Origin of the sequence: Kitasatospora sp. NPDC127116, assembly GCF_042677365.1 — a bacterium.
GTDB lineage: Bacteria > Actinomycetota > Actinomycetes > Streptomycetales > Streptomycetaceae > Kitasatospora > Kitasatospora lactacystinica.
This window is the reverse complement of the sequence record NZ_JBHXTL010000006.1, coordinates 1-57,447: the sequence shown is the minus strand read 5'-3', so window position 1 is coordinate 57,447 and position 57,447 is coordinate 1. Positions and strand designations below refer to the sequence as shown.

Annotated in this window: 49 protein-coding genes and 1 tRNA gene (1 of these 50 only partly in view); 6 read left to right on the top strand and 44 right to left on the bottom strand. The window is 72.7% G+C overall.

Features of this window, described 5'->3' with window-relative positions:
- The 5 genes from ACFVHV_RS04125 to ACFVHV_RS04105 all read right to left on the bottom strand — a co-directional run.
- Positions 1-1,724: the 5' portion of an ATP-binding protein gene (locus tag ACFVHV_RS04125; protein ID WP_380348666.1), read on the bottom strand. It extends 556 nt beyond the left edge of the window; 1,724 of the gene's 2,280 nt are visible here — the first part of the coding sequence; the start codon lies at positions 1,722-1,724; its stop codon lies beyond the left edge, outside the window.
- A 264-nt stretch (positions 1,725-1,988) separates the two neighbouring features.
- Positions 1,989-2,309 carry an STAS domain-containing protein gene (locus ACFVHV_RS04120; protein ID WP_380348664.1) on the bottom strand — a complete coding sequence of 107 codons (321 nt, stop codon included), beginning with the start codon at positions 2,307-2,309 and terminating at the stop codon, positions 1,989-1,991.
- Positions 2,310-2,663: 354 nt separating this feature from the next.
- Complete coding sequence (locus tag ACFVHV_RS04115; RefSeq protein WP_359899940.1) at positions 2,664-3,533, bottom strand: 3-hydroxyacyl-CoA dehydrogenase family protein; 870 nt, start codon at positions 3,531-3,533, stop codon at positions 2,664-2,666.
- A gap of 170 nt (positions 3,534-3,703) precedes the next feature.
- Positions 3,704-4,354 (bottom strand): response regulator transcription factor, encoded by a 651-nt coding sequence (locus ACFVHV_RS04110; protein WP_359899942.1) that lies wholly within the window; start codon positions 4,352-4,354, stop codon positions 3,704-3,706.
- Positions 4,351-5,559 (bottom strand): histidine kinase, encoded by a 1,209-nt coding sequence (locus ACFVHV_RS04105; protein ID WP_359899944.1) that lies wholly within the window; start codon positions 5,557-5,559, stop codon positions 4,351-4,353. The genes ACFVHV_RS04110 and ACFVHV_RS04105 overlap by 4 nt, the downstream gene beginning before the upstream one ends.
- Before the next feature lie 158 nt (positions 5,560-5,717).
- Here ACFVHV_RS04105 and ACFVHV_RS04100 point away from each other — a divergent pair, with 158 nt between their 5' ends.
- Complete coding sequence (locus tag ACFVHV_RS04100) at positions 5,718-6,338, top strand: hypothetical protein (protein ID WP_380348662.1); 621 nt, start codon at positions 5,718-5,720, stop codon at positions 6,336-6,338.
- A 66-nt stretch (positions 6,339-6,404) separates the two neighbouring features.
- Here ACFVHV_RS04100 and ACFVHV_RS04095 read toward each other — a convergent pair whose 3' ends face one another.
- The 26 genes from ACFVHV_RS04095 to ACFVHV_RS03970 form a co-directional block, all read right to left on the bottom strand.
- The gene (locus tag ACFVHV_RS04095; protein ID WP_359899948.1) at positions 6,405-6,977 is read right to left on the bottom strand and encodes a cob(I)yrinic acid a,c-diamide adenosyltransferase; all 573 of its coding nucleotides are present in this window, start codon (positions 6,975-6,977) and stop codon (positions 6,405-6,407) included.
- 136 nt (positions 6,978-7,113) lie between these two features.
- The gene (locus ACFVHV_RS04090; RefSeq protein ID WP_359899950.1) at positions 7,114-7,614 is read right to left on the bottom strand and encodes a DUF2550 domain-containing protein; all 501 of its coding nucleotides are present in this window, start codon (positions 7,612-7,614) and stop codon (positions 7,114-7,116) included.
- 148 nt (positions 7,615-7,762) lie between these two features.
- Positions 7,763-8,146 carry a F0F1 ATP synthase subunit epsilon gene (locus tag ACFVHV_RS04085; RefSeq protein WP_280676020.1) on the bottom strand — a complete coding sequence of 128 codons (384 nt, stop codon included), beginning with the start codon at positions 8,144-8,146 and terminating at the stop codon, positions 7,763-7,765.
- Between the two features lie 186 nt (positions 8,147-8,332).
- Complete coding sequence (gene atpD / locus ACFVHV_RS04080; protein ID WP_359899952.1) at positions 8,333-9,778, bottom strand: F0F1 ATP synthase subunit beta; 1,446 nt, start codon at positions 9,776-9,778, stop codon at positions 8,333-8,335.
- A gap of 2 nt (positions 9,779-9,780) precedes the next feature.
- Positions 9,781-10,695, bottom strand: a complete 915-nt coding sequence (locus ACFVHV_RS04075; protein WP_359899954.1) for a F0F1 ATP synthase subunit gamma — start codon at positions 10,693-10,695, stop codon at positions 9,781-9,783.
- Positions 10,696-10,727: 32 nt separating this feature from the next.
- Positions 10,728-12,302: a F0F1 ATP synthase subunit alpha gene (gene atpA / locus ACFVHV_RS04070; protein ID WP_359899956.1), complete on the bottom strand. Its 1,575-nt coding sequence runs from the start codon at positions 12,300-12,302 to the stop codon at positions 10,728-10,730.
- A 156-nt stretch (positions 12,303-12,458) separates the two neighbouring features.
- Positions 12,459-13,274 (bottom strand): F0F1 ATP synthase subunit delta, encoded by an 816-nt coding sequence (locus ACFVHV_RS04065; protein ID WP_359899958.1) that lies wholly within the window; start codon positions 13,272-13,274, stop codon positions 12,459-12,461.
- Positions 13,271-13,831, bottom strand: coding sequence for a F0F1 ATP synthase subunit B (locus ACFVHV_RS04060; protein ID WP_359899960.1), 561 nt, complete (start codon positions 13,829-13,831; stop codon positions 13,271-13,273). Before ACFVHV_RS04060 ends, ACFVHV_RS04065 begins: the two co-directional genes overlap by 4 nt.
- Positions 13,832-13,865: 34 nt before the next feature.
- Positions 13,866-14,108: an ATP synthase F0 subunit C gene (gene atpE, locus ACFVHV_RS04055; RefSeq protein WP_030302757.1), complete on the bottom strand. Its 243-nt coding sequence runs from the start codon at positions 14,106-14,108 to the stop codon at positions 13,866-13,868.
- Between the two features lie 89 nt (positions 14,109-14,197).
- Positions 14,198-15,010, bottom strand: a complete 813-nt coding sequence (gene atpB / locus ACFVHV_RS04050; RefSeq protein WP_359899962.1) for a F0F1 ATP synthase subunit A — start codon at positions 15,008-15,010, stop codon at positions 14,198-14,200.
- Between the two features lie 285 nt (positions 15,011-15,295).
- Entirely contained in the window at positions 15,296-15,739 is a 444-nt protein-coding gene (locus tag ACFVHV_RS04045) for a hypothetical protein (RefSeq protein ID WP_359899964.1), read from the bottom strand.
- 297 nt (positions 15,740-16,036) lie between these two features.
- Positions 16,037-17,326, bottom strand: a complete 1,290-nt coding sequence (locus tag ACFVHV_RS04040; protein ID WP_359899966.1) for an MraY family glycosyltransferase — start codon at positions 17,324-17,326, stop codon at positions 16,037-16,039.
- 172 nt (positions 17,327-17,498) lie between these two features.
- Positions 17,499-18,779 (bottom strand): serine hydroxymethyltransferase, encoded by a 1,281-nt coding sequence (gene glyA / locus ACFVHV_RS04035; protein WP_380348658.1) that lies wholly within the window; start codon positions 18,777-18,779, stop codon positions 17,499-17,501.
- A 140-nt stretch (positions 18,780-18,919) separates the two neighbouring features.
- Complete coding sequence (locus ACFVHV_RS04030) at positions 18,920-19,561, bottom strand: protein-tyrosine-phosphatase (protein WP_355252781.1); 642 nt, start codon at positions 19,559-19,561, stop codon at positions 18,920-18,922.
- A gap of 32 nt (positions 19,562-19,593) precedes the next feature.
- Positions 19,594-20,241 (bottom strand): L-threonylcarbamoyladenylate synthase, encoded by a 648-nt coding sequence (locus ACFVHV_RS04025; RefSeq protein ID WP_359899969.1) that lies wholly within the window; start codon positions 20,239-20,241, stop codon positions 19,594-19,596.
- Between the two features lie 180 nt (positions 20,242-20,421).
- Entirely contained in the window at positions 20,422-21,288 is an 867-nt protein-coding gene (prmC, locus tag ACFVHV_RS04020; protein ID WP_359899971.1) for a peptide chain release factor N(5)-glutamine methyltransferase, read from the bottom strand.
- A gap of 58 nt (positions 21,289-21,346) precedes the next feature.
- Complete coding sequence (gene prfA / locus ACFVHV_RS04015) at positions 21,347-22,423, bottom strand: peptide chain release factor 1 (protein ID WP_359899973.1); 1,077 nt, start codon at positions 22,421-22,423, stop codon at positions 21,347-21,349.
- Between the two features lie 132 nt (positions 22,424-22,555).
- Positions 22,556-22,777 carry a 50S ribosomal protein L31 gene (rpmE, locus tag ACFVHV_RS04010; protein WP_030057539.1) on the bottom strand — a complete coding sequence of 74 codons (222 nt, stop codon included), beginning with the start codon at positions 22,775-22,777 and terminating at the stop codon, positions 22,556-22,558.
- A 138-nt stretch (positions 22,778-22,915) separates the two neighbouring features.
- On the bottom strand, positions 22,916-24,064 hold the full coding sequence (locus tag ACFVHV_RS04005) for an LCP family protein (protein WP_380348655.1): 1,149 nt from the start codon (positions 24,062-24,064) through the stop codon (positions 22,916-22,918).
- A gap of 140 nt (positions 24,065-24,204) precedes the next feature.
- Positions 24,205-26,319 (bottom strand): transcription termination factor Rho, encoded by a 2,115-nt coding sequence (gene rho / locus ACFVHV_RS04000; RefSeq protein ID WP_380348653.1) that lies wholly within the window; start codon positions 26,317-26,319, stop codon positions 24,205-24,207.
- Between the two features lie 603 nt (positions 26,320-26,922).
- Entirely contained in the window at positions 26,923-27,861 is a 939-nt protein-coding gene (thrB, locus tag ACFVHV_RS03995) for a homoserine kinase (RefSeq protein WP_359899979.1), read from the bottom strand.
- A 364-nt stretch (positions 27,862-28,225) separates the two neighbouring features.
- Positions 28,226-29,326 carry a threonine synthase gene (gene thrC / locus ACFVHV_RS03990; RefSeq protein ID WP_049655889.1) on the bottom strand — a complete coding sequence of 367 codons (1,101 nt, stop codon included), beginning with the start codon at positions 29,324-29,326 and terminating at the stop codon, positions 28,226-28,228.
- A 10-nt stretch (positions 29,327-29,336) separates the two neighbouring features.
- A complete protein-coding gene (locus ACFVHV_RS03985; protein ID WP_359899981.1) occupies positions 29,337-30,629 on the bottom strand; it encodes a homoserine dehydrogenase in 1,293 nt (430 codons plus the stop codon).
- Between the two features lie 138 nt (positions 30,630-30,767).
- On the bottom strand, positions 30,768-32,159 hold the full coding sequence (gene lysA, locus ACFVHV_RS03980) for a diaminopimelate decarboxylase (protein WP_359899983.1): 1,392 nt from the start codon (positions 32,157-32,159) through the stop codon (positions 30,768-30,770).
- 89 nt (positions 32,160-32,248) lie between these two features.
- The gene (gene argS / locus ACFVHV_RS03975; protein ID WP_359899985.1) at positions 32,249-33,910 is read right to left on the bottom strand and encodes an arginine--tRNA ligase; all 1,662 of its coding nucleotides are present in this window, start codon (positions 33,908-33,910) and stop codon (positions 32,249-32,251) included.
- Positions 33,911-33,993: 83 nt separating this feature from the next.
- A complete protein-coding gene (locus ACFVHV_RS03970) occupies positions 33,994-34,485 on the bottom strand; it encodes a response regulator (protein WP_359900026.1) in 492 nt (163 codons plus the stop codon).
- Positions 34,486-34,664: 179 nt separating this feature from the next.
- Between ACFVHV_RS03970 and ACFVHV_RS03965 the strand changes: the two genes are divergently transcribed.
- A tRNA-Arg gene (locus tag ACFVHV_RS03965) sits at positions 34,665-34,736 on the top strand.
- A 134-nt stretch (positions 34,737-34,870) separates the two neighbouring features.
- On the opposite strand, the gene ACFVHV_RS03960 is transcribed toward ACFVHV_RS03965, so the two are convergent.
- The 4 genes from ACFVHV_RS03960 to ACFVHV_RS03945 all read right to left on the bottom strand — a co-directional run bounded on the left by ACFVHV_RS03960 (position 34,871) and on the right by ACFVHV_RS03945 (position 40,598).
- Positions 34,871-35,848 (bottom strand): trypsin-like peptidase domain-containing protein, encoded by a 978-nt coding sequence (locus ACFVHV_RS03960; RefSeq protein ID WP_359899987.1) that lies wholly within the window; start codon positions 35,846-35,848, stop codon positions 34,871-34,873.
- 130 nt (positions 35,849-35,978) lie between these two features.
- Entirely contained in the window at positions 35,979-36,929 is a 951-nt protein-coding gene (locus ACFVHV_RS03955; protein WP_380348650.1) for a carbohydrate kinase family protein, read from the bottom strand.
- Positions 36,930-37,010: 81 nt separating this feature from the next.
- The gene (locus tag ACFVHV_RS03950) at positions 37,011-38,651 is read right to left on the bottom strand and encodes an MFS transporter (protein WP_359899991.1); all 1,641 of its coding nucleotides are present in this window, start codon (positions 38,649-38,651) and stop codon (positions 37,011-37,013) included.
- Positions 38,652-38,873: 222 nt separating this feature from the next.
- Positions 38,874-40,598 carry a DUF885 domain-containing protein gene (locus tag ACFVHV_RS03945; protein WP_380348648.1) on the bottom strand — a complete coding sequence of 575 codons (1,725 nt, stop codon included), beginning with the start codon at positions 40,596-40,598 and terminating at the stop codon, positions 38,874-38,876.
- 119 nt (positions 40,599-40,717) lie between these two features.
- On the opposite strand from ACFVHV_RS03945, the gene ACFVHV_RS03940 reads away from it, so the two are divergent.
- Positions 40,718-41,473: a TetR/AcrR family transcriptional regulator gene (locus ACFVHV_RS03940; protein ID WP_359899995.1), complete on the top strand. Its 756-nt coding sequence runs from the start codon at positions 40,718-40,720 to the stop codon at positions 41,471-41,473.
- Positions 41,474-41,538: 65 nt separating this feature from the next.
- Here ACFVHV_RS03940 and ACFVHV_RS03935 read toward each other — a convergent pair whose 3' ends face one another.
- From ACFVHV_RS03935 to ACFVHV_RS03900, 8 genes are all read right to left on the bottom strand, one after another.
- On the bottom strand, positions 41,539-42,390 hold the full coding sequence (locus ACFVHV_RS03935; RefSeq protein WP_359899997.1) for a fumarylacetoacetate hydrolase family protein: 852 nt from the start codon (positions 42,388-42,390) through the stop codon (positions 41,539-41,541).
- Between the two features lie 283 nt (positions 42,391-42,673).
- On the bottom strand, positions 42,674-43,882 hold the full coding sequence (locus tag ACFVHV_RS03930) for a serine/threonine-protein kinase (RefSeq protein ID WP_359899999.1): 1,209 nt from the start codon (positions 43,880-43,882) through the stop codon (positions 42,674-42,676).
- Between the two features lie 104 nt (positions 43,883-43,986).
- Complete coding sequence (locus ACFVHV_RS03925; RefSeq protein WP_359900001.1) at positions 43,987-44,976, bottom strand: ABC transporter substrate-binding protein; 990 nt, start codon at positions 44,974-44,976, stop codon at positions 43,987-43,989.
- Between the two features lie 47 nt (positions 44,977-45,023).
- Positions 45,024-45,776, bottom strand: coding sequence for an amino acid ABC transporter ATP-binding protein (locus ACFVHV_RS03920; protein ID WP_359900028.1), 753 nt, complete (start codon positions 45,774-45,776; stop codon positions 45,024-45,026).
- Positions 45,777-45,829: 53 nt separating this feature from the next.
- Positions 45,830-46,843, bottom strand: a complete 1,014-nt coding sequence (locus ACFVHV_RS03915) for an amino acid ABC transporter permease (protein WP_359900003.1) — start codon at positions 46,841-46,843, stop codon at positions 45,830-45,832.
- 25 nt (positions 46,844-46,868) lie between these two features.
- Complete coding sequence (locus tag ACFVHV_RS03910; protein WP_359900004.1) at positions 46,869-47,813, bottom strand: ABC transporter substrate-binding protein; 945 nt, start codon at positions 47,811-47,813, stop codon at positions 46,869-46,871.
- A gap of 11 nt (positions 47,814-47,824) precedes the next feature.
- Complete coding sequence (locus tag ACFVHV_RS03905; protein WP_359900006.1) at positions 47,825-48,334, bottom strand: GNAT family N-acetyltransferase; 510 nt, start codon at positions 48,332-48,334, stop codon at positions 47,825-47,827.
- The gene (locus tag ACFVHV_RS03900; RefSeq protein ID WP_380348644.1) at positions 48,331-49,509 is read right to left on the bottom strand and encodes an LLM class flavin-dependent oxidoreductase; all 1,179 of its coding nucleotides are present in this window, start codon (positions 49,507-49,509) and stop codon (positions 48,331-48,333) included. The genes ACFVHV_RS03905 and ACFVHV_RS03900 overlap by 4 nt, the downstream gene beginning before the upstream one ends.
- 673 nt (positions 49,510-50,182) lie before the next feature.
- On the opposite strand from ACFVHV_RS03900, the gene ACFVHV_RS03895 reads away from it, so the two are divergent.
- Together ACFVHV_RS03895 and ACFVHV_RS03890 are read left to right on the top strand one after the other, a co-directional pair.
- A complete protein-coding gene (locus tag ACFVHV_RS03895; RefSeq protein ID WP_359900010.1) occupies positions 50,183-51,133 on the top strand; it encodes an amino acid ABC transporter permease in 951 nt (316 codons plus the stop codon).
- Complete coding sequence (locus tag ACFVHV_RS03890; RefSeq protein ID WP_380348642.1) at positions 51,130-53,055, top strand: FAD/NAD(P)-binding protein; 1,926 nt, start codon at positions 51,130-51,132, stop codon at positions 53,053-53,055. Before ACFVHV_RS03895 ends, ACFVHV_RS03890 begins: the two co-directional genes overlap by 4 nt.
- Before the next feature lie 18 nt (positions 53,056-53,073).
- On the opposite strand, the gene ACFVHV_RS03885 is transcribed toward ACFVHV_RS03890, so the two are convergent.
- The gene (locus ACFVHV_RS03885; RefSeq protein WP_380348640.1) at positions 53,074-54,939 is read right to left on the bottom strand and encodes a protein kinase; all 1,866 of its coding nucleotides are present in this window, start codon (positions 54,937-54,939) and stop codon (positions 53,074-53,076) included.
- Between the two features lie 176 nt (positions 54,940-55,115).
- Between ACFVHV_RS03885 and ACFVHV_RS03880 the strand changes: the two genes are divergently transcribed.
- Positions 55,116-57,395: an FdhF/YdeP family oxidoreductase gene (locus tag ACFVHV_RS03880; RefSeq protein WP_359900016.1), complete on the top strand. Its 2,280-nt coding sequence runs from the start codon at positions 55,116-55,118 to the stop codon at positions 57,393-57,395.
- The last annotated feature ends 52 nt before the right edge of the window (positions 57,396-57,447 follow it).

Below are 57,447 nucleotides of genomic sequence, written 5' to 3'. Positions count from 1 at the left end.
TTCAGGCGGGCCGGCACCCGGGCCGCGATCTTGCGGATCACCGGGGCGCGGCCGGGCGCCGCGACGGGCGCGGCGGCCGGCAGCTGCCGGCCCTCGGCGCGCAGCAGGTCGAGCATCCGGCGTGCGGCGGCCACCCCGCGCTGCTCGCCCGCGGTGGCCCGCAGGGTGAGCGCGGTCTCCAGTTCGGCGACGGCCCGGGAGGGCTGCCGGACGCAGATCGCGTGCACGCCCGCCTCGTGGTGGAACCAGGCCTGGTCGACCGCCGAACCGGTGCGGCGGGCCGCCTCCAGACCGAGCTGGAGCACCCGCTCCCAGGCGCCCCAGCGCAGCGACAGCGCCAGCGCGGGCGCCGCCGCCCGGGCGAGCCGGACCACCGCGTCGTGCCGTCCGGCGGTGCGGTCGGCGAGCAGCACGCCGACCATCACCTCGGCCTCGGCGGCGACCTGTTCCAGCGTCACCGAGCTGTGCCCCACCCACCAGGCGAAGTGCTGGGCGGCCCCGTCGACGGAGCCCCGGGCGGGCCAGTGCGGGAGGAGCAGGTCGAGCGCGCCGGCGGTCAGCCGGTGGTGCCCGCCGATGGACACCGCCAGTCCGGCGTCGGCGAGTTCGGCGAGGGCGGCCTCGCCCTGCCCGACGTCGATCAGCGCCGGCAGGTGCGGCGCGGTGGGGCATTCGCCGCCGAGCGCGACGGCGAGCCGCAGCACGGCCTGCGCGGGCTCGCTCAGCCCCTCGGCGAGCCGGACCGCGGGCGAGGCGGTCTCCGCCACCGAGGGCAGCGGGACGGTGAGCCGCAGCGCGTTCTCCCGGATCGCCGGGTCCTCGTCCTGGACGGGCTCGTCGACGGCCCCGAAGACGTCCATCCGGTCGTCCTCGGCGGCCACCAGCGCGTCCACCGAGACGTCCCGCTGGCGCAGCAGCGCGGCGGCCTGGACGAAGCGCAGCGGCAGGCCCTCGGACTCGAACCAGAGGTCCACCGCCCAGGCCTTCTCGGTGACGTCCAGCGGCCGTCCGGCCAGCCGGGCGGTGAGGGCCAGGCAGGCGGAGCGGGAGAGTCCGGCCACCAGGTGGTCCTGGAGCCGGGAGCCGGGGGGCAGCGGCGGGCCGTCCGGGGCGGCGGAGATCAGGAAGGCGCAGCCGGGGGCGGCGGCGAGCAGTTCCTCCAGCTCGGCGCCGGAGGGCTCGGCGGCGTCGATCACCACGATCGCGCCGACCTCGGCGAGGTGGAAGGCCAACTGCCCGGGGTCGGGGCGGTATCCGGGGGCGTGGTGGGTGGCCGCGAAGAGGTCCTGGAGCAGGTCGGCGCCGGTCCGGCGGTGGCCGCAGAGCTGCACCACGCCGTCGGGGGCGAGGTCGGCGGCGGCCTCGGCGACGGCCGACAGCAGCGCGCTGCGGCCCGAGCCGGCCTGGCCGACCAGGCGTATCGAGCGGCCCTCGGCGAGCAGGGCGAGCAGTTCGGCGGTGTCGGTCTCGCGGTCGAGCATCGGCAGATCGGCGGGCCCGGCGCCGAGCGCGAGCGGGCCGACCGCGCGGCCGACGCCGCCGACCGGACCGCGGGCGGGCTCGCTGCGTCCGGTCCGGCGCGGACGGGGCCGCCACTCCTCGGGACAGGTCCTGGCCTCGGAGCCGTCCGGGGCGCCGACGCCCACCAGCAGGGCGCCGGAGACCAGTTCGCCGCCGCGGGTGCGAACGGCCTCCTGCCGGAACTCCCCGGATGGCTGTGCCACGTTCTGCTCCGCATCGTGCTCGGCCGTCGGCGCCCCGCGCCGCCCGGCTGACGTCCCGGTGGCGGCCGCGGCCGGGCTGGAGGCAGCCCCGGCGGCCGTCTTCTGACGGGCAGACTCTTGCACATCCGGCCCCGGCCGTGCAGAGCGGTCCGTGGCCGACGGCCGGTCCGCGGCGCTGACCAGGGGCGTTGCGCGGACGGACCGGGGGTGCGCAGGCGCACGGTCCCGGCGCGCGGCGCGGTGGGGGCCGTGGGGCCGCGGGAGCTAGAGAGCGAACCCGTGCGCCTCGGCGGCGCCGTCGACGGCCAGGATGCGGTGCAGCTTGGTGGCCACCAGCAGCCGCTGCAGCTGGACCGGGACGGAGCGCAGCACCAGCCGGCGGCCGATCCGGCCGGCCCGCCGGTGGGTGCCCATGATCACGCCGAGCCCGGTGGCGTCCCAGAACTCCAGCCGGCCGAGGTCGAGTACGAGGTCGCCGAGGCCGCCGTCCACGGCCTGGTGCAGCCGGGCCCGCGCGTCGGCGGCGGTGCGCACGTCGAGGCGGCCTTCGATGGCCAGCGCCGTGTGGTCGCCGGTGATGCGCATGCTCTCCTCCTTCGCCTGGACGGCCTGGTGCGGGGCGGGTCCGCCCCGGCCGTGCCGGGAGCGGGAGCGGGGGGTGCATACGGGCGGGCCGAAGCCCCACACCCGGACCCGGGCGGAATGCCGGGTTCCCTCATCTGACGGTGAACCGGCTCCGCAGGTTGCTGGTTTTGGCCAGATCTGAAGCAACTTCACCCGTCCGAGGGAATATACGCAGGTCGGCCCCACACCTACGCTCGATTACCGCCCAAATCACCCGTCTGCGGCACCCGGCGTGAGGAAACTCACCCGGCCCTGCGGGGCGGGCCGTACGATGCTCCGATCGCACGGCCCGGCCGGTCGTTCAGCCCTGCCGGCTCACTTGCCCTCGTACGGGTAGAAGCCGCGGCCGCTCTTGCGGCCCAGGTCACCGGCAGTGACCATGCGGGCCATGATCTCCGGCGCGGCGAACTTCTCGTCCTGGGTCTCGGTGTAGATGTTGCGGGCGGCGTGCAGCAGGATGTCCACGCCGGTCAGGTCGGCGGTCTGGAGCGGGCCCATCGCGTGGCCGAAACCGAGCCGGCAGGCGGTGTCGATGTCCTCGGCGGTGGCCACGCCCGACTCGTACAGGCTGGCGGCCTCGACGACCAGCGCGGTGATCAGGCGGGTGGTCACGAAGCCGGCCACGTCGCGGTTGACCACCACGACCTCCTTGCCGACGCCCTCGGCGTAGGCGCGGGCGGTGGCCAGCGTCTCGTCGCTGGTCTTGTAGCCGCGGACCAGCTCGACCAGCTTCATCATCGGGACGGGCGAGAAGAAGTGGACGCCGACGACCGACTCCGGGCGCCCGGTGGCGGCGGCGATCCGGGTGATCGGGATGGCGGAGGTGTTGGAGGCCAGGACGGCGCCGTCCTTGGCGAGCTTGTCGAGCTCGCGGAAGACGGCCTCCTTGACCTCCAGCTGCTCGAACACGGCCTCGACCACGATGTCGGCCTCGGCGACGGCGCCCAGGTCGGTGGTGGTGGTGATCCGGCCCAGCGCGGCCTCGGCGTCCTCGGCGCTCAGCCTGCCCTTGGCGACGAACTTCTCGTAGGAGGCGCGGATGCCGGCCAGGCCCCGCTGGAGCGCCTCCTCGGTGACGTCCCGCAGCACCACCGGGTGACCGGCCTGCGCGGACACCTGGGCGATGCCGGCGCCCATCAGGCCGGCACCGATCACGGCGATCTGCTTGCTGGACGCATTGCTCATGGCTGGGTCTCCCGATGCCGTCGCCGCCCCGCGGGCGGGCCCTGAAGGCGGCTCAGGGCAGGGGTCGCCGCCAGAGAGCCGCATCGCTCGTTTTTCCGGGACTCTAATGCCCAAATCCCCCGTGCAATAGCAATCGGGAGTGTGATCTGCAACCGACGTGAAACAGGTGATCAGACGGTCAGTCCGAGGTCCTGCGCCAGGATCGCCGCCTGCACCCGGCTGCGCAGCCGCAGCTTCGCCAGGATCCGGCTGACGTGCGTCTTGGTGGTCGCCTCCGCCATCTCCAGCCGGGCCGCGATCTCCCCGTTGGACATCCCGGCCCCGATGCAGGCCAGCACCTCCCGCTCGCGGCCGGTCAGCGTCCCCACCGCGGCCCGGGCCTCCGGTCCGACCGGCCGCTCGGGGCGGGCGAAGGCCCCGATCAGCCGTTTGGTCACCGAGGGCGCCAGCATCCCGTCCCCTCGCGCCACCGTGCGGATGCCCTCGATCAGGGTGTCCGCCTCCAGGTCCTTGAGCAGGAACCCGGACGCGCCGGCCCGCAGTGCGCCGTAGACGTACTCGTCCAGGTCGAAGGTGGTCAGCACGAGCACCTGGCCGGCCCCGGCGGCGACCACCTCGCGGGTCGCCGAGACGCCGTCCAGCCGGGGCATCTGCACGTCCATCAGCACCACGTCCGGCCGCAGCTCCAGGGCCAGCCGGACGGCCTCCTCGCCGTCCGCGGCCTGCCCGACCACCTCGAACTCCGGCTCGGCGCGCAGGATCATCACCAGCGCCGCGCGTACCGCCGCCTGGTCCTCCGCCACCAGCACCCGGATCGTCATGCCCGCCCCTCGTTCCCCCGGGCGCGCGGCAGCACCGCGCGCACGCTCCAGTACCCGCCCTTCGGCCCGGCCTCGAAGCTGCCGCCGAGCAGCCCGGCCCGTTCCGCCATGCCCACCAACCCGGCCCGGGCACCGGGCAGTTCACGGCCCGGACCGCCCCGGTACGGGCTGTCGACCGAGATCCGCAGTTCCTCCGGCGCGAACTCCAGCCGCAGGCTGACCAGTCCGGGCCCGGCGTGCTTGAGGGCGTTGGTCAGCGACTCCTGGACGATCCGGTACGCGGCCAGCCCGACCGGCACCGGCACCTCCCCGCGCTCGCCGCGCTCGTCCAGCGCGAAGTCCAGCCCGACGTCCCGGCCCGCCGCCCGGGCCTTGGCCAGCAGGGCGTCCACCGCGGCCAGGTCGGGGGCCGCGTACGACTCGTCCACCTCTCCCCCGCCGCTGTCCCGGAGCAGTCCGATCATGCGACGCATTTCGGCCAATCCCTGGACGCTGTTCTCCCGGATCACCGCCAGCACCTCCACCAGGGGATCGTCCTGGGGCAGGTTCCGGCGCCGGGCCACCGACTGCGCACCGGTGGCGTGGATCGCGATCGCCGACAGGTGGTTGGCCACCACGTCGTGCAACTCCCTTGCCATCCGGGCTCGTTCGGCGCCGATCGCCTCGCGCCGGTCCATCTCCGAGAGCAGCGCGGTCTGTTCCGCGCGCAGCCGCTCGGCCTCCGCCTCCTGCCGGTGCTTGCGCACCACGTCGCCGCTCCATACCGGGCCCAGGAAGACCAGTGTGCTGACCACGACGATCAGCAGCGCGAGCGAGGTGCCGCCGTAGACCGCCGCCAGGGTGGACAGCGCCAGCACCGTGGCCCCGCCGGACAGGTGCAGCACCCGGGACATCCGCGGGGTGCCGTAGATCACCGCCGCGTACAGCAGGTCGGTGTACATGATCAGCGTGGCCACCAGGTTGCCGGCGAACACGCTCGCCGCGAAGGCCAGCCCGCCGAGCGACACCGCGAGCACCGGCCTGGTCCGCCGGACCAGCTCCAGCCCGGCCATCACCAGCAGCGTCGGCACCACCGCCCACGGCGGCACCCGGTCGGCCCGGTCGTACACCCCGAAGGCGATCAGCACCGCACCGCCGAGCAGCCCGGCGAGGGCGATCAGCTGGTCCTGTCGGCGCGGGGGGAGCGCGGGGAACGGGAGGGGCACGTCCCCATCACATCATCCCCGGCGGCCGGCCCGGCTCCGGTCCACGAAGGAGCCCGCTACATCGAAAGGTGCAGGCCGGACCGGCACCGCGCGACGACGACAGCGGCACGCCCCCCGCACGAGGCTGGAAGCACCACCGAAACGTCCGGGAGCAGAACGTGATCGTCACCCTCATCGTCGCGGCCGAGATCTCCTTCTGGATCCTGCTCGGCCTCGGGCTGACCGCCCGCTACCTCCTCCGGTGGCGCCGCACCAGCACCGCGCTGCTGGTCGGCCTGCCGGTGGTGGACCTCACCCTGTACGCCCTCACCGTCCTCGACCTGCGCGGCGGCGCCACCGCGAGCTGGACGCACGCCCTGGCCGCGAGCTACGCGGGCTTCTCGATCGGCTACGGCCCCTCGCTGGTCCGCTGGGCCGACCGGCACTTCCTGCACCGCTTCGCCGGCGGCCCCAAGCCGCTGCCCTCGCCCAAGTACGGGCCGGAGCGGACCAGGTACGAGTGGCAGATCGCCGGCCGGACCGTCGTGTCCGCCGCGGTCACGCTGAGCCTGATCACCCTGCTCGTCCCGCTCTCCGCGGGCTCCGCCCACTTCGGCACCTTCCTCCAGTGGTACCTCAAGCTGGGCATCGCCGCCGTGGTCAACGTGATCGTGGCCGGCTGCTACTCGCTCTGGCCCAAGCAGCCGCCGGCCGGCGTGGTGGTCGAGGACGGCCGGGTGGCCACCGGGAAGACCCTCGCCGGCAGCGCCCCCGACCGCACCCCGGCCGACCGGCCCTGAGCCGCCGAAGCCCCGTCCTCGGACTCCCACGGGGGAGCAGTCGGAGGACGGGGCTTCGGCATGTTCCTAGCGGTTCTCGCCCGGGACCCAGAGCACGTCCCCGCGCTCCTTGTTGGCCACCCGGGCCAGGATGAACAGCAGGTCGGACAGCCGGTTGAGGTACTTCGCGGTCAGCGGGTTGACGCTGTCGCCGTGCTCCGCGATCGCCGACCAGGTCGAGCGCTCGGCCCGCCGCACCACCGTGCAGGCCAGGTGCAGGTGGGCCGCCCCGGGCGTACCGCCGGGCAGGATGAAGCTGCGCAGCTTCTCCACCCGCGCCAGGTACTCGTCGCAGTCCGTCTCCAGCCGGTCGATGTAGGACTGCAGCACCCGCAGCGGCGGGTACTTCGGGTCCTCCACCACCGGGGTGGACAGGTCGGCGCCGACGTCGAACAGGTCGTTCTGGACCCGGACGAGCACCGCCGTCATGTCCTGCGGCAGCTCACCGACGGCGAGGGCCACGCCGATCGCGGCGTTGGCCTCGTTGGCGTCCGCGTACGCGACCAGTCTCGGATCGGTCTTGCTGGTCCGGCTCATGTCGCCGAGCGCGGTGGTGCCGTCATCGCCGGTACGGGTGTAGATGCGCGTCAGATTGACCATGCGGCCAGAGTAGCCGCCGGGTTAGGCGCCGTTAACCCCGCCTCGGAAGCCCCCCGGGCGTGTCGGCGGGCCGCTGCGCGACATCGACCCTCCCCCGGCCTCCGGTCGGGGGCACCCCCGTCCGGGAATCCCGTCGCTACGCGACGTTGACCCTCTGGCCGGGCGGGGCGGCCTCCAGCCAGGCCAGGAAGCCGGTCAGCGCGTCCTCGCTCATCGCCAGCTCCAGCGGCGAACCGTTGTGCAGGCAGCGCAGCACCACCGAGCCGGACAGCAGCGCCAGCTCCTCCTGGCCCTCCGGGTAGCGCCGGCCGAGCACCTCGATCTCCCGGCGCGGCAGCACCTTGCGCGGGCGCGGGGCGTACGAGAAGACCCGGAACCACTCGATCGAGTCACCGCTGTACCGGCCGATACCAAAAACCCACCCCTTGCCGTCGGTCGGGGGGACCGGGGCTGAGGTGGGTTTGCCGTTCTCGTCGAGGTCGGGCTGCGTCGAGGCGTCGGCCGGCATTTTGAGCCGGTAACTGCAGTCGAAGGTGCCGCCGACCCGCTGGATCAGGCGGCGCCGGACGGCGAAGGCCATCAGCCCGATCACACCCAGGGCCACGACCGCCGCACACACCACAAGCGCGAGGACCATGCTCACCCACCTCCTCGCTACCCGCGTTCCCCGTAGCGGTCGTATCAAGCGACCGCGCTGACCTACCAACTACGACGACAGTCCCGGGGTCACGCTCACGCGTCCCCGGGACCGTCGGTCGACCCCGCCAAGCCGGGGTCCGGCGCACTCAGACGTGGGCCTTGAGGCCGCGCGCCGCGAACAGACGGACCTCGGCGCGCCGCTCGGCGTGCTCGTCCAGGTCCGACTTGGCCTTCTCCAGTGCGCGCTCGGCACGCGCGACATCGATCTCGTCCGCCAGCTCGGCGATCTCCGCGAGCAGAGACAGCTTGTTGTCGGCGAAGGAGATGAAGCCGCCGTGCACCGCGGCGATCACGGTGCCGCCGTCCACCGTGCGGATGGTGACCGGACCGGTCTCCAGCACGCTCAGCACCGGGGTGTGGCCCGGCATGATGCCGGTGTCACCGGAGGCCGTACGGGCGACGACGATGGTGGCCGCACCGGACCACACCTTGCGGTCGGCTGCGACCAGCTCGACGTGCAGCTCAGCCAACGTGGGCTCCTAGGCTCATGCAACGCCCGATTACTCGGGAGTTTCGGTAAGAATAACGGCCCCGCGCCTCCGGCATGAAACCGGCGGCACGGATTTGACCGGAATCACAGCCGATGTGCCGCGAGGGGTGGTCCCCAGGCTCGGGGGCCACCCCTCACGGTCACGCACAGCTGCTACCGGCCGCGATTACTTCTTCGCCAGCTCGGCGGCGTTCTTCTCGAGGTCCTCGATGCCACCGCACATGAAGAAGGCCTGCTCCGGAACGGAGTCGTACTTGCCGTCCGCGATCGAGTTGAAGGCCTCGATCGTCTCGGACAGCGGCACGGTCGAACCCTCGACACCGGTGAACTGCTTCGCCACGTAGGTGTTCTGCGAGAGGAAGCGCTCGATGCGGCGGGCACGGTGAACCGTGACCTTGTCCTCCTCGGACAGCTCGTCGATACCGAGGATCGCGATGATGTCCTGGAGGTCCTTGTACTTCTGCAGGATCCCCTTGATACGGATGGCCGTGTCGTAGTGGGTCTGCGCGATGTACCGCGGGTCGAGGATGCGGGACGTGGAGTCCAGCGGGTCGACGGCCGGGTAGATGCCCTTCTCCGAGATCGGGCGCGACAGAACGGTCGTCGCGTCCAGGTGGGCGAAGGTGGTGGCCGGCGCCGGGTCGGTCAGGTCGTCCGCGGGGACGTAGATCGCCTGCATCGAGGTGATCGAGTGACCGCGGGTCGAGGTGATGCGCTCCTGCAGGAGGCCCATCTCGTCGGCCAGGTTCGGCTGGTAGCCCACCGCGGAGGGCATGCGGCCGAGCAGGGTCGACACCTCGGAACCGGCCTGGGTGAACCGGAAGATGTTGTCGATGAAGAGGAGCACGTCCTGCTTCTCGACGTCACGGAAGTACTCCGCCATGGTCAGCGCGGACAGCGCGACGCGCAGACGGGTGCCCGGCGGCTCGTCCATCTGGCCGAAGACCAGCGCGGTCTTGTCCAGAACGCCCGAGTCGACCATCTCGTCGATGAGGTCGTTGCCCTCACGGGTGCGCTCGCCGACACCGGCGAACACCGACACACCACCGAAGTTCTCGGCGACGCGGTAGATCATCTCCTGGATCAGAACGGTCTTGCCGACACCGGCACCACCGAACAGACCGATCTTGCCACCCGTGACGTACGGGGTGAGCAGGTCGATGACCTTGATGCCGGTCTCGAACATCTCGGTCTTGGACTCGAGGTCCTTGAACTCCGGGGCCTTGCGGTGGATCGGCCACCGGACCTGGACCTGCGACTCGAACTCGTCCTTGTCGACGTTCAGCACGTCACCGAGGGCGTTGAACACCTTGCCCTTGGTGATCTGGCCGACCGGGACGGAGATCGCCGCACCGGTGTCGGAGACCTGCGAACCACGGACCAGGCCGTCGGTCGGCTGCATCGAGATGCCGCGGACCATGCCGTCGCCGAGGTGCTGGGCGACCTCGAGGGTCAGGGTCTTCTTGCCCGTGCCGTCGGGGTTGTCCACCTCGACGTGCAGGGCGTTGTACATGTCCGGAATCGCGTCGACGGGGAACTCCACGTCGACGACCGGGCCGATGACCCGCGCGACGCGGCCCGTCGCCGTGGTCGGCTCAACAGTGGTGGTCATACTCATTCGCTCCCGCGGCTAGCGTCGGCGAGGGCGTTGGCACCGCCGACGATCTCGCTGATTTCCTGGGTGATCTCGGCCTGACGGGCCGAGTTGGCAAGCCGCGTGAGCGACTTGATGAGCTCGCCGGCGTTGTCCGTCGCGCTCTTCATCGCGCGGCGGCGGGCGGCGTGCTCGGAAGCGGCCGACTGCAGCAGCGCGTTGTAGATCCGGCTCTCGACGTACCGCGGCAGCAGGGCGTCCAGGACGCCCTCCGCCGACGGCTCGAAGTCGTACAGCGGGAAGATCTCCGACTTGGCCGGCGTCTGGTCGCTGAGCTGGACCTCGTCCAGCTTCAGCGGCAGCAGCCGCGCCTCGACCGCGTTCTGCGTCAGCATCGACACGAACTCGGTGGAAACCAGGTGGAGTTCGTCCACACCGCCGGTCTCGGCCGTGAAGGCCTCGATCAGGTCGGCCGCCACGGTCTTCGCGTCACCGTACGTCGGCTTGTCCGAGAATCCCGTCCACGAGCCCTCGATCGCCAGACCGCGGAACGTGTAGTACGAGACGCCCTTGCGGCCGATGATGTACGCCACCACGTCCTTGCCCTCGGACCGCAGGCGCTCGGCGAGCACCAGCGAAGCCTTGATGGCGTTGGTCGAGTAGCCGCCGGCCAGGCCGCGGTCCGCCGTGATCAGCAGGACCGCCGCGCGCTTGGCGTTCGGGTTCTCGGTGGTGAGCGGGTGCTTGGCGTTGGACCGGGTGGCCACCGCCGTCACCGCCCGGGTGAGCTCATCGGCGTACGGAGTGGAGGCGGCCACCGCGCGCTGCGCCTTGACGATGCGCGACGCGGAGATCATCTCCATCGCCTTGGTGATCTTCTTCGTCGCGGTGACAGAGCGGATCCGGCGCTTGTAGACCCGAAGCTGTGCTCCCATGGGTCGTTACGTCCTTTCCCTCGCTACCGGACTCAGGCCTGCTCGGAGAGCAGCTTGCCGTCAGCGGTCTGGTAACCCTGCTTGAAGGCCTCGATCGCGCTGGTCAGCGCGTCGACGGTGCCGTCGGCCAGCAGACCGGTCTCGACGATGCCGGCGAGCAGGTCCTTGTGCTGCAGGCGCACGTGGTCCAGGAACTCGCGCTCGAAGCGGCGGATCTCGGCGACCGGGACGTCGTCCAGCTTGCCGTTGGTGCCGGCCCAGATGGAGACGACCTGCTCCTCGACCGGGAACGGCTGGTACTGGCCCTGCTTCAGCAGCTCGACCATGCGCGCACCGCGCTCCAGCTGGGCCTTGGAGGCCGCGTCCAGGTCGGAACCGAAGGCGGCGAAGGCCTCCAGCTCACGGTACTGGGCGAGGTCCAGACGCAGGCGGCCGGCGACCGAGCGCATGGCCTTGATCTGGGCGGAGCCACCGACGCGGGAGACCGAGATACCGACGTTCACGGCCGGGCGGATGCCGGCGTTGAACAGGTCGGACTCCAGGAAGCACTGGCCGTCGGTGATGGAGATGACGTTGGTCGGGATGTACGCCGAGACGTCGTTGGCCTTGGTCTCGATGATCGGCAGACCGGTCATCGAGCCGCCGCCCAGGGCGTCGTTCAGCTTCGCGCAGCGCTCCAGCAGGCGGGAGTGCAGGTAGAAGACGTCGCCCGGGTAGGCCTCGCGGCCCGGCGGGCGGCGCAGCAGCAGGGAGACGGAACGGTAGGCCTCGGCCTGCTTCGACAGGTCGTCGAAGATGATCAGGACGTGCTTGCCGTCGTACATCCACTCCTGGCCGATGGCCGAACCGGTGTACGGGGCGAGGTACTTGAAGCCGGCCGGGTCGGAGGCGGGAGCGGCCACGATGGTGGTGTACTCCAGCGCGCCGGCCTCCTCCAGGGCGCCGCGGACGGACGCGATGGTGGAGCCCTTCTGGCCCACGGCGACGTAGATGCAGCGGACCTGCTTCTCCGGGTCGCCCGAGCGCCAGTTGTCGCGCTGGTTGATGATCGTGTCGACGGCCACCGCGGTCTTGCCGGTCTGGCGGTCACCGATGATCAGCTGGCGCTGGCCGCGGCCGATCGGGGTCATCGCGTCGATGGCCTTGATGCCGGTCTGCAGCGGCTGCTTGACCGACTTGCGGGCCATGACGCCGGGGGCCTGCAGCTCAAGGGCGCGGCGACCGGTGGCGGCGATGTCGCCCAGGCCGTCGATCGGGTTGCCCAGCGGGTCCACGACGCGGCCGAGGTAGCCGTCGCCGACCGGAACCGAGAGGACCTCGCCGGTGCGGCGCACGGTCTGGCCCTCTTCGATGCCGCCGAACTCACCGAGGACGACGACACCGATCTCGCGGGTGTCGAGGTTCAGCGCGAGGCCGAGCGTGCCGTCCTCGAACTTCAGCAGCTCGTTCGCCATGACCGAGGGCAGGCCCTCGACATGCGCGATGCCGTCCGCCGCGTCAGTGACCGTGCCGACCTCTTCCACAGAAGCGGCGTCCGGCTGGTACGACTGGACAAAGTCGGCCAGCGCGTCCCGGATCTCCTCCGGACGGATCGTAAGCTCCGCCATCAGGCTTCCCTGCTCTCCTAGTTTGCGATCCTCGGCCCGCCATTGAGGGCCGCAAGTATTCGACTCTCGGCCGGGTCTTCCGAACCGGCCGTACGATGTGCCGGCTCCTTGGGGAGCCGGTTTCCCGACCGAGGGTCGGATGTGCTGCTTCGGTGCTCAGCCTTCGAGCGACTGGCGAGCGCCTTCGAGGCGGCTCGACACGGTGCCGTTGATGATCTCGTCGCCGATCTGCACCTGGACGCCACCGACGACCTCGGGGTCGACGTCGATGTTCAGGTGGACCTGGCGGCCGTACATCCGGCCCAGAGCACCGGACAGGCGCTCCTTCTGGGTGTCCGACAGCGGCACCGCGGTGGTGACCAGGGCCACCACGCGGCCGCGGCGTGCGGCGGCGAGCTTCGAGTAGGACTCGAGGCCCTGCTCCAGGCTACGGCCACGCGGCGCGTTGACGAGGGCGGTGACCAGCCGGACGGTGCCGGCGTTGGCGCGGCCGCCGAGCAGCTTCTTGATCAGCTCGGCCTTCGCGACGGCTCCGGCCTTCGGCTCGGTCAGCGCGGCGCGCAGCTCGTGCGCGCCGCTCACCACCCGGCCGAAGCGGAAGAGCTCGTCCTCGACGTCGTCCAGGACGCCGGCCTTGTCCGCGGCGATGATCTCCGCGTACGCGGAGAGCTGCTCGGTCGCGTCCACCAGGTCGCGCGAGCCCGACCAGCGGGAGCGGACCAGGCCGGAGACCAGGTCGACGGCCTCGCCGGAGACCTGACCGGTCAGCAGCGAGGTGACCAGCTGGGCCTTGTCCTGGCCGGACCGGGACGGGTCCGTCAGGACTCGGCGCAGCGACACCTCACGGTCCAGCACGGCCGTGACGGCGGTGAGCTCCTCGGCGAGCTTGGCCGCGTCCACCGAGGTGGAGTCGGTCAGGCTCTCCAGGTTCTGCCGGCCGGCAGCGAGGGCCTCACGGCTGGCGCCGATCACTTGGCCGCACCCTGAGCAACGGCGGCCTTGGCCTCCAGCTCGTCCAGGAAGCGGTCGATGACGCCGCTCTGCCGGGCGTGGTCCTCCAGGGACTCGCCCACGATGCGGGACGCCAGCTGGGTGGCCAGCGAGCCCACGTCCTGACGCAGGGCGGCAGTGGCCTGCTTCTTGTCCGCCTCGATCTGGGCGTGACCGGCGGCGACGATGGCCTCGCGCTGGCGCTGGCCCTCCTCGCGCATCTCGGCGAGCTGGGCGGCACCCTGCTCGCGAGCCTGCTCGACGATGCGGGCAGCCTCGTGGCGCGCCTCGGCGAGCTCGGCGCGGTACTGCTCAAGCAGGGCCTGGGCCTCCACCTGAGCGGCCTCGGCGCGCTCCATGCCGCCCTCGATCGCGTCCCGGCGCTCCGACAGCACCTTCTCGATGCTGGGGAGGAGCTTCTTGCCAAGGATGCCGAAGACGATGAAGAAGCAGAGCAGGCCGATGATGATCTCGGGCCATGCGGGCAGAAGGGGGTTCATGATCTCCCCCTCCTCCGCGAGGTGAGCCGCGATGCTCATATCTGGACCTTCCTCGAAGGGTCTACGGCGGGGATTACTTGGGGCCCTGGCCGAAGACGAACGGCATGACGATGCCGATGAGGGCGAGCGCCTCGGTCAGCGCGAAGCCGATGAACATGTTGGAACGGATCAGGCCGGCGGCCTCGGGCTGACGGGCCATCGCCTGGACGCCGTTGCCGAAGATCAGACCGACGCCGATGCCGGGGCCGATCGCGGCGAGGCCGTAGCCGATCGAAGCGACGGAACCGTAGACGCCGACCTCAGCGAGCATGCTCATTGCAATGTGTCCTTTGCGGGGATGGTGTACCGGTGGTGATTGGCCACCGGGCGTTCCGGGGGTGGTTCAGGAGGGCCGAGGGCCCAGGCTCAGTGCGCCTCTTCCAGGGCACCGGCGATGTAGCTGCTGGCCAGCATCACGAAGATGTAGGCCTGCAGGAACTGGACCAGCAGCTCGAAGGCGGTCAGGCCGACGGCGACGACGAACGAGGCCGAGCCGTACAGCGCGCCCAGGGAGGGGCTGAGCAGGTACCAGGAGGCGACGGAGAACATCACGACCAGCAGGTGGCCGGCGAACATGTTCGCGAAGGCTCGGACCGCGAGCGTGAACGGGCGCACGAAGATGTTCGAGAAGAACTCGATCGGCACCAGGATGAACATGACCCAGCCGGGGATGCCCGAGGGCCAGCAGAGGTTCTTGAGACCGCCGACGAAGCCGTGCTTCTTGAAGGTCAGCGTCATGTAGGTGATCCACACGACCGCCGCGAGGCCGGCCGGGAACGCGATCGCCGCCGTCACGGGGAACTGTGCGAACGGGATGATCGACATGATGTTCATCAACCAGATGAAGAAGAACATCGAGACCAGCATCGGGACGTACTTCTCGCCCTTTTTGCCGATCGTCTCCAGGACGATGGAGCGCTTGACGAAGTCGTAGCCGATCTCACCGACCAGCTGCAGCTTGCCGGGGACCAGGCGCGGCTTGGCGAAGGAGGCCCAGAAGAACACGACGACCAGGAGCGCGACGATGATCGACAGCAGCATCGGCTTGTTGAAGTCGACGCTGCCGATCGAGAAGATCGGCTCGAACTGGAACTCGTTCAGACCCGGGGCCGGGAAGCCACAGCCAGCGTCCCCGAAGTGGCAACTGCCTGAGGCGAGGGACGTGAGTTCAGCACTCACCGCGGACTCCTTCGTCGTGACGCATGGATACGGCAACCTCGGTGTGTCGGCGTGGCCTGCGGCCACGGAACGGCACTGGAACTTGATGGGTTTCTCGCCGACCCCGCGCGCCGGCGCACTGCACCACAGCGGGATCATCGAAGAATGCGCGGATCCGGGGGGCGATCCGTCCGCTGTCCGGACAGACCTGGCCTCTTCCCGTACTCCGTTGTTGCGACGGACGATAGCAGCCCGTCAGCGCGGCATAAACACCGCCCCCCTCATTGGGGGGACAGCTGGGCCTCGTCACTGTTGACGCCCCTTGTCGGAGGGCTTGTCGCCCTTCTTTTCGGAGGCGTCGGGGTCGACGTAGAAGGTCTTGGCCTTGAGCGCACCACGCACCTGGAAGCCCGTCCAGATCAGGGCGCAGCCGAGCAGGGTGAAGGCGAAGGCCTGCCGGTTGAAGAGATCGGTGTTCTTGAAGACCGCGAGCACGATGCCGACCAGCAGGATCTGCGTGGTGTACACCAGCAGCGCCGCGGCCATCATGATCTGCGGGTTCGACCTGGTCAGCCGGTCGAGCGCGAACTGGCCGGAGGCGAAGAAGGCCATCACGAGCAGCGCGCCGAAGAGGGCACCGAGCAGGCCCTTCCCCCCGGCGACGGCGAAGGAGATCGCCATGGCGATGATCCCGGCGGCCGCAGTGGGAATCGCGGCGCCTCGGAGGATCCGGGCGTCGGTGGACGGCATGTCGGCAGCTCCGGCGGCATGTCGATGTGGCGGGGGACGGGCACAGCGGTGGCGGGTGACACCGGACCGAGGCATCGCCGCGGGCCGCCCATCGGAACGGCGGGCCCGGTGAGGGAGACCGACAGGGACGGAAGTCATCCACCTGTCAGGTCTTTCGGCGTGTTCTCGGTACTCGTGAACGGTATCACAAACTATTTGATGAGAGCTTTACCATGAATATGTGGCACCTGTCACACCAACGGCGCAACGGATCCGCCATTCGAGTGAACGCCATCCGATGGACCCTCAACTCCCTTGTCAGTGGCGACCGGTGGCCTTGTGGTGGGGGCCGACCGCGGTGGAGCCCACGCCGGAGTCCCGGCCTGCTTCACCCAGGAGTTGCTTGTCCTTCGCCGACAGTTCGGCCATCGGACCGCTCTGCTGCCGCCGGTAGCGCGGGGGGACGAAGGACTGCACCGCCCGCGGGGCGCGCGGCCGGAACCGCGGGGTGAGCAGCACCACCAGGCCGACCAGGCAGAGCCCGGCGAGCGTCAGGACGACGGTGCGGCCGGTGTTGGTCACCGAGAAGGCCACCGAACCGAAGGCGATCAGCGCGGCCCAGAAGTACATGATCAGTACGGCGCGGCTGTGCGAGTGACCCACCTGGAGCAGCCGGTGGTGGAGGTGGCGCTTGTCCGCGGCGAACGGGGACTGGCCGGCCCAGGTGCGGCGCACCACCGCGAGCAGCAGGTCGGCCAGCGGCAGCGCGATGACCGTCAGCGGCAGCAGCAGCGGGATGTAGATCGGCACCAGGGCGTGCACGGCGGCGGTCTGCGAACCGGTCTCGTTGCTGATCAGGTCCGGGTCGACCCGGCCGGTGATCGAGATCGCGGCGACGGCCAGCATCAGGCCCAGCATCATCGAGCCGGAGTCGCCCATGAAGATCCGCGCGGGGTGCATGTTGTGCGCCAGGAAGCCCAGGCACATGCCGATCAGCAGCACGCTGAACAGCACGGCGGGGGCCGCGTCGGTGATCGTGTAGCCGTACCAGAGCCGGTAGCTGTACAGGAAGAAGGCCATCGCGGCGATGCAGACCATGCCGCCGGCCAGGCCGTCCAGGCCGTCGATGAAGTTCACCGCGTTCACCATGACGACGACCAGGGTGACCGAGATGACCATGCCCTGGGTCGGACTGACCGCGACCGGGCCGACACCGGGCACCGGGAGGGTGATCACCGTGACGCCCTGCCAGACCATCACGCCGGCGGCGATCATCTGGCCGCCGAGCTTCACCAGCGCGTCCACGCCCCACTTGTCGTCGAGGACCCCGAGCAGGAACATGATCCCGGCGCCGGACAGCAGCGCGCGGATGTCCGTGCCCTGCGAGAACACCTTGCTCAGGTTGTCGAGCTGGGAGGCGACCAGGATGCCCGCGCACAGTCCGCCGAACATCGCGATGCCGCCGAGCCGCGGCGTGGGCTCGCGGTGCACGTCGCGGGCGCGCACCGGCGGCATGGCGCCGGCCGCTATGGCGAACTTCCGGACCGGGCCGGTCAGCAGGTAGGTGACGGCGGCGGTGCAGAACAGCACCAGCAGATACTCACGCACCACTGGCCTCCTGCATCACTGTCGAACGGGGAAGTACCGAAGGTACTCCCCTGCCTTCCCGGGGTTCGAGGTGCGTCGCCACGGCACACACCTTATTGAGTCGGACGCCGGGACCGTGCATCGCGGTTCGCCCTCCCGGGTAGGAGATCCGGATACCCGCGGAGAACCTCCGTCAGCCACGGTCGGCGAAGGCCAGCGCCAGCTCCCGGACCCGCGCCGCGGCGGGGGCGACCGCGCCCCCGTCGAGCACCCGGGCGATCAGCCCGGCGATCTCCGTCAGCTCGGCCTCCCCCATCCCCTGGCTGGTCACCGTGCCCGTGCCCAGCCGGATGCCGGAGGCCTCGGCGGCCGGCGCCGGGTCGTACGGCAGCGCGCACTTGCCGAGCAGCAGCCCGGCCGCCGCGCAGCGCCGCTCGGCCTCCGCTCCGGTCACCCCGAGCGGGCTCACGTCGGCGGTCACCAGATGGGTGTCGGTGCCGCCCGTCAGCGGGCGCATCCCGGCCTCCGCGAGCCCGCCGGCGAGCGCCCGGGCCCCGGACACCGCCCGCTGCGCGTACGCCCGGTACGCGGGCCCGGAGGCCTCCGCGAGGGCCACCGCCTTGCCGGCCACCTCGTTCATCGCCGCGCCGCCCTGGCTGAACGGGAACACCGCCCGGTCGATCCGCTCGGCCAGCTGCGCGGTGCACAGCAGCAGCCCGCCGCGCGGACCGCGCAGGAGCTTGTGGGTGGCCGCCACGGTGACGTCCGCGTACGGCACCGGGGAGGGCGCCACCCCGGCCGCGATCAGCCCGGTGGTCTGCGCGGCGGAGGCGATCAGATAGGCGTCCACCTCGTCGGCGATCTCCCGGAACGCCGCCCAGTCCGGGTGCCGGGGGTGCGAGATCGAGCCCGCCACGATGGCCTTGGGGCGGTGCTCCCGGGCCAGGTCGCGGACCTGGTCGAGGTCGATCAGCCCGTCGCTCTCGCGCACGCCGTAGCCGGTGAAGGCGAACCAGCGCCCGGAGAAGTTGGCGCGCGAGCCGCAGCTGAGGTGGCCGCCGTGCTCCAGCGACATCGCCAGCACTCCGTCGCCGGGCCGCAGCAGTGCCGCGTACGCCGCCAGCATCGCCGAAGTCGCCGACCGCGGCTGGACGTTGGCGTGCGGGGCGGCGAACAGCTCACGGGCCCGGTCGATCGCCAGCAGCTCGGCGGCGTCCGCCAGCGCGCAGCCGGTGTGGTGCCGGCGGCCCGGGTAGCCCTCGGCGTACTTGTCGATCAGCGGGCCGGTGAGCGCCGCCAGGACGGCGGGGGTGGTCAGGTTCTCCCCCGCCAGCAGCTGGATCGTTTCGGCGCGCCGCTCGGCCTCCGCGGCCAGCAGGTCGGCCAGCTGGGGATCGGCCCGGTGCAGCGCCTCGGACACCCAGGGGCGCCCGGTCGTCGTGGTGGGGTCGGTCGCGGCATCGGTGACGGTCATGGCGGGGCTCCCGGGCGCTGCGGGGACTGTGTCACCCAGCGTAGGACCGCCGACCGCGCCCGGCCCGCCGAACCACGGCCGGACGGCCCCATTCAGCGCCTCGGCGCCCGCCCGCGGGCCGTCGGCGCGGCGCGGGGACGTCAGCGCGGCGCGGGGACGCCGGTGAGCGCGGTGACCACCGGGTCGACCGCGTGGAATATCTCCTCGCCGCAGTTGCGGAACATGCCGATCGGCGCCCCGTACGGGTCGTCCAGCTCGTCCGACTCCGGCGTGGCGGCCAGCAGCCAGCCGCGCAGCGCGGCGGCCGCCCGGACCAGCGCGCGGGCCCGCTCGGTGACGTCGGCGCCGCGCCGGGGATCCGGCAGGGTGCCCGGGTCTATCGTCCGCACCAGGCGGGTGAACTCCTTCAGCGTGAAGGTGCGCAGCCCCGCCTCGTGACCCATCGAGATCACCTGGGCGCGGTGGTCCAGCGTCGCGGTGAGCACCAGATCGGCCTCGACCACGTGCTCGTCCAGCAGCTCGCGGCCGGTGAAGCCCCCGCTGTCGGCGCCGTACTCGTCGAGCACGGTCGCGGCGTGGTCCTCCATCGGCGCGCCCTCGTGGCCCCAGGTGCCGGCGCTCTCGACCAGGATCCGCCCGGCCACCCGGGGGCTCAGCCGGGTGTCCAGCTCACGCCGGGTCAGCCGCTCGGCGATCGGCGAGCGGCAGATGTTCCCGGTGCAGACGAACAGGATCCGGAAGTGGTCCAGCGGCCTGGGGCCCACGCTCAGGTACGGCGCTATGCCCGGCCCGGCGTGGAGCGAGGCGGTGGGCGTCAACTGCCGGCCTCCAGGTCGGGGACGACCTCCCTCAGCTGCTCGACACTGATCGCGCCGGCCCGCAGCAGGACCGGGACCTTGCCGGTGACGTCGACGATCGACGAGGTGGCGGAGTCCTCGGCCGCCCCGCCGTCCAGGTAGACCGAGATCGCGTCGCCGAGCTGGGCCTGGGCCTCGTCGCAGGTCAGCGGGGGCGTCCCGCCGATCCGGTTGGCGCTGGAGACGGCCAGCGGGCCGGTGGCGTTCAGCAGCTCGATGGCGACCGGGTGCAGCGGCATCCGGACCGCGACGGTGCCGCGGGTGTCGCCGAGGTCCCAGCGCAGCGAGGGCTGGTGCCGGGCGACCAGGGTGAGCCCGCCGGGCCAGAAGGCGTCGACCAGCTCCCAGGCCTGCTCGGAGAAGTCGGTGACCAGGCCGTGCAGGGTGGTCGGCGAGCCGACCAGCACCGGCGAGGGCGTGTTGCGGCCACGGCCCCGGGCGGCCATCAGCTCGGCGACGGCCTCCGGGGAGAAGGCGTCCGCACCGACCCCGTACAGGGTGTCGGTGGGCAGCACGACGAGTTCGCCGCGGCGGACGGCCGAGGCGGCCTCGCGCAGACCGGTGGCGCGGTCCCCGGCATCGGCACAGTCGTAGCGGCGGCTCATCGGTGCGGTCCCCTTCCGGAGTGGCTCATGGCAGTCACTACGGCCGCCACTGTGGTCACAGCGCGGCCTTGCGCGCTGTCGTACAGCACTTGGTGTTCACGACCCGACCCTCCGGGCGGTCGTACTGCGCCCGACTGTTCACGACCCGACCCTCCGGGCGGTCGTACTGGGCCCGATTCTTCACGACCCGACCCTCCGGGCGGTCGTGAAGCGCGGCCGGTTGTTCAGGTCGCGGTGGTCGGCGGTGTCCGTCCAGCCGTGTTCCTCGTTGAAGATCCACGGCACCTGGCCGCCCTGCTGGTCGGCGTGCTCGATGACCACCGCGCCGCCCGGGCGCAGCAGTCGGGCCGCGACCCGCTCGATGCCGCGGATGGTGTCCAGGCCGTCCTCGCCGGAGAACAGCGACATCTGCGGGTCGTGGTCGCGGGCCTCCGGCGCGACGTACTCCCACTCGGTGAGCGGGATGTACGGCGGGTTGGAGATGACCAGGTCGAAGCGGCCGTCCCAGGAGCGGTCGTCCTCGAAGGCCCTGGTGGCGTCACCGGCGTGCAGGGTGACCCGGGCGCGGTCCGGGCTGGCCTCGATGTTGCGCCGGGTGTACTCCAGCGCGCCCTCGTCCAGTTCGAAGGCGTGCACGGTCGAGCGCGGCAGTTCCTGGGCGAGGGCGAGGGCGATCGCGCCGGAGCCGGAGCACAGGTCCACCACCAGCGGCTCGGCCACGTCCATGTCGCGCACCGCGTCTATCGCCCACTCGACGACCGTCTCGGTCTCCGGCCGGGGCACGAACACCCCGGGGCCGACCTCCAGTTCGAGGTAGCGGAAGAACGCCCGCCCGGTGATGTGCTGGAGCGGCTCGCGCGCCTCGCGGCGGGAGACGGCCTCCCAGTAGCGGGCGTCGAAGTCGGCGTCCTTCACCGTGTGCAGCTGGCTGCGCTTGACGTTGTGGACGTAGGCGGCGAGCTCCTCCGCGTCGAAGCGCGGCGACGGCACGCCGGCCGCGGCCAACCGCTGGGTGGCCTGGGCCACCTCGGCGAGCAGCAGGTTCATCCGTACGACCTCTTGTTTCTCCGGCTCCGGGCGAAACGCGGGCTGGGGCGCGCCGGTCTCAGTTCTCTTGGGCCGCGGCGAGCTTGGCCGCCGCGTCCTTGTCGACGCAGGACTGGATCACCGCGTTCAGGTCGCCGTCCAGGACCTGGTCCAGGTTGTACGCCTTGAATCCGGTGCGGTGGTCCGAGATGCGGTTCTCGGGGTAGTTGTACGTGCGGATCCGCTCGGAGCGGTCCACGGTGCGGACCTGGCTGCGGCGCGCGTCCGAGGCCTCCCGCTCGGCCTCCTCCTGCGCGGCGGCCAGCAGCCGCGAACGCAGGATGCGCATCGCCTGCTCCTTGTTCTGGAGCTGGCTCTTCTCGTTCTGGCAGGACGCCACGATACCGGTCGGCAGGTGGGTGATCCGGACCGCGGAGTCGGTGGTGTTGACCGACTGGCCGCCGGGGCCGGAGGAGCGGTAGACGTCGATCCGCAGGTCGTTGGCGACGATCTCGACCTCGACCTCCTCCGCCTCGGGGGTGACCAGCACGCCCGCCGCGGAGGTGTGGATGCGGCCCTGCGACTCGGTGGCGGGGACGCGCTGCACGCGGTGCACGCCGCCCTCGTACTTCAGCCGGGCCCAGACGCCCTGGCCGGGCTCGGTGCTGCCCTTGGTCTTCACGGCCACCGAGACGTCCTTGTAGCCGCCGAGGTCGGACTCGTTGGAGTCGATGAGCTCGGTCTTCCAGCCGACCCGCTCCGCGAAGCGCAGGTACATCCGGAGCAGGTCGCCGGCGAACAGCGCGGACTCCTCGCCGCCCTCGCCCGCCTTGATCTCCAGGATGACGTCCTTGTCGTCGCTCGGGTCGCGCGGCACCAGCAGCAGCCGCAGCTCCTCGGTGAGCTCGTCCCGGCGTGCCTCGGAGTCCTTCACCTCGGCGAGGAACTCCGGGTCCTCGGCGGCGAGTTCACGCGCGGCCTCGATGTCCTCGCCGGCCTGCCGCCACTGCCGGTAGACCCGGGTGATCGGGGTCAGCTCGGCGTACCGCTTGGCCAGCTTGCGGGCGTTGTTCTGGTCGGCGTGGACGGACGGGTCGGCCAGCCTCGTTTCGAGGTCGGCGTGCTCGACGAGGAGCTCTTCGACTGCCTCGAACATGGGGTGGCCTTCTTCCCGGGGACTCGGAAACGTGTGGGGGGTGGGGAACTCGCGGGGGGACGCGAACGGCGCCGGCCCCCAGCGCCCCCGACAACGAGTACGGGGGCACCGGGAACCGGCGCCGAGGGAGCGCTAGGCCTTCGCGCTGTGCTGCTTGCCGAAGCGGGCCTCGAAGCGGGCCACGCGGCCACCGGTGTCGAGGATCTTCTGCTTGCCGGTGTAGAACGGGTGGCACTGCGAGCAGACCTCGGCGCGGATCTCGCCACTGGTCTCGGTCGAGCGGGTGGTGAACTCGGCACCGCAGGTGCAGGTCACACGGGTGACCACGTACTCGGGGTGAACGTTGGGCTTCAAGGGGTTCTCCTAGGTTTCGGGAGGGCACCGGGTCGGCGGCTGGAGCGCCGCACGTGAACCGGGACCGACGGACCAGTCTGCCAGGACCGGCCGCATCTTCCCAAACCGGGTCGCGTTCCGGGATATTCCGGGCGCCCCTCAGTGTGCCGTTCCGGCCTTCGGGGTGGCCTTCGGGGTGGCCTTCCCGGTGCCCCGCGCGGCCGCCGAGGGGGCCGCCGAGGGGGTGGCCGTGGGAGCCGCCTGGGCGGGGTTCTCCGGCTGCGCGGAGACGACCGCCGACGGGAACGCCTGGTCGGCCTTGAGCGCCCCCCAGACCTGCCCGGCCTGCGGCTGCTGCTCGACCACCCGGTTCGGGTCGCCGGGGGCCGTCTCCACCGGCAGGGTGACCATGCTCAGCTGGTCCGGGCCTATCCCCTTGAGCTCCTGGGCGAGCCCGACCAGCGAGTTCACCGAGCCGAGCGCGGAGTCGGTGGTGATGCTCCTGGTCACGGTGTCGCCGATCGACCACAGCTTGACCGGGTTGGTGAGCATCCCGTTCCCCCCGACCTGCTGCAGCAGCGACTTCACCATCTGCTTCTGGAGCTCGATCCGGCCGAGGTCGCTGCCGTCGCCGACGCCGTGCCGGGTGCGCACGAAGGCCAGTGCCTGCCGGCCGTCCAGGTGGTGCTCGCCGGGCGGCAGGTCGAGCCCGCTGTCCTTGTCGTGGATGGCCACCGCGGTGGTCACGGTGGCCCCGCCCATCGCGTCCACGACCCTGGCGAAGCCGGCGAAGTCGATCTGCAGGTAGTGGTCCATCCGCAGCCCGGTGAGCTGCTCGGTGGTCTTGACGGCGCAGACCGCTCCGCCGCTCTCGAAGGCGCTGTTGTACATCGCGCGCTTGGCGCCGGGCACGGTCCGGCCGCTCGGGTCGGCGCAGTCGGGGCGGGTGACCAGGGTGTCGCGCGGGATCGAGACGACCTGGGCGCGGGAGTGGTCCTGGTTGATGTGCACCACCATCGCGGTGTCCGAGCGGGCGGTGTCGCCGGTGTCCCCGCCCGCGATCGAGCCGTTGTCCCCGCCGCGCGAGTCGGAGCCGAGCACCAGGATGTTGAAGGAGCCGTCGGTGGCGGCCGGCGGCCGGGCGTCGCCGAGCCGGGCGTCGATGTCGACGCTCTTGATGTTGCCGTTGAGCCTGAACCAGGCGAAGAGGGCCGCGCCGGCGCCGAGGACGACGAGCGCGACGAACGCGCAGGCGGCCGTCCGCAGGACTCTGCGGCGGCGCCCTGGAACCCTCTTGTGTTCGGCCATACGGTCCAGAGTAAATCGGACAACATGATCCAAACGCCCTCAAGTTGTCCCGACTCTGGAACAAACCGGGCCGGACGCACGGAACCCCGGACCGCTCGCGCGATCCGGGGTTCCGTGCTCGGACAACCGTCCGGCTACGGTCAGTCGTTGGAGCCGGGGGTGGTCTTGGCGATCTGCATCAGGAACTCGGCGTTGCTCTTGGTCTGCTTCATCTTGTCCAGGAGCAGCTCGATCGCCTGCTGCGAGTCGAGCGCGTGCAGCACCCGGCGCAGCTTCCAGACGATGGCCAACTCCTCGCTGCCGAGCAGGATCTCCTCCTTGCGGGTGCTGGAGGCGTCCACGTCGACGGCCGGGAAGATGCGCTTGTCCGAGAGCTTCCGGTCGAGCTTGAGCTCCATGTTGCCGGTGCCCTTGAACTCCTCGAAGATCACCTCGTCCATGCGCGAGCCGGTCTCGACCAGCGCGGTGGCCAGGATGGTCAGCGAGCCGCCGTTCTCGATGTTGCGCGCGGCACCGAAGAACTTCTTCGGCGGGTACAGCGCGGTCGAGTCGACACCACCGGACAGGATGCGGCCGGAGGCCGGCGCGGCCAGGTTGTAGGCGCGGCCGAGACGGGTGATCGAGTCCAGCAGGATGACCACGTCGTGGCCCAGCTCGACCAGGCGCTTGGCGCGCTCGATGGCCAGCTCGGCGACGGTGGTGTGGTCCTCGGCCGGGCGGTCGAAGGTCGAGGAGATGACCTCGCCCTTCACCGACCGCTGCATGTCGGTGACCTCTTCCGGACGCTCGTCGACCAGGACGACCATCAGGTGGCACTCGGGGTTGTTGTGGGTGATCGCGTTGGCGACCGCCTGGAGCACCATGGTCTTGCCGGTCTTCGGCGGCGCGACGATCAGACCGCGCTGGCCCTTGCCGATCGGCGACACCAGGTCGATGATCCGGGTGGTCAGCACGCCCGGGTCGGTCTCCAGGCGCAGCCGCTCCTGCGGGTAGAGCGGGGTGAGCTTGTTGAACTCGGGGCGGCCGCGGCCGCTCTCCGGGTCCATGCCGTTGACGGAGTCCAGCCGCACCATGGCGTTGAACTTCTCGCGGCGCTCGCCGTCCTTGGGCTGGCGCACCGCGCCGGTGATGGCGTCGCCCTTGCGCAGGCCGTTCTTGCGGACCTGGGCGAGCGAGACGTAGACGTCGTTCTGGCCCGGCAGGTAGCCGGAGGTGCGCACGAACGCGTAGTTGTCGAGGATGTCGAGGATGCCCGCGACCGGGATCAGGACGTCGTCCTCGCCGATCTGCGGCTCGGCGGGGCCGGCCTCGAAGCCCTCGCGGCCGCGACGGCCACGGCGGTCGCGGTAGCGCCCGCGCCGGCCACGGCGGCCGTCGCCGAACTCGTCGTCGTCGTAGCCGCCCTGCTGGACCTGCGGCTGCTGGACCTGCTGGGTCTGGCGGCCCTGCTGCTCGGCCTGGCCGCCCTGCTGCTGGCCGCCGCCCTGCTGGGACTGGCGGTCGGTGCGGTCGGTGCGCTCGCGGCGGTTGCGGCGGTCGCGGCGCGACTCGCGGCCGTCGGCGTCCTGGGCCTCGCCGGCCTCCTGGCGCTCGGTGCGCTCGGTGCGCTCGGTGCGGTCGCCGCCCTCGCGGCGCTCACGCCGCTCACGGCGGTCGCGACGGCTCTCGCGGCCGTCCTCACGGCCCTCGAAGCCGCGGGTCTCGGCCGGGCGGGCCTCGGCCTGCTTCGGCTCGGCGACCGCGACGGTGGCGGCCTCGGCCGGGGCCTCCGCGACCGGGGCGGTGGGCGCGCCGGCGGCCGAGGTGGCCCGGCGGCGGGTGCGCTCGGTACGGGCGGGCGCGGCGGTCTCGGCGGCGGCCTGGACCGGGATCTCGATCTGGGCCTGCGGCTCGGCGGCGGCCGGAGCCTCGGCCGTCTTGGCGGCGGCCTTGGTGCGGCGGGCCGGCTTCTCGGCCGGGGCCTCGGCGTCCGCCTTGGCGGCGGTGCGCTTGGCGGCCGGGGCGGTGCCACCGGCGGCGAGCAGCGGGTCCCCGCCGCTCTTCTCCTTGATGGTCTCGATCAGCTGGCTCTTGCGCATGCGTCCGGTACCGGTGATGCCAAGGTCCGCGGCGAGCTTCTGCAGCTCGGCCAGGACCATGCCGTCCAGGCCCGCGGCGGCGCTGCGGCGGCGCCGGGCCGGGGCAGCGGGGGCGGCGGCTGCGTCCGACGCCTCGGCGTCCGGGCGCGCGCCCATCAGATCGGTGGAGTCGCTCACTAAGGGTCCTTCCCTGGAGCGGACGTCGGCCTGTCTGGCTCGGCGACCGGTTGTGCTGTCCTGACCAACGCTCGACTGCGTCGGTCCGAGGCGGTGATCCCTCGAATGGCGGGAGCCCGTCGAGGGAGAGCTACGTACGAGGTGCGGTGCTTGAAGCACGGTGGTGCTGAGTGGCGCGTGGGCCGGTCGTGTGTCGACCTCCCCTGAGGGCGTAACCCCCACGCTCCCTGCGAATCCCGGGCCCCCGTCGCGTGACGGTGGCCCGCGCTCCGCCCGTCCTGGCCTCAAGGTGGGAGGCCGCGGGTGGGAGTCAGGTGCCGTCACGGCTTCGGGATGCGGCCGCGTGTCGCGCAGGCAGGCTGCGTACGCGCTGCGGTGGGCTCCCGGAGAATCGTCGCCCCGTGCATCGCCGGGACTCCACTGCCGTGGAGTGCTGGGATCGGGACGCGGCGCACCTAGCCCCGGAGGGCACCTGGTGCAGCAATGAGGTTAACACTACCGACCCCCTCAGACATTCCCCAGCCTTGCGCTTGCCAATCGTGTCCGCCGGACCCGGCTCGGCAGGGTGCCGGCGCCGGGTCCCGAGCGGCCCGTTCGGGCTGCTCAGACGTCCAGCGGGAGCACGACGGCCCCGGTGCGGTCGACGTCCAGCCGGTGCGCGGCGAACGCCGGGTCGCCGCCGTGGCCGTGGTGCCCGGCGAAGGAGAGCACCTTGTCGGCGCCCGCCTCGTCGGTCAGCGCCAGGACGGTCGGGCCGGCCCCGGAGATGACCGCGGGGACGCCCTCGGCGCGCAGCGCGCCGACCAGGGCGGCGCTGTCCGGCATCGCGGAGGCGCGGTAGTCCTGGTGCAGCCGGTCCTCGGTGGCGGCGAGGAGCAGCTCGGGGCGCCTGGTCAGCGCCTCCACCAGCAGTGCGGAGCGGCCGGCGTTGACGGCCGCGTCGGCCAGCGGGACGGTCCTCGGCAGCAGTCCGCGCGCGGTCTCGGTGAGCACTTCGCCGGCCGGCACGAACACCACCGGGACGACCTGCTCGGACGGCTCCAGCGCGACCGCCTTGGCCGACTCCTCGTCGGTCCAGGCGATGGTGAAGTTGCCGCGCAGGCAGGCCGCGACGTTGTCCGGGTGGCCCTCCAGCTCGGAGGCGAGGGCCAGCAGCGCGTCGTCGTCCAGCGCGGACGGGCCGCCGATGGTCACCGCGCGGGCGGCCACGATGCCGGCGCAGATGGCGGCCGAGGAGGAGCCGAGGCCGCGGCCGTGCGGTATCCGGTTGGCGCAGACCACTTCGAGGCCCCGCGGCTGGCCGCCGAGCCGGTCGAAGGCGGCGCGCATCGAGCGGACCAGCAGGTGGCGCTCGTCGCGCGGCAACGTGTCGGAGCCCTCACCGGCGATGTCGACGGAGAGGCCGGAGTCGGCGACCCGGACGACGACGTCGTCGTACAGACCCAGCGCGAGCCCGAAGGCGTCGAAGCCCGGGCCGAGGTTGGCGCTGGTCGCGGGAACCCTGACCCGGACGGCGGCGGCACGGAACGCAGGACCGGCCATGCGGTGGACTCTCCTGGGGAAATCGGGCGGCGCGGAGCGCGTCGTCGGTGCGAGGGCGGGGAACGGACCGCGGCCCCTCGGGGGGCGGGCGGTCGCGACGGTCGGCGCGGCCCGGACCCGCCGGGCCCGGGGCATGTGCCACACGGCCGAGGCCAGAGTATCGAAGAGAGGTTCCCCAGCGGTACACCCCGTGGGCCTTCGATCTGGTGTGTTGCCGGTTCTGGCCGGAATGCACACCCCCCTCCGTCAAAGGGAGCGGTGGAAACGGATCGCAATGCGCAGCCCAATTGACACAAAAGTGTCAGTCGGGAACTCCGACGGGCCGACCCCCGAAAGGGTCGGCCCGTCGACGTGCCGGCGCCCGTTACCGGTCGAGCAGTCCGAGGCTGCGGGCGGCCGCCTCCGGGTCGATCGGGACGATCTGCGGCTGCGGCGCGCCGGCCACCGCCCAGTCCGGGTCCTTCAGGCCGTTGCCGGTCACGGTGCAGACGATCCGCTGGCCCGGGTCGACCAGGCCGGCCTCCGCCTTGGCCAGCAGACCGGCCACCGAGGCGGCCGAGGCCGGCTCCACGAAGACGCCCTCCTGCGAGGCCAACAGCCGGTAGGCGGACAGGATCTGACGGTCCGTCACCTTGTCGATGAGGCCGCCGGACTCGTCCCGCGCGGCGAGCGCGAAGTCCCAGGAGGCCGGGTTGCCGATCCGGATCGCGGTGGCGATGGTCTGCGGCTTGAGCACCGGCGCGCCGTCCACGATCGGGGCCGAGCCGGAGGCCTGGAAGCCCCACATCCGCGGGGTGCGGGTGGCGAGGCCGTCCGCGGCGTACTCGCGGTAGCCCTTCCAGTACGCGGTGATGTTGCCCGCGTTGCCGACCGGCAGGACGTGGATGTCCGGGGCGTCGCCGAGCATGTCGACGATCTCGAAGGCCGCGGTCTTCTGGCCCTCGATCCGCACCGGGTTGACCGAGTTGACCAGCGCCACCGGGTACTTCTCGGACAGTTCGCGCGCGAGGGTGAGGCAGTCGTCGAAGTTCCCGTCGACCTGCAGGATCCTGGCGCCGTGCACCAGCGCCTGGCCCATCTTCCCGAGGGCGATCTTGCCCTGCGGGACGAGCACCGCGGAGACCATCCCGGCCCGCACCGCGTACGCGGCGGCGGAGGCCGAGGTGTTGCCGGTGGACGCGCAGATGACCGCCTGCGCGCCCTCCTCCTTGGCCTTGGAGATGGCCATCGTCATCCCGCGGTCCTTGAAGGAACCGGTCGGGTTGGCGCCCTCGACCTTGAGGTAGACCTCGCAGCCCGTGCGCTCGGAGAGCACCTGGGCGGGGACCAGGGGCGTGCCGCCCTCCAGCAGGGTGACCACCGGGGTGGCCGCGGTGACCGGCAGGCGGTCCCGGTACTCCTCGATCAGGCCGCGCCACTGGTGGGTGTGCGCGCCTCGGACGACGTTCTCGGCAACGGCGTTCATGGCTGGTTCCTTATTCCCCTTCGACCCTCATGATGCTGGCCACGTCCCGCACGCTGTCCAGCGCGCGGAGCTTGTCGACCGTCGCCGACAGCGCGGCGTCGGTGGCACGGTGGGTGACCACGACGAGCGAGGCGTCGCCGTCGCGGCCCTGCTGGCGCACGGTGTCGATGGAGACGCCGTGCTCGGCGAAGACGGACGCGACCTGCGCGAGCACGCCCGCGCGGTCGTCCACGTCCAGGCTGACGTGGTAGCGGGTGACGACCTCGTCCATCGGCTTGGCCGGCAGCCGGGTGTACACCGAGTCACCGGGACCGGTGGCGCCGGCCAGCTTGTTGCGGCAGACCGCGACCAGGTCGCCGAGCACCGCGGACGCGGTCGGCGAACCGCCCGCGCCCGGGCCGTAGAACATCAGCCGGCCGGCCGCCTCGGCCTCGACGAACACCGCGTTGTACGCCTCGCGGACGGAGGCCAGCGGGTGCGACAGCGGGATCATCGCCGGGTGGACGCGCGCGGTGACGGACTCGCCGTCCGCGGCCCGCTCGCAGATCGCGAGCAGCTTGACCACGCAGCCCATCTCCTTGGCGGAGGCGATGTCGGCCGCGGTCACCTCGGTGATGCCCTCGCGGTAGACGTCCGCCGCGGTGACCTTGGTGTGGAAGGCGATGCCGGCCAGGATCGCGGCCTTGGCGGCGGCGTCGAAGCCCTCGACGTCGGCCGTCGGGTCCGCCTCGGCGTAGCCCAGCGCGGTGGCCTCCTCCAGTGCCTCCGAGTAACCGGCGCCGGTGGTGTCCATCTTGTCGAGGATGAAGTTGGTGGTGCCGTTGACGATGCCCAGCACCCGGTTGACCTTGTCGCCCGCGAGGGACTCGCGCAGCGGACGCAGCAGCGGGATCGCGCCCGCCACCGCGGCCTCGTAGTACAGGTCCACCCCGGCCCCGGCGGCCGCGGCGTGCAGCTCGGTGCCGTCCTTGGCGAGCAGCGCCTTGTTGGCGCTGACCACCGAGGCGCCCTGCCCGAAGGCGGACAGGATCAGCGATTTGGACGGCTCGATGCCGCCCACCACCTCGACCACCACGTCGATGTCGCCCCGGTTGACCAGGGCCTCGGCGTCGGTGGTGATCAGGTGCTCGGGGACGCCCGGGCGGGTCCGCCCGGCGCGGCGGACCGCGATCCCGGCCAGCTCGACCGGAGCACCGATGCGAGCGGCGAGGTCGTCGGCCGTCGTCGTCATGATGCGCGCCACCTCGGAGCCCACCACACCACAACCCAGCAACGCCACCTTCAGCGGGCGCGTACGCATCATCCGACTCCGCTCTGCATTCATCAGCTTCGGTAATTTCCGGCGGGTTTTCCTGGACCGCCGGGAACTTCGGTCCGTACCAGTCTCCGGGACTTTCCGTACGGATCTACGGTCGTTCCATGATCTGAGACAAGGATTTCGTCATCCGATATCCAGACGCAGGAGATCCTCCTCCGTCTCGCGCCGGACGATCACCCGCGCCGCACCGTCCTTGACGGCGAGCACGGGGGGCTTGAGGGCGTGGTTGTAATTGCTCGCCATCGAACGGCAGTAGGCGCCGGTGGCGGGCACCGCGATCAGGTCGCCGGCGGCCAGGTCGGCCGGCAGGAAGGCGTCCCGGACGACGATGTCGCCGGACTCGCAGTGCTTGCCGACCACCCGCACCAGCATCGGCTCGGCGTCGCTGGTGCGCGACACCAGGGCCACCGAGTACTCGGCGTCGTACAGCGCGGTGCGGATGTTGTCGGACATCCCGCCGTCCACGCTGACGTAGGTGCGCAGGCCCTCCAGCGGCTTGACGGTGCCGACCTCGTACAGCGTGAACGCCGTCGGGCCCACGATCGCCCGGCCCGGCTCCACGCTCAGCCGGGGGGTGTCCAGGTTCGCGGCGGCGCACTCGCGGCGGACGATGTCGGCCAGCGCGGCCGCGATCTCGGCCGGCTCGCGCGGGTCGTCCTCGCTGGTGTACGCGATGCCGAGGCCGCCGCCGAGGTCGATCTCGGGCAGCTCGACGCCGTGCTCGTCGCGGATCCCGGCCAGCAGGCCGACCACCCGGCGGGCGGCCACCTCGAAGCCGGCCATGTCGAAGATCTGCGAGCCGATGTGCGAGTGGATGCCGCGCAGTTCCAGGCTGTCGTGGCCGAGCACCCGGCGCACCGCCTCGGCGGCCGCGCCCCCGGTGAGGGACAGGCCGAACTTCTGGTCCTCGTGCGCGGTGGCGATGAACTCGTGGGTGTGCGCCTCGACGCCGACGGTGATCCGGATCAGCACCTGCTGGCGCACGCCCCGGCGGGCGGCGATCGCGGCCAGGCGCTCGATCTCGTCGTAGGAGTCGACCACGATGTGCCCGACGCCGGTCCTCACCGCGTGTTCGAGCTCGTCCGCCGACTTGTTGTTGCCGTGCAGCGCGATCCGCCGCGGCGGCATCCCGGCGGCCAGCGCGACCGCCAGCTCGCCCGCGCTGCACACGTCGAGGTTGAGGCCCTCCTCGTGCAGCCAGCGCACGACGGCCTTGGAGAGGAACGCCTTGCCGGCGTAGTAGACGTCCGCCTCGGTGCCGAAGGCGTCCCGCCAGGCGCGCGCCCGGGAGCGGAAGTCCTCCTCGTCCAGCACGTAGGCGGGGGTGCCGAACTCGGCCGCCAGCCGCTTGACGTCGACGCCGCCGACGGTGGCCACGCCCTCGGCGTCGCGGGCGACGGTGCGCGACCAGACCTTGGGGTCGAGCGCGTTCAGGTCGGCGGGCGGGGCCTGGTAGTGGCCCTCGGGCAGGACGTCGCCGTGGCGGGGGCCTGCCGGGTGTGCGGAGCGGCTCATCTTCGTAGATCCTTCGAGACCTATGGCGAGGGGCGGCGACGGTCCCCGTTGACCGTCAGCCGCCCCCGCTGTGCGCTTGGGGGTGGTGCCTACATCCGCTCGGGCGCCGTCACGCCCAGGAGCGTGAGGCCGTTGGCGAGCACGGTGCGCGTCGCCTCGACCAGCCAGAGGCGGGCGCGGTGCGTGTCGTTGAGCTCCTCGTCGCCCTTGGGCAGGAACATGCAGTTCTCGTACAGGCGGTGGTATTTGCCCGCGAGCTTCTCCAGGTACACGGCGACCCGGTGCGGCTCGCGCAGCTCGCCGGCCGTGGCCAGCACCCGCGGGAACTCCGCGAGGTGGCCGAGCACGTCGGACTCCCACTCGGTGGCGAGCAGCTCGGGCTTGAACTGCTCGACCGTGCCCTTGTCCACGCCCAGCTCGGCGGCCTTGCGCGCCACGCCGCACATCCGGGTGTGCGCGTACTGGACGTAGAAGACCGGGTTCTCGTTGGTCTGGCTGGTCAGCAGGTTGATGTCCAGCGTGATCGTCGAGTCCGTGGAGGAGCGCGCCAGGGTGTAGCGGGCGGCGTCCACGCCGATCCACTCGACCACGTCGTCGATCGTGATGATGTTGCCGGCCCGCTTGGACATGCGGACCTCTTCGCCGTCGCGAAGCATCTTCACGAACTGGCCGATCTTCACCTCGATGTTGCGGTTCATGTCGTCGCCCGCGCAGGCCGAGATGGCCTTGAGGCGGTTGACGTACCCGTGGTGGTCGGCGCCCAGCATGTAGAGCGCGACCTCGGCGCCGCGGTCCCGCTTGGACAGGTAGTACGCGGCGTCGGCGGCGAAGTAGGTCTTGTCGCCGTCGGCCTTGATCAGGACGCGGTCCTTGTCGTCACCGAAGTCGGTGGTGCGCAGGAAGACCGCGCCGTCCTGCTCGAAGACGTGGCCCTGCTCGCGCAGCCGGTCGATGGCCTTCTCGACCGCGCCGGAGTCGTGCAGCGTCTTCTCCGAGAACCACACGTCGAAGTGGGTGCCGAACTCGTCCATCGAGCGCTGGATCTCGGACACCATGAGCTTGAGGCCCTCGGTGCGGAAGACCTGCAGCTGCTCGTCCTCGGGCAGGTCGAGCACGCCCGGGACCGCGTCGGTGAGCGCCTTGGCGATGTCGACGATGTACTCGCCGACGTACCCGCCCTCGGGCACCTCGCGGCCGTTCGCGGCGGCCTGCAGCGAGGCGGCGAACTTGGTGATCTGCACACCGGCGTCGTTGAGGTAGTACTCGGTGGTGACGTCGGCGCCGGAGGCCCGCAGCACGCGCGCCAGCGAGTCGCCGACGGCGGCCCAGCGGACGCCGCCGATGTGGATCGGGCCGGTCGGGTTGGCGGAGACGAACTCCAGGTTGATCTTCAGGCCGCCGAGGGCGTCGTTGCGGCCGTAGGCCTCGCCCGCCTCGACGATGGTGCGCGCCAGCGCACCGGCGGTGGCGGTGTCCAGGGTGATGTTCAGGAAGCCCGGACCGGCGATGTCGACCTTGGCGACGCCGGTGATCCCTCGCAGTCGCTCGACCAGCAGCTCGGCAATGGCTCGCGGCGGCTTGCCGGCCGCCTTGGCGAGCTGGAGGGCCACGTTCGTCGCGTAGTCGCCGTGGTCCCGGTTCTTGGGCCGGTCGACCGTCACGTGCTCGGGCACGGCGACGGCCAGCTCGCCCGCCTCGACGGCGGAGCTCACTGCGGCCTGGATTGCCTGGGAAAGGTCTGCGGGGGTCACGACGCCAAGCGTAGGCGAGACGGGGTGCCCGCCCGCCACTCGGTTTACCGGTTGAGACGCCGGAGTGCCGTCGTTACGGGGTCTCAGCCGCGCTCGGTGCGCTCTGTTCGCTCAGGGCGAACTGCGGCGGCGGCTTCACCGGCCCTGTCGCCGGCCTGCTCGCCGTCCTCTGCGCCGCCCTGCTCGCCGAGCGGCCCGCCGGGGTGCCCGGTGAGCCGCATCAGGCGTCGCACCAGGGCCACCAGGTCGGCCGGATCGAAGGGCTTGCCGAGGTAGCCGTCCACCCCGACCGTCTCCCCCAGGTCGAGGTCCGCCGGGGTGCAGGCGCTCACGATCGCGATCGGCAGCCGGCTGGTGTCCGGGGTGGCGCGCAGCCGGGCCGCCGTCCGCAGGCCGTCCAGCCGCGGCATCACCACGTCCAGCGTCACCACGTCCGGCTGCACCCGGCGGATGACCTCCAGGCACTCGGCGCCGTCGGCGGCGGTCACCACCTCGAAGCCTTCGAGCTCCAGGTTGACCCTGATCAGCTGGCGGATCACCTCGCTGTCGTCCACCACGAGGACCCGCCCGGACACTCCCGACACCTCACCGAGGGTATCGGCGGCCCCGCCGCCCCGTCCGGCCTTTGGGCACTTCCGCTCCCCCGCCCGCCGGGGCCGCCGCGACGATCTTCGGGGAAACCCGTGCACGGGCCGCGTCCGAAGCCTGGTAGTGTTCTCCACGTCGGAAGCGCGAGCGACCGACAGGCCAACAGGCCCCCGTAGCTCAGGGGATAGAGCACCGCCCTCCGGAGGCGGGTGCGTAGGTTCGAATCCTACCGGGGGCACTCACGCAGTGATTGCGAGAGTGTAACCAGGGCCCAGATCAGTGGAGTTGATCCACGATCTGGGCCTTTGTCGTGTTCCAGGCCGGGCCGGGCCGGGCCGGACCGGGCCCGGCGCGGAACCGGGCCCGACGGGCTCAGGAGGCGGCCGCCTCCGCCCGGGCGTACAGGTCCGCGATGGTGTGGTCGAAGTAGGCGCTGTAGGAGACGTCGTCGGTGTCGCCGCCCTGCTGGTAGCCGCCGATCGCGCCGATCACGTCACCGGTGGCGGTGTTGATCCAGGGGCCGCCGCTGGTGCCGGACGGATAGGCCGGGCAGTGCACCACCCGCTGGTAGGCGCTCTGCTGCCCGGTGGCGTTGGTGCACAGCAGGGGCGTCTCGGAGTCGGCGGGGTAGCCGTAGAGCCGGACGGTGGCGTCGAACGGCTCGTCGGCGCCCAGCCGGTTGCCGCCGACCACGTCCTCGACGTTGCGGCCGTTGCTGGGGGCCGTCTCCAGGATCGCGAAGTCCTCGTCCACGTCGCCCTTCTGGGCCCAGCCGGCGGTGGTGTGGATCGCGGTCACCTGCCAGGTGCCGTACGGGGCGGAGCCGTCGCGGTAGCCGGGGGCGAAGGTGACGCCGTCGGTGCTGCTGAGGCAGTGCGCGGCGGTCAGCAGCAGGTTGGCGGTGGCGCTGTGCAGCACGCTGGCGGTGCAGAAGTGATTGCCGGCCGCCAACGCGCCGCCGAACAGCGCGCCGACGGTCCCGGCTTCACGGTCGCCGGCCGGGGCCGGGCCGGTGGTGCCGAGGGCGACGTCGGAGGCGGCGGGAGCGGCGGAGGTGGCGGCCGCGGTGGAGGGGTCGACCGGCGGCGGGGCGGCGGTCGGGGTCGCGGGCGCGGGCGTGGAGGACGCGGGGGCCGCGACCTGGGTGGCCGCCGCCGGATCGGTGGCCGGGGCGGGCACGGTGGCGGCACGGGTGCTGCGGGCCGCCTTCCCGGCGGCCGTCGCGTCCGACAGGTCCAGCCCGTGCGTCCCGCTCAGCAGGGCGGCGACCGCCACCGCGGACAGCACGGTGAACAGGGACGGGGCCAGGAGTCTGCGGCGGCGCGACCTCTGGCGACTGTGCTTGCCCATGCCTGTTTCTCCTGCCGGGGCGATCGGGGGCGGCGTTCGGTCAACGACTATGCCGCCTCAGCCTGGTAGGGGCGTGACCGGCTCCTTGGAGCTCGATGAGAAACCCGCCACCCGGCCGCACCCCCCGGCGTCACGGGCCGGCGAGCACCGCATCCAGTTCGGCGGCTCCGACGAAGGCGGTGTGCGTCCCGGCGGCGGTGCAGGCGAAGGCCCCGGCCACCGTACCGGCCCGGGCGCAGTCCAGCGGCGAACGGCCCTGGAACCAGGCGTACAGGAAGCCCGACACGAAGGCGTCCCCGGCGCCGTTGCTGTCCACCACCGGGCGGCCCGGGTCGACGGCCGGCAGGTGGCGGGGCGCGGGGTCGTCCCGGGTGAGCAGGTGGCAGCCCCCGGCACCGGCGGTGGCGACGACCACCCGCGCGCGCCCCTCGGCGAGGATCGCGCGCATCACCTCCTCGTGCCGGCCGGGGCAGCCGGCCGCGGAGAGGAAGACCAGGTCGGAGCCGAGCGCGTACGCACGGCGGTACGGGTCGACGCCGTCCCAGTCGTGCAGGTCGGTGGAGGTGGTGCGGCCGAGGCGGTGGAGGTCGCCGTACATGTCCCGGTTGACGCCGGTGATGGACAGGTGGACGTGCCGGCTGCGCTCGGCGTACGGCAGGTAGAGGTCGCGCGGCAGCCGCAGGTCGGCGGGGTGGCGGGCGTCGAAGAAGGAGAACCGGCGGCCGGCCGCGTCCACCAGGTTGACCCCGCGCGGGGTGCCGTGCGGGCTCACCAGGTGCGCGAAGTGCAGGCCGTGGCGCGCGTAGTGGGCGCGGATCAGGTCGCCCTGGGCGTCGTCGCCGAGGAAGTCGATGAACGCGGTGCGCAGGCCGAGGTGGTGGGCGCCGAGGGCGACGCCGTTGCCGGTGTGGCCGACGTAGTCCCGCACCGGTTCGACGAGCTGCGAGTCGCCGGGCGGGATCTCCAGCCGCTCGACCCGGACGATGGTGTCCACGCCGGCGCCGCCGACGACGAGCAGGTCGAACTCGGGCTGCGCGGCTCCGGACGGCACGTTCTCGGGCGGCACGTTCTCGGACAGCACGGCGGCGCCTCCTTGATCCCTGGACGGTGGCCAGGAGTCAAGCAGGCGCCGGAGGTTGACTGCAAGACCTTGCTGCAAATTTCAATCGATCGACGGCCGCTCCGCTCCGGTCTCCGCCCCGGCCTCCGCCCGCCCCTCGCCCGCGGGGCGGACGTTGGCCCTGACATCGGCCGCGGCCGCCGCCCGCAGGCCCGTCGGACGACCGTCCCCGGCCGGTACGGCCGCAGCCGGCGCCTCCGCCCCGGAGGCGCCGCCCTCGACGGCGGTGGCCTCACCGGGCGCCGGCCGGTGGTTGATCATCAGCACCGCGACCAGCGCGGCCGCCAGCAGGACGCCCATCGCCACCCAGGTCGCGACCACGTAGCCGTGCACCGCGCCCTCGGCCCGCACCGCCGGGTCGGAGGCGATCCGGGTGGCCAGGAAGCTCGCGGTGGCACTCGCCGCGATCGTGTTCAGCAGCGCCGTGCCGACCGAGCCGCCCACCTGCTGGGCCGAGTTGATGGTGGCCGAGGCCGCGCCGGTCTCGTTCGGGGCGACCCCGAGGGTGGCCAGGCTCATCGCCGGCATGAACACCAGGCCCATGCCGAAGCCGAGCAGCAGCTCGGCGGGCAGCACCATGCCGGCCCACGCGCTGTCCACCCGCATCTGGGTCAGCCAGGCCATCCCGGCCGCGGCGAGCAGCAGCCCCGGGCCGATCAGGTTCCGGGACGGCACCCTGGTCATCAACCGGGCCGCGACGCCCGTCGAACTCAGCACGATGGCGGCCGTCATGGGCAGGAAGGACAGGCCGGACATGATCGGCGAGAAGTGCTTGATGGCCTGCAGGTAGTAGGTCAGGAACAGGAACAGGCCGAACATGCCGACCATCGCCAGGCCCACCGAGAGCGCGCCGCCACCGCGGTTGCGGTCGGCGACGATGTGCAGCGGCAGCAGCGGGTGCGCGGTGCGCCGTTCGACCAGCACGAAGGCCGCGAGCAGCGCCACGCCCAGGACCAGCGAGCCGATCACCAGACCGTCGCCCCAGCCCCGGCTCACGGCCTCGGAGGTGCCGTAGACGATCGCCAGCAGGCCGCCGCAGCCGAGCAGTGCCCCGGGCAGGTCCAGCGGCATCCGGCGGCCCTTCCCGACGTGGTCGCGCTTCAGCACGTTGAACGCCGCGAAGGCGGTGACGACGGCGATCGGCACGTTGACGAACAGGCACCAGCGCCAGTTCAGGTACTCGGTCAGCAGCCCGCCGGCGATGAAGCCGATCGCGGAGCCGCCGCCGGCGATCGCACCGAAGATGCCGAAGGCCGTACTGCGTTCCCGCGGATCGGAGAAGGTGGTGGAGAGCAGCCCCAGCGCGGAGGGCGCGAGCAGGGCGCCGAACGCCCCCTGGAGGGCACGGGCGCCGAAGAGCATGGCCGGCCCGACCGCCGCGCCGCCGAGGGCGGAGGCGAGGGCGAAGCCCAGCAGGCCGACGGTGAAGACGCGCTTGCGGCCGAAGAGGTCGCCCAGCCGGCCGCCGAGCAGCAGCAGACCGCCGAAGGCGAGCGTGTAGGCGGTGATCACCCACTGCCGGTCGGCGTCCGAGATGCCCAGGTCCCGCTGGGCGGACGGCAGTGCGATGTTCACGATGGTGATGTCGAGCACGATCATGAGCTGGGCGGTGGCGATGACGGCCAGCGCCCACCAGCGGCGGCGGTCCGCGTCCTCATGACCGGTGACGGTTTGCGCAGTCACTGATCGAGCCTTCCGGAGTGGGGCGGAGAGGTCACGCAGTCGCCTTCCAGCCAAACTCCGCTCCGGACGAATGGCAAGGAAAAACCTCACCAAATCGGACTCGGGGGACAAAAGAACCAGGCCCCCGGGACTCCGGACCGAGTCCCGGGGGCCTGGTTCCCGGCCCCTCGGCCACCGCCGGCGCCGCGCCGTGCCCGACGCGCGCCCGACGGCGCACGGCCGTCAGAGCGCCGAGAGCTCCTCGACCAGGTCGTCCAGGCCCAGCGAGCCCTGCGAGAGCGCCGCCATGTGCCAGGCCTTGAGGTCGAACTCCTCGCCGCGCGCCTCGTGCGCCGCCTTCGCCGCCGCCCGTCCGCGCAGCCAGGCGCGCTCGCCGAGCTTGTAGCCGATCGCCTGGCCGGGCAGGCCCAGGTAGCGGACCAGCTCGCTGTCCAGGAACTCGGCGGACAGGCCGCAGTACAGGCCGAAGAACTCCCGGGCGTCCTCCGGGGCGACCGGCTCGCCCGGCTTGTACGGGGAGTCCGCCGGGAAGTCCAGGCCCACGTGCATGCCGATGTCGACGATGACCCGCAGCGCGCGCATCATCTGCGCGTTGAGGTAGCCCAGGCGGTGGCCCGGGTCGGTGAGGTAGCCGAGCTCGTCCATCAGGCGCTCGGCGTACAGCGCCCAGCCCTCCAGGTTGGCGCTCACCCCGCCGAGGCTCACCTGGTAGGTGGAGAGCCGGTCGGCGACGTAGTTCCACTGCGCGAGCTGGAGGTGGTGGCCCGGCACGCCCTCGTGGTACCAGGTGGAGACCAGGTCCCAGACCGGGAAGCGGTCCCGGCCGACCAGCGGCAGCCAGGTCCGCCCGGGGCGGCTGAAGTCCAGCGAGGGCGCGGTGTAGTACGGCGCGGCGGCGCTGCCGGCCGGGGCGATCCTCGACTCGACCCGGGTGACCGGCTCGGCCAGGTCGAAGTGGGTGCCCTGGAGGTCCCGGACGGCCTGGTCCATCAGGCCCTGGAGGTACTCCCGGGTGGTCTCGGCGCCCTCGATGGCCGGGCCGTCGGTCTCCAGCCACTGCATCGCCGCCAGCGGGCCCGCGCCCGGCAGGACCTTCTCGGCCTCGACCTCCATCTGCGCCAGCAGGTCGTGGAACTCGCTCCACGCCCAGGCGTAGGCCTCGTCCAGGTCCAGGTCGGCACCGGTCCAGTAGCGCACCCAGCGGACGTAGCGCTCCCGGCCCGCGGTGTCCGGAGCGCCGGCCGCGGCCGGACCGTACACGTCGCGCAGCCAGTCGCGCAGCTCGGCCAGCGCCTCGGCGGCGGCCACCGCGTGCTTCGACAGCTCGGGCCGCAGGGCCTCCGGCGCCCCCTGGACGAACTGGCCGAACCAGGCACCGGGCATCCGCTCGTCGGCCGGCGTGTCCTCGCCCAGCCACTCGGCGAACTGCCCGAGCACCGTGGTCACCTGGCGCGGGCCGGACAGCAGGCCGCGCTCGACGCCCTCGGCCAGCGTCCGCCGGTACTGCTCGAACGCCACCGGGATCCTCGCCATGCGGCGGCCGACCACCTGCCACTCGGCCTCGGTGTCGGTCCCCATCAGGGTGAAGGACTCCCGCAGGTCGTGCACCGGGGAGCCCAGGTTGCGCAGCGAGCGGAAGCTCTCCCCGGCCTCGTGGACGGCGAGTTCGGCGGACAGCCGCTCGCGCAGCAGCCGGGCGCAGCGGCGCTCGGCCTCGTCCTCGGCCGCGCCGGCCCGCTCGGCCTCGTCGAGCTTCGCCAGGGTGCGGCGGGCGAGGTCGGCCAGGGCCTCGGGGCCGGCCGGGGAGAGGTCGGGCAGCCGGTCGTCATCGAGGTTGAGGCCGAGGTACACCGCGGTCAGCGGGTCGAGCTCGGCCAGTTCGCGGACGTGGTCGTCGGCGATGCGGCGAGGGGTGGCGCCGTCGGCGGTGATCAGTTCTTCACGCATTCCGACATCATTTCGTGGCGCGGCCGCATTGCAACCCCTTTGCGAGTGGGGTTCGCCTGCGAAAATCCGTTCGGCGCGACAGGATCGGATCGGCCCGGCGCCCATTACGCTTGGCCGCCATGGAAGCCAGCCCCACCTCGGCAGGTCAGGCGCCCGTCCCGGCCGCGTCCGAGCCGCGTCCGCGCCGCACCGGCTACCGACGGCTGCCGGTCCAGCAGCGGCGCGAGCAGCTGATCTCGGTCGCCCTGGAGCTGTTCGCCTCCCGGCCGCCCGAGGAGGTGAGCCTCGACGACGTCGCCGAGGCCGCCGAGGCCTCCCGCCCACTGGTGTACCGCTACTTCGCGGGCGGCAAGCAGCAGTTGTACGAGGCCGCGCTGCGCACCGCGGCGGACGAGCTGACCAGCCGCTTCGCGGTGCCGGTGCGCGGGACGCCGTCCGAGCAGCTGTCGTCGGTGCTGGACGGCTACTTCGCCTTCGTGGCCGAGCACGACGCGGGCTACTCGGCGCTGCTGCGCGGCGGTTCGGTGGTGGAGACGGCCCGCACCTCGGCGATCGTGGACGACGTCCGGCGGGCGGCGCTGCGGCGCACGCTGCGGCACCTGGGCGTGCGGGAGGCCGGGCCGCGGCTCACGCTGCTGGTGCGCTCGTGGATCGCGGTGGTCGAGGGCGCGTCGCTGAGCTGGCTGGACGAGGGGCGCGCACTGCCGGTGACGGAGCTGCGCGACTGGCTGGTGGACCAGTTCACCGCGATGGCCGCGGCGACGGCGCTGCACGACCCGCAGACGGCCGAGGTGCTGGCGGGGGTGCTCGCGCTGGAGGGGCCGCGGCCGCAGCGGGCGGAGCGGCTGCGGGCGGTCCTGGGCGGCGCTTCGTAGCGCGCGGTTCCGGGTCGCGGCGGCCCTCCCGACCCCCGTGCCAAGGGTCGGGGCGGCCTCGGCCGTTACGCCTTGCCGAGCACCTGGCGCTGGCGGCCGAGCCCGTCGATCTCGATCTCGACCACGTCGCCCGGGGCGAGGAACGGCGTGCCGGGCCGGCCCAGGGTGACCCCGGCCGGGGTGCCGGTGATGATCACGTCGCCGGGCTCCAGCACCATGAACCGGCTCGCGTAGCGGACCAGTTCGAGCACCGGGAAGACCATCTCCGCGGTGCTGCCGTGCTGCCGCTGCTCGCCGTTGACCCAGAGCCGCAGGGTCAGCGCCTGCGGGTCGGCCACCTCGTCGGCGGTGACCAGCCAGGGCCCGAGCGGGGTGAAGGTCTCCGCCGACTTGCCCTTGTCCCACTGGCCGCCGCGCTCGAACTGGAAGGCCCGCTCGGTGACGTCGTTGGCGATCGTGTAGCCGGCGATCACCCCGGCCGCCTCGGCGTGCGAGTCCAGGTAGCGGGCGGTGCGGCCGATCACGACGGCCAGTTCGGCCTCGTAGTCGGTCTTCTCGCCGCCGCGCGGCACCAGCACCTCGTCGTACGGGCCGACCACGGTGGAGCTCGGCTTGAGGAAGATCACCGGCTCGGCCGGGATCGCGGCCCCGGCCTCGGCCGCGTGGTCGCGGTAGTTGAGCCCGATGCCGACCACCTTGCCCGGCCGGGCCACCGGTGCGCCCACCCGCAGGCCGTCGAGGTCCACCACCGGCAGGAGGCCGGAGGCCGCCTCCCGGGCCAGCGCGGCCGGGTCCAGCCCGGCCAGGAAGGCCCCGTCGAGGTCGCGGGCCCGCCCCGAGAGGTCGTACGCGGTGCCGTCCTCGCCCAGGACGACCGGGCGCTCGGCGCCCGCGGGTCCGACGCGCAGGAGCTTCATCGATCCGTCACCAGCCTTTCGTCGCAGCTCACCGGGGCGGCGCGGACGCCGCTCCCGTGTCCGGCAACGAGGTATACCAACGCGTCCGGGTCGCGGACCAGACCGTCCCGATGGGCGAAATCCTCCCGGTTCCCGCCCGGGCCGCGGCCCGGGCTCGGCGGCCCGCACGGTTGACACCCGGCGGGCGTCCGGCCCACGGGCCGACAGTGCGGGTCGGCGGAGCGGGCCGACGGAGCGGGTCGGCAGTGCGGGCCGGCGTTGACTCCGGGCCGCGCGGAACGCCTCAGTCGCCCGGCGCGCCGCCGAGCAGCGCCCCCAGGCTCAGCGCCCGCGGCCGGCCCGGGCCGAGCCGGGCGGCCTCCCGCTGCCAGTGCGCGAGGTCGCGCCGCGCGTCCGCCCGGGCCTCCGGGGTGGCGCCGGGCACCTGGGCCAGCTCGTCCAGCAGGGCGACGGCGGCGCCCGGGCTGCCGTCCCGGGCCAGCCAGAGGGCCAGGTCGTGGCAGGTGCGCAGGGTGCGCGGGTCGTCCGGTCCGCAGATCCGGGCGAAGTCGGGCACGAGCGCGGTGAGGATCTCGACCGCCTCCGCCGACTCGCCGGCCTCGCCGTGCCGCCAGGCCCGGTCGGCCCGCCGGCGCAGCTGCTCCGGGCTGGGGTCGTCCGGGCGCAGCATCCCGGGCCGGACGACGCGCAGCCGCTCCAGCACCTCGGCGGCCCCGGCGGGCCGCTGCTCGGGCCGCTTGGCGAGCAGTTCGGCGATCAGCGCGCCCAGCGCGGGGTCCTTGCTGCGGACCCGGGACGGGACCTCCTCCAGGTGCCGGTACATGTACTCGGCGGCCGAGGCGGCGCGGAACGGGCGCGCGCCGGTGCAGACCTCGTACAGCATGATGCCGAGCGCGTAGAGGTCGGCCCGGCCGTCCACCACGCCGCCGGACCAGCACTCGGGCGCCAGGTACGGGACGGTGCCGACCACGTTGCCGGTGGAGGTGAGCCGGACGGTCTGGGTGACCAGTCGGGCGATGCCGAAGTCCAGGACCTTGGCCCGCTCCCCGTCCTGCGCGATCATCACGTTCTCGGGCTTGATGTCCCGGTGGACGATCCCCGAGCGGTGCGCGGCGTCCAGTGCCTTGCACACGTGCCGTATCCAGCGCAGCGCCTGCTTGTGGTCCGGCCGGCCGTCCTTGAGCACCTCGGACAGCGCCCGGCCGCGGACCAGCTCCATCACCAGGTACGGGATCTTCCCGGAGCCGGTCTCCGTCCACCCGTAGTCGTACACGGTCACGATGTGCGGATTGTTGAGGCCGCCGGCCGTCCGGGCCTCGCGGACGAACCGGCTGACCGCCTCCCGGTCGGTGGCGTGCTCGGCGAGCAGCACCTTGACCGCGACCTCCCGGTCGATGGTCGTGTCGGTGGCCCGCCAGACCACGCCGAACCCGCCCCTGCCCAGCTTCTGCTCCAGCCGGAAGCGACCGCCGAGCACCTCGCCCTTCTCCATGCCCTCCCCCAACTCGACCGCGCCCGCCCGGCATTCGCCGTCGGGAGGGGGTCACCATAGCGGCGGGCGGGAACGAACGGGTGAACGTCCCCGGGTGGGCCCTCCTACGGCTTGGGCCTGGGCAGCCCGGGCGGGTTGATCTCCGAGTTCGGCACGGCCTCGTTGTCCAGGCCCCAGCGCTTGAGCACCTGCCCGTACGTGCCGTTGCGGATCAGTTCGTCGATCGCCCCGTTCAGCGCCTTGACCAGCCCGTTGTCCTTCCGGGTGGTCGCCGCGATCTTGCCGAGGACGTCTGCGCCGCCGCCCGAGTAGGTGCCGACGACCTCGGTCTCGCCGGTCTGCACGGCGTGGAAGGCCAGGCTGGGGTTGGGGCCGGTGTAGACCTCGATCCGGCCGGAGGCGAGCGCCAGGTAGTACTCGGTGCCCTGGAAGTACTTGATGTCGATCGGCTTGAGCCCGTTCCTGACGTTCTCCTCGCTCCAGGAGACCAGCAGCTTCTCCTGGTTGGTGCCGGTGGCGACGCCGACCGCCTTGCCCGCGAGGTCCTTGGGGCCGGTGACCTTCAGGCCGCCGCCCTTCTTCGCCTCGAAGCCCAGGACGTCCAGCCGGTAGGTGGCGAAGTCGTACTTCTCCTTGCGCGCCTCGGTGACGGTGATGTTGGAGACGCCGACGTCGTACTTGCCGCTGTCCAGACCGACGAAGATGTTCTCCCAGGAGACCGGGTTGAACTCGACCCTGAGGCCCAGCACGTTGCCGATCAGGGAGGCGAGGTCCGGCTCGACGCCGATGATCGTCCGGTCGTCGTTGGCGTAGAAGTCCAGCGGCGGGGTGGTGCCGATCGAGTCGACGACGGTCAGCGTCCCCTTCTTCCTGATCTCCTCCGGGACCAGCGCGGCGATCGCGTCGACTTTGGGCGTGGTGACCCGGTTCTGGTCCGGCGAGAGGTTCACCACCGTGCCGTCCGGCGCGGTGCTGCCCCTGGCCGGGGCGAGTTCCGCCGACGCGCCCGTGGCGGAGCCGCCGCAGCCGGCCAGGGCGAGGGCGGCGGCGAGCGCGCCGGCGGCGGTCACGAGGGCGCGACGGGGTAGGGACATGGCGGAACTCCTGCTCGGTGAAGGGGGGTTGTTCGGGGAAGGGAGGGTCAGAGGACCTTGGCCAGGAAGGCCCGGGTGCGCTCGTGCCGCGGCCGGTCCAGGACCTCGGCGGGCGGGCCCTGCTCGACCACCACGCCGCCGTCCATGAAGACCACGGTGTCGGCGACCTCGCGGGCGAAGCCGATCTCGTGGGTGACCACGATCATCGTGGTGCCGCTGCGGGCGAGGTCCTTGATGACGTCCAGCACCTCGCCGACCAGCTCCGGGTCGAGCGCCGAGGTGGGCTCGTCGAACAGCAGCACCTTGGGCTCCAGCGCCAGCGCCCGGGCGATCGCCACCCGCTGCTGCTGCCCGCCGGACAGCTGCCGGGGGTAGGCGGCGGCCTTGTCGGCCAGCCCGACCCGCTCCAGCAGCGCCAGCGCCGCCGCCCTGGCCCCGGCCTTCGGGCGGCGCAGCGCGGCGACCGGCGCCTCGACCAGGTTCTCCAGCACGGTGAGGTGCGGGAACAGGTTGAAGTTCTGGAACACGAAGCCGATGCCGGTGCGCTGGCGCAGCACCTCGCGCTCCTTGAGCTCGTACAGCCGGTCGCCGGAGCGGCGGTAGCCGATCAGCTCGCCGTCGATGGCGACGTGGCCGCGGTCCAGCTTCTCCAGGTGGTTGATCGCCCGCAGCAGGGTGGACTTGCCGGAACCGGACGGGCCGAGCACCACGGTCACCGAGCCGGCCGGGACGTCCAGGTCGACCCCGCGCAGCACCTCCAGCCGGCCGAAGCTCTTGTGCAGGCCGCGGACCCGCACCATCGGGGCGGCCGGGGCCGGGCCGGGAGGGTTCGGATCGGGCTTCGTCAGCGTGGTCACGACTGTCCTCCGGGGGTACGGGCGGCGGCGGGCCGGGTGCGGTCCGGCAGGCTCCGGGCGAAGGCCCGGACGCGCTGCCACGGGGTGGGCGGCGGGGTGCGCTCGGCGCCGCGGGCGAAGTGGCGCTCGACGTAGTACTGGCCGATCGAGAGGGCGGTGGTCAGCAGCACGTACCAGACGGTGGCGACCATCAGCAGCGGCACCACCCGGCCGGTGCGGCCGTAGACCACCTGGGCCTGGTAGAAGAGTTCGCCGATCGCCATCACGTAGACCACCGAGGTGCCCTTGAGCAGGGAGATCACCTCGTTGGCGGCGGCCGGGAGGATGCCGCGCATCGCCTGCGGCAGCACGATCCGCCAGCCCTGCCGCCAGCGCGGGATGCCGAGCGCGGCGGCGGCCTCCCGCTGGCCGGCGTCCACCGCGATGATGCCGCCGCGGATGATCTCGGCGGCGAACGCGGCCTGGTGCAGTCCCAGGCCGAGCACCGCCGCACCGAGCGCGCTGAGCACCCCGACCGTCTCGACCTCGCCGAAGGTCGGGCCGAACGGGATGCCGATCCCGAACCGCTTGTACAGGTAGGAGAGGTTGAACCAGAACACCAGCTGGACGATCAGCGGGATCGAGCGGAACACCCACACGTAGGCCCAGGCGATGGAGCGCAGGATCGCGCTGCGGGACAGCCGCATCGCGGCCACCGCGGTGCCCAGCACGAAGCCCAGCACCGTGCCGTAGGCGGTGAGTTCGAGGGTCCGTCCGATCGCCCGGAGGATGGTGTCGGCGGTGAAGTAGAGCCGGAACGTGGCCCAGTCCCAGCCGGGGTTGGTGGCCAGGCCGTGGGCGAACTGGGCGAGCACGACCAGCGCGGCGATCCCGGCGGCCCAGCGCCAGGGGTGGCGGGCGGGCACGGTCCGCAGGCCGGCCAGTGCGTCGAGGTCGAGGTCGGGAGCGGCCGGGGCCGGGGCCGGCCGGGTCCCGGTGGTGACGGTGGTGACGGTGGTGGTGACGGTCATCGGAGGTCTCCTCGGTGGCCGGCGCTCAGGCGTGCTCGGGCGGGCTGATCCGCGATTCCTCGATCGCCGACTCGGCGACCCCCCACTTGCGCAGGATCCGCTCGTACGTCCCGTCCTTGATCAGCTGGTTGACCGCCGCCTGGAGGGCCGGGGCGAGCTTCGAGCCCTTCTTCAGGGCGAAGCCGACGTCGAGGCGGTGGAACTCGTTGAGGAAGCGGGTCCCGGAGGCCTCCTGCGCGGCCTGGTGGCGCAGGCCGTTGATGGTGGACATCTCGATGTCCACCCGGCCCTGCTGGAGGCTGGTCAGCAGGGCGCCGCTCTCGCCGAACGCCTTCACCTCGTACGGCTTCTTCCCGGCGTCGGCGCAGACGTTCTTCCGGCTGTTGAGGGTGGTCTCGAAGGTGGTGCCGGCGCCGGTGCCGATGGTCAGTCCGCACAGCTGGACCAGGTCGGTGACCGGCTGGACCGCGGTGTTGTCCTTCTTCACCGCGAAGCCCTGGCCGTCGTCGATGTAGGTGACGAAGTCGATGGTCCTCAGCCGGGCCGCGGTGACCCCGAAGTTGCCGGTGCCGACGTCGTACTTCCCGCTGTCCAGGGCGGGCAGGATGGTCTCGAAGGCGGCCTGCTCGCGCTGCACGGTCAGGCCGAGCAGCCTGGCCACCGCGTCGGTGAAGTCCACGTCGATCCCGGCCGGCTTCCTGTCGGCCTGGTCGGTGTAGAAGGCGCTGGGCGGCGCGCCGAAGGCCGAGCCGAACTTCAGCGTGCCGGCCCTGCGGACCTCCTCGGGCAGCAGCGCGGCGGCGGACTCCGAGGTCCTGAGGCCGGAGACGAGGTCCTCGGTGGCGGTGGCGGCCGGACCGCCCGCCGCCGCGCCCGCGATCTTCGGGTCCGAGCCGCAGGCGGCCAGGGCCAGGACCGGCAGCAGGACGGCGGTCGCGAGCAGGCGGCGGCGGACGGTGGTGGTTCTCACGAGGGGCCCTTTCAGGAGGTCGTGGTCAGAACGGGCAGGTGCTTCTCGAAGGGGAGCGGCCCGATGGTCAGGGGGTCGGCGGAGACGTCGAACAGCGGGGTGTAGCCGGCCGCCAGGTAGAGGTTCCTGGCCTCGGGCTGGCGCGGGCCGGTGGTGAGGTGGAAGCGGGTGTAGCCGGCCGCGGCCGCCGTCCGCTCCAGCTCGGCCAGCACCCGGCGGGCCAGGCCCCGGCGCCGGTGCGCGGAGTGCGTCCACATCCGCTTCACCTCGGCGGTGCGGTCGTCGTAGCGCTTGTACGCGCCGCCGGCCACCGGTTCGCCGTCCTCCAGCAGGAGCAGCAGCACGCCGTGCGGCTCGGCGAAGTCCCCGGCCGGGTAGCGGGTCATCTCCTGGTGCGCCTCGGGGCCGTACCGGGTGACGTACTCGTGGGTGAGCTCGCGCAGCAGCGGCTCGACCAGCGGATCGTCGATCGTGACCCTGCGGAACTCCCACCCGTCGGCCGGGCCCGCGCCCGCGCTCACGCCTGCACCGCGATCAGCTGGTGGCGGTCGCGCTCGGCCCGCTCGGCCTTGGCGGCCCTGGCGGCGTCCCGCTTGGCGACCTCCTCGCGGACGATCGGGATGACGTACCGGCCGAAGTCGATCGCGTCGTCCAGCAGGTGGTAGCCGCGCGCGGAGAGGATGTCCACGCCGAGGTCGTAGTAGTCGAGCAGCGCCTGGGCGACCGTCTCCGGGGTGCCGACCAGCGCGTTGGAGTTGCCCGCCCCGCCGGTGGCCGCGGCGGTAGGGGTCCACAGGGCGCGGTCGTAGCGCTCGCCGGCCTCGGCGATCTCGATCAGCCGCTGGGAGCCGACGTTCTCGGGTGCCGCGGTCCCGCGCGTCCCGGCCTCGCGCGTCCCGGTCGCCGGGTTCGTCCCCGCCCGGTCGGTGCCCCGACGGTCCCGGATCGCGGCCACCGTCCGGTGCGCCTTCTCCCAGGCCAGCTCCTCGGTCGGCGCGATGATCGGCCGGAACGCCACCTGGATCCGCGGCACGTCGGTGCGCCCGGCGGCCCGGGCCGCCTCCTTCACCCGCTCGATCTGCTCGGCGGTGCGGGCCAGCGGCTCGCCCCAGAGGCAGTAGACGTCCGCCTCGGCGCCGCCGGCCGCGTAGGCCGCGTCGGAGGAGCCGCCGAAGGAGACCCCCGGGCGCGGCTGCTGCACGGGGAAGACGTCCGAGACGAAGTCGTCGAAGCGGTAGTGCGGGCCCTCGTGGTCGAAGGGCTCCCGGCTGGTCCAGGCCTTCTTGACGATGCCGATGTACTCCCGGGTGCGCTCGTAGCGCTGGTCCTTGGTCAGGAAGTCGCCCTCGCGCTGCTGCTCGTGGTCGTTGCCGCCGGTGATGAAGTGCACGGTCAGCCGGCCGTCGCTGATCCGGTCGAGGGTCGCGAAGGTCTTGGCCGCGAAGGTCGGGTAGGAGACGTTCGGCCGGTGCGCCAGCAGGATCTGGAGGCGCTCCAGGTGCGAGGCGAGGAAGGCCGCCGCGGCCGACGGCTCCGGGGCGCCGGCCCCGTAGGCGAAGAGCACCCGGTCCCAGCCGTGGTCCTCGTGCGCCCGGGCCAGCCGCAGGGTGTAGTCGCGGTCGAAGGCGGCGGTGGTGCGGGCGGTGGTCTCCGAACCGTCGCCGGTGGCGGCGATACCGAGGAATTCGACGGGCATGGCGGAACCTTTCGGGTGGGCGGGACTCCGGTGGACTGCGGGTGGGCAGGGGGTGCCGCCCGGCCGGAGGCGGGGGCGCCGGAGGCGGCCGCGGCGGGGCGGCCGTCGAACACGTGACGGTGGACGTGACGGTGGAAACGGCGACGGGAGGGGACTGCCGGAGTGCGGGAGGACCGGAGTGCGGAGGGGCCGGAGCGCAGTGCGAAGTCGACGGCGGCAGCGAAGGCCTGACGCGTCGCCGGTCGCCGACGACGGATCCGGGCCGCGACGGGGCGAACCGAGGGAGGACTCCCCGCCGGGAGATCAGGCCGGACGGACGGCCCGCTGCCGGGTCAGCCGCGACACGCCGCGGACCACACCCGACCGAAGTCGATGTGGTCGCGGCTGACCAGGGGCTGCTCGGCGTACATGGCCTCAAGTTGAGCAGTCGGCCGATCGGTACGTCAACCATCCATCATTGCCGCACTGTTGCGATCTCCTGTCGCTTTTCCGACGCGCCCCGGCCGGGCCCTCCGCCGTCCCGATCACCCTTGACAGCCGTCGATCGCGCATGCGTACGATCGGCGCGGAGTGCAGTGCAATGCGCCGGCCGTGTTGAGGGACACGGCCGCGCCCGCGTACGTGACCACCGCCGTACATCTCCCCGCCCGCACTCCGCCCAGGAGCCGCCGCCATGGCCACCCCGCAGGACGTCCTGCCCGCCCCCTCACTCGACCGCCCCGACGCGCCGCCCGCCGCCGAGGCCCGGATCGTCGCCCGCCGCAAGCCCGGCCAGTGGGCCGCCGCCGCCGTCGCCCTGCTGCTGGCCGCGATGGCGGTCAACTCGGTGATCCGCAACAAGGCCTTCCAGTGGAGCGTGGTCGCCGACTGGTTCACCGCCCGGTCCGTGCTCGACGGACTCGCCCTGACCCTCTGGCTGACGGCCGTCACCCTCGCCCTCGGCTTCGTGCTCGGCACCCTCCTCGCCACCATGCGGCTGTCCGCCAACCCGGTGCTGCGCACGCTGAGCTGGGTCTACATCTGGGTGTTCCGCTCCACCCCGCCGCTGGTGCAGCTGCTGTTCTTCTTCAACATCGGCGCGCTCTACCCCACCCTCGGCCTCGGCGTCCCGTTCGGCCCCGAGTTCGTCACGGTCAGGACCGTCAACCTGATGGGCCCCACCCTGACCGCCGTCATCGGCCTCACCCTGCTGGAGACCGCGTACGCCGCCGAGGTGATCCGCGGCGGCATCCTGTCCGTCGACCGCGGCCAGCTGGAGGCGGCGTCCGCGCTCGGGCTCGGCCGGTGGCGGGTGCTGCGCCGGATCGTGGTGCCGCAGGCGATGCGGGCGATCGTGCCGACCGCCGGGAACATGCTGATCGGCGCGCTCAAGGGCACCAGCATCGTCAGCGTGCTGGCCGTCTCCGACCTGCTCTACTCGGTGCAGCTGGTCTACCTCCAGTCGTACCGGGTCATCCCGATGCTGATGGTCGCCACCATCTGGTACCTGGTGGTCACCACCCTGCTGTCCGTCGGCCAGTACTACGTGGAACGGCACTTCGCCCGGGGCGCCACCCGCGACGGCCTGCCGCCCACCCCGCTGCAGCGGGCCCGCGCGGCCTTCGTGAAGGTGGTGCGGGCATGACGGCGCTGGTCATCGTCGGCGCCGGCCCGCGCGGCACCGGGCTGCTGGAGCGGATCGCCGCCAACGCGGCCGAACTCCTGCCCGAAGAGCGCCCGTTGGCGATCCACCTGGTCGACCCGTACCCGCCGGGCGCGGGCCGGATCTGGCGCCACGACCAGTCCCCGCTGCTGCGGATGAACTCCATGGCCGAGGACGTCACCATGTTCACCGACGAACGCTCCACCCTCGAAGGGCCGGTCCGCCCCGGCCCCTCGCTCGCCGAATGGGCCGCGCGGCAGGAGGAGTTCGCGCCCTACCGGGAGGTCGCCGACCCGGCCGTCCGGGCCGAGCTGCGCACCCTGGCGCCCGGGGACTTCCCCACCCGCCGGGCCCAGAGCGCCTACCTGGACTGGGTGTTCCGCCGCGCCGTCGCCGAACTGCCGGCGCACATCGCGGTCACCGTCCACCGCGACACCGTCCGGCGGATCGAGGGCCCGGCCGACGGCCCGCAGAGCGTCCACCTCACCGACCGGACGCTCACCGCCGACCACGTCGTGCTCACCCTCGGCCACCTCGACTCGGCCCCGCACCCGCGCTTCGCCGCCGACGCCGCCTTCGCCGCCCGGCACGGCCGCTTCCACCTCCCGCCCGCCCACTCCGCCGACGTGACCGCCGAACTGGCCGCCCTCGCCCCCGGCGAGCAGGTGGTGCTGCGCGGCCTCGGCCTCGCCTCGGTCGACCTGGTCACGCTGCTCACCGAGGGCCGCGGCGGCCGCTTCGAGCCGATCGGGGACGGGCCCGCGCTGCGCTACCTGCCGTCCGGCCGCGAGCCGGTGCTCCACCTCGGCTCCCGGCGCGGCGTCCCGTACCACTCCAAGACCGGCTACCGGCTCCAGGGGCCGCCCGCCCCGCTCCCCCGGTACTTCGACGAGGCCGCCGTGAACACCGTGCTCGCCACCGGTGGACAGCTCGAACTGCGGCGCGACTTCTGGCCGTTGATGGCCAAGGAGATCGCCTTCGGGCACTACCACGAGCTGTTCCACGCCCACCCCGGGCGCACCGCCCTGCCCTGGCCGGAGTTCCTCCACCGCTACGACCGGCACCACTGGTACGGCCCCGAACTCGCCGCCCTGATCGCCGAGGCCGTCCCCGACCCGGCCGACCGGATCGACTTCGAACGGCTCGACCACCCGCTGGCCGGGCTCGAACTCGGCACCGACGAGGAGCTCCAGGCGCACCTGCGCGAGTACGTCACCGCCGACGCCGACCGCCGCGCCGACCCGGCGCACAGCGCCGACCTCGGCGCCTTCCTCGGCCTGCTCTCGCTGTTCGGCCAGCTCCCCCGGGTGATGGCGAGCGGCCGGCTCACCGCCCGGTCGATCGCCGAGGAGGTGGACGGGTGGTTCTTCGGCTACTTCAGCTTCCTCGCCTCCGGCCCGCCCGGCTTCCGGCTGCGCCAGCTGCTCGCCCTCTCCGAGGCCGGGGTGGTGCGCTTCCTCGGCGCGGACGTGCGGATCGAACGGGACGAGGCGAGCGGCACCTGGCGGGCCGGCGGTGCCACCGTGCCCGGCCACCGGGTCACCGCCACGGCACTGGTCGAGGCGTACCTGCCCAAGCACGCGCTGGCCCGCACCCTGGACCCGGTGCTGCGCGACCTGCACCGCACCGGACGGATCGTCGAGGAGGTGGTCACCGACCCCGACTACACCCACCGCTCCGGCCTGGTCACCATCACCCCCGCGGACAGCCGGCTGCTCGACCCGGCCCTCGGCGGCGCCCCGCACCCCCGCCGCACCGCCCTCGGCCCGCACACCAGCCTGCGCGCGGCCGCCGCCTTCGCCCGCCCGCGCACCAACGCCCCGGGCTTCCGGCAGAACGACGCCGCCGCCCGCGCCCTGCTCCACGCCCTGGCCGCCCTCCCGGCGCCGGCCCTGGCGGGCTGAGCGCCGTGGCGACGGCGCTCAGGCCCCGAAGATCTCCTCCACCAGGTCCTCGTCCGAGACGTGGTCCGGTGCGTCGAACACCACGTCCGCGACGCCCTTCAGGCCGATCCCCCGGTCCAGCGCGTCCATGCAGGCCCGGGCCTCCTCGTCGGTGGCGAAGTCCCACAGCCGCAGCCGCCGCACCAGCACCAGCGCCTCCATCGGGCTCATCCGCGGCGTGCGGCGGCGCTGCCCCGGCCCCTTGCGGCCGGCCTGGGCCAGCTGCTGCTGGTAGCCGGCCAGGTCCCGCCAGGCCTGCACGGTGCTCGGGTGGTGCTCGCCCAGCACCCGGGCGAGGTCCGGCAGCAGCCCGTGCAGCTGGAGCACCGCGCCCTGCGGGTCGCCCCGGTTGGCCCGGTGCAGCGCGAGGTCGTGCCGGGCCTTCAGGACCCGCGGGTCGTACGGGCCCCAGGCGGCGTGCAGGTCGGGCAGCAGCTCGTTCATCAGCCGGATCGCGGTGACCGGCGCACCGCTCTCGCCGACGCACCAGACCAGGTGGTAGCGGGCGCCGAGGGTGTCCGGGTCGACCGGGCCGAGCGCCGCGCGCATGTCGTCCACCAGGGCGGTCAACAGCCGGACGGCGCCGTTCAGGTCCCCGGTCCGGCTGAGGTACCAGGCGAAGTCCCGCCAGGTGCACAGGGTGTCCCGGTCGCTCCGGCCGAGCACCGTCACGCACTCCTGGGCGAGCGTCTGCAGCAGCATCGCCGACTCGCCGGCCGTCGCCGCCCGGTAGGCGGCGGACCGGCGCTCGCGCAGTGCGGCCCGGACGGACTCGGCCGGCGGCGTGGCCGTCACCGGCGGCGTGGTCAGCGGGGGCAGCACCGACGGGACGGCGGGCGGCGCGGCGGGCCCGGGCGCGGGCGGCAGGGCGGGCGCGGGCAGCGCGGCAGGCGCGGGCGAAGGCGCGGGCGCGGGGACGACCGGCGGGGCGCTCGGCGGCGGTGGCACCACCGGCCCCGGACGCTCCACCACGGTCGGCGCCGGCGGCCGCGCCGAGGCCGCCCGGCCGCCCGGCCAGTCGGCCAGCTCGGCGAGCCGCCGCTCGACCGAACGGGCGTCGGCCGGCCGGTCCGCCGGATCCTTCGCCAGCAGCTCCGCGACCAGCCCGGCCACCTGCGGCGGCAGCCCGAACTGCGCCGGGTCCAGCGGCGCCGGCGCCTCGTTGAGGTGCTGGTACATCAGCACCGGCGTCGAGTCCCCGCCGAACGGCCGTGCCCCGGTGAAGAGTTCGATCAGGACGCAGCCCAGCGCGTAGAGGTCGGCCCGCCCGTCCACCCGGCCGCCGGTCCAGCGCTCCGGCGCCATGTACGCCGGGCTGCCGACGATCGTCCCGGTGGTGGTCAGCCCGCCCGCGCCGGTGTCCAGCTGGGCGATGCCGAAGTCCAGCACCTTCAACTGCCCGGTGTCGGTGATCATCACGTTGTCCGGCTTGATGTCCCGGTGCACCATGCCCGCGTCGTGCGCGGCCGCCAGCGCTCCGCCGATCTGCCGCCCCCAGCGCAGGCTGAGCGCGGGCTCGGGCACCCCCGCCCGCAGCACCTCGGTGAGGGTGCGGCCGGTGAGCAGCTCCATCACCAGGTAGGTGACCTCCTCGCCGCCGAGCTCGCACTGCCCCAGGTCGTGCACCGTGACGATGTGCGGGTGCGAGAGGTTGCCGGCCGCACCGGCCTCCCGGACGAACCGCAGCGCGGCCTTCGCCCGGTCACCGCCGCGGTGCCCGATGACCTTGACCGCCACCGGCCGCCCCATCCGGGTGTCCCGGGCCCGCCACACCACCCCGAACCCGCCTTGCCCGAGCTTCTCCACCAGCTCGTACCGGCCGTCCAGGACGTCCCCGACTCGCACGCGCCCTCCCCTCCCGCCATGACGCCCAGACTCTACCGACGCAGTCCACCGCCCTTCCCCCCGCCGTCGCCCCTCCCCTCCTCCTCTCCCCCGGACCCCGGCCAGGTGGAAGGATGCAATCGAATCCCCGCGCGAACGCGGCGGTGCGAACCCAGCAGAGCCCGAGGAGAGCGGCCATGGCCAAGCAGGCCCCGCAGAGCGACCCGGCGCAGGACGCCCCCGAGGTGTCCGCGCCCCAGCACGCGGCCGCCGGACTGCCCGCCGTCGGCCACAGCCTGCGGATGGCCGCCGAGCAGATGGGCGCCCGCCGCACCCTGGCCACCCTGCGCAAGGTCAACCAGCAGAACGGCTTCGACTGCCCCGGCTGCGCCTGGCCGGAGCCGGACAAGCCGCACACCGCCGAGTTCTGCGAGAACGGCGCCAAGGCCGTCGCCGAGGAGGCCACCGAGCGGCGCGTCCACGCCGACTTCTTCGCCGCCCACCCGGTCGCCGACCTGGCCGAGCGCTCCGGCTACTGGCTGGGCCAGCAGGGCCGGCTCACCGCGCCGATGCTGCTCGACGAGGGCGCCACCCACTACACGCCGGTCTCCTGGGACGACGCCTTCGCGCTGATCGCCGAGGAGCTGAAGGCCCTGGACACCCCGGACGGCGCCGCCTTCTACACCTCCGGCCGGACCAGCAACGAGGCCGCCTTCGCCTACCAGCTGTTCGCCCGCCGGCTCGGCACCAACAACATGCCGGACTGCTCCAACATGTGCCACGAGTCCTCCGGCTCGGCGCTCACCGAGACGCTCGGCGTCGGCAAGGGCAGCGTCAGCCTGAAGGACCTCTACCAGGCCGACCTGATCATCGTGGCCGGCCAGAATCCGGGCACCAACCACCCCCGGATGCTCTCCGCGCTGGAGCGCGCCAAGCGGGCCGGCGCCACGATCGTCAGCGTCAACCCGCTGCCGGAGGCGGGCCTGGAGCGGTTCAAGAACCCCCAGCACGCGCGCGGGCTGGCCGGCCAGGGCACCAAGCTGACCGACCTCTTCCTGCAGATCCGCCTCGGCGGCGACCTCGCGCTGTTCCGCGCGCTGAACCGGATCGTCCTGGAGCGGGACGGCGTCGACCGCGACTTCGTCGCCGAACACTGCTACGGCTTCGAGGAGTTCGAGGCCCAGGCGCGCGGGACCGACCGCGACGAGGTGCTCGCCGCGACCGGTCTGCCCTGGGAGCAGATAGCAGAGCTCGGCGAGCTGGTGCTGAGGTCCGAGAAGATCATCGTCTGCTGGGCGATGGGCCTCACCCAGCACAAGCACGCCGTGCCGACCATCCGCGAGGTCGTCAACTTCCTGCTGCTGCGCGGCAACGTCGGCCGCCCCGGCGCCGGGGTCTGCCCGGTGCGCGGGCACAGCAACGTCCAGGGCGACCGGACGATGGGCATCTTCGAACGCCCCACCGCCGCCTTCCTGGACGCGCTGGGCGAGGAGTTCCGCTTCGAGCCGCCGCGCGAGCACGGCCTCGACTCGGTGGACACCATCCGCGCGATGCGCGACGGCAGGGTCGGGGTCTTCTTCGCGATGGGCGGCAACTTCGTCGCGGCCACCCCGGACACCGAGGTCACCGAGGCCGCGATGCGCCGCTGCCGGCTGACCGTCCACGTCTCCACCAAGCTCAACCGCTCGCACGTGGTCACCGGCGCCCGCGCCCTGATCCTGCCCACCCTGGGCCGCACCGACCGGGACGTCACCGCGCGCGGCGCCCAGTTCGTCAGCGTCGAGGACTCGATGGGCCAGGTGCACGCCTCCCGCGGCGGCCTGCGCCCGCCCGCCCCCGGGCTGCTCTCCGAGACCGCGATCGTCTGCCGGCTCGCCCGCGCCGTGCTCGGGCCGCAGGACACCGTGCCGTGGGAGGACTTCGCCGCCGACTACGACACCCTGCGGGACCGGATCGCCCGCGTCGTGCCGGGCTTCGAGGACTACAACGAGAAGGTCCGCCGCCCCGGCGGCTTCACCCTGCCGCACGGCCCCCGGGACACCCGCACCTTCCCGACCGCGACCGGCAGGGCCAACTTCTCCGTCAACCCGCTGACCGCCCCCGAGGTCCCGCCGGGCCGGCTGCTGCTCCAGACGCTGCGCTCGCACGACCAGTACAACACCACCGTCTACGGCCTCGACGACCGCTACCGCGGCATCAAGGGCGGCCGCCGGGTGGTCCTGGTCAACCCCGCGGACGCCGACGAGCTCGGGCTCACCGACGGCGGGTACGTCGACCTGGTCGGCGAGTGGAGCGACGGCGTGGAGCGACGCGCCCCGCACTTCCGGGTCGTCCACTACCCCGTCGCCCGCGGCGGCGCGGCGGCCTACTACCCCGAGACCAACGTCCTGGTGCCGCTCGACTCCACCGCCGACATCAGCAACACGCCGACCTCCAAGGCCGTCGTGATCCGCTTCGCCCCCGACAGCGGCGCGTAGCCGCCGGCCGCCCCGGGCGGCACAGCACGCGGGCCGCCCCACGTCCGGTGAC

Bases quoted from the DNA above. Each gene is read 5' to 3' on its own strand.
- ACFVHV_RS04025 (WP_359899969.1), bottom strand. From the start codon at position 20,241: ATGAGCCGCCGCTACGACTGTGCCGATGCCGGGGACCGCGCCACCGGT.
- ACFVHV_RS04090 (WP_359899950.1), bottom strand. From the start codon at position 7,614: ATGGTCCTCGCGCTTGTGGTGTGTGCGGCGGTCGTGGCCCTGGGTGTG.
- ACFVHV_RS03960 (WP_359899987.1), bottom strand. From the start codon at position 35,848: ATGGGCAAGCACAGTCGCCAGAGGTCGCGCCGCCGCAGACTCCTGGCC.
- ACFVHV_RS03935 (WP_359899997.1), bottom strand. From the start codon at position 42,390: ATGAAGCTCCTGCGCGTCGGACCCGCGGGCGCCGAGCGCCCGGTCGTC.
- ACFVHV_RS03895 (WP_359900010.1), top strand. From the start codon at position 50,183: ATGGCCACCCCGCAGGACGTCCTGCCCGCCCCCTCACTCGACCGCCCC.
- prmC (WP_359899971.1), bottom strand. From the start codon at position 21,288: ATGAACCTGCTGCTCGCCGAGGTGGCCCAGGCCACCCAGCGGTTGGCC.
- thrC (WP_049655889.1), bottom strand. From the start codon at position 29,326: ATGAACGCCGTTGCCGAGAACGTCGTCCGAGGCGCGCACACCCACCAG.
- ACFVHV_RS03920 (WP_359900028.1), bottom strand. From the start codon at position 45,776: ATGGTGCGGGTCCGCGGCCTGCACAAGAGCTTCGGCCGGCTGGAGGTG.
- atpD (WP_359899952.1), bottom strand. From the start codon at position 9,778: ATGACCACCACTGTTGAGCCGACCACGGCGACGGGCCGCGTCGCGCGG.
- ACFVHV_RS03945 (WP_380348648.1), bottom strand. From the start codon at position 40,598: ATGCGTGAAGAACTGATCACCGCCGACGGCGCCACCCCTCGCCGCATC.
- ACFVHV_RS04095 (WP_359899948.1), bottom strand. From the start codon at position 6,977: ATGGTCAATCTGACGCGCATCTACACCCGTACCGGCGATGACGGCACC.
- ACFVHV_RS03900 (WP_380348644.1), bottom strand. From the start codon at position 49,509: ATGCCCGTCGAATTCCTCGGTATCGCCGCCACCGGCGACGGTTCGGAG.
- ACFVHV_RS04110 (WP_359899942.1), bottom strand. From the start codon at position 4,354: ATGACGATCCGGGTGCTGGTGGCGGAGGACCAGGCGGCGGTACGCGCG.
- ACFVHV_RS03915 (WP_359900003.1), bottom strand. From the start codon at position 46,843: ATGACCGTCACCACCACCGTCACCACCGTCACCACCGGGACCCGGCCG.
- ACFVHV_RS04115 (WP_359899940.1), bottom strand. From the start codon at position 3,533: ATGAGCAATGCGTCCAGCAAGCAGATCGCCGTGATCGGTGCCGGCCTG.
- ACFVHV_RS03940 (WP_359899995.1), top strand. From the start codon at position 40,718: ATGGAAGCCAGCCCCACCTCGGCAGGTCAGGCGCCCGTCCCGGCCGCG.
- ACFVHV_RS04005 (WP_380348655.1), bottom strand. From the start codon at position 24,064: ATGGCCGAACACAAGAGGGTTCCAGGGCGCCGCCGCAGAGTCCTGCGG.
- ACFVHV_RS04060 (WP_359899960.1), bottom strand. From the start codon at position 13,831: ATGAGCATCGCGGCTCACCTCGCGGAGGAGGGGGAGATCATGAACCCC.
- ACFVHV_RS03880 (WP_359900016.1), top strand. From the start codon at position 55,116: ATGGCCAAGCAGGCCCCGCAGAGCGACCCGGCGCAGGACGCCCCCGAG.
- thrB (WP_359899979.1), bottom strand. From the start codon at position 27,861: ATGGCCGGTCCTGCGTTCCGTGCCGCCGCCGTCCGGGTCAGGGTTCCC.
- prfA (WP_359899973.1), bottom strand. From the start codon at position 22,423: ATGTTCGAGGCAGTCGAAGAGCTCCTCGTCGAGCACGCCGACCTCGAA.
- ACFVHV_RS04045 (WP_359899964.1), bottom strand. From the start codon at position 15,739: ATGCCGTCCACCGACGCCCGGATCCTCCGAGGCGCCGCGATTCCCACT.
- glyA (WP_380348658.1), bottom strand. From the start codon at position 18,779: ATGACCGTCACCGATGCCGCGACCGACCCCACCACGACGACCGGGCGC.
- ACFVHV_RS03925 (WP_359900001.1), bottom strand. From the start codon at position 44,976: ATGTCCCTACCCCGTCGCGCCCTCGTGACCGCCGCCGGCGCGCTCGCC.
- ACFVHV_RS03930 (WP_359899999.1), bottom strand. From the start codon at position 43,882: ATGGAGAAGGGCGAGGTGCTCGGCGGTCGCTTCCGGCTGGAGCAGAAG.
- ACFVHV_RS03985 (WP_359899981.1), bottom strand. From the start codon at position 30,629: ATGATGCGTACGCGCCCGCTGAAGGTGGCGTTGCTGGGTTGTGGTGTG.
- lysA (WP_359899983.1), bottom strand. From the start codon at position 32,159: ATGAGCCGCTCCGCACACCCGGCAGGCCCCCGCCACGGCGACGTCCTG.
- atpA (WP_359899956.1), bottom strand. From the start codon at position 12,302: ATGGCGGAGCTTACGATCCGTCCGGAGGAGATCCGGGACGCGCTGGCC.
- atpE (WP_030302757.1), bottom strand. From the start codon at position 14,108: ATGAGCATGCTCGCTGAGGTCGGCGTCTACGGTTCCGTCGCTTCGATC.
- ACFVHV_RS03890 (WP_380348642.1), top strand. From the start codon at position 51,130: ATGACGGCGCTGGTCATCGTCGGCGCCGGCCCGCGCGGCACCGGGCTG.
- ACFVHV_RS04120 (WP_380348664.1), bottom strand. From the start codon at position 2,309: ATGCGCATCACCGGCGACCACACGGCGCTGGCCATCGAAGGCCGCCTC.
- ACFVHV_RS04075 (WP_359899954.1), bottom strand. From the start codon at position 10,695: ATGGGAGCACAGCTTCGGGTCTACAAGCGCCGGATCCGCTCTGTCACC.